Source organism: Wolbachia endosymbiont (group A) of Clivina fossor (assembly GCF_964026865.1).
In the GTDB taxonomy this organism is placed as follows: Bacteria; Pseudomonadota; Alphaproteobacteria; order Rickettsiales; family Anaplasmataceae; genus Wolbachia.
The window spans coordinates 1,326,442-1,384,112 of the sequence record NZ_OZ034707.1; the positions used below are offsets into that span (position 1 = coordinate 1,326,442).

Annotated in this window: 52 protein-coding genes, 2 tRNA genes, 1 other RNA gene and 5 pseudogenes (2 of these 60 only partly in view); 31 read left to right on the forward strand and 29 right to left on the reverse strand. The window is 35.3% G+C overall.

The features are described 5' to 3' along the window. Nucleotides 1-1,871: the 3' portion of a hypothetical protein gene (locus tag AAGD99_RS06565; RefSeq protein ID WP_341822935.1), read on the forward strand. The gene continues 22 nt to the left of window position 1, outside the view; 1,871 of the gene's 1,893 nt are visible here — the last part of the coding sequence; its start codon lies beyond the left edge, outside the window; its stop codon occupies nt 1,869-1,871. Here the strand turns inward: AAGD99_RS06565 and plsY are convergent. From plsY to recA, 7 genes are all read right to left on the reverse strand, one after another. Then, nucleotides 1,862-2,440 (reverse strand): glycerol-3-phosphate 1-O-acyltransferase PlsY, encoded by a 579-nt coding sequence (gene plsY / locus AAGD99_RS06570; protein WP_341823223.1) that lies wholly within the window; start codon nt 2,438-2,440, stop codon nt 1,862-1,864. The genes AAGD99_RS06565 and plsY overlap by 10 nt on opposite strands. Beyond that, entirely contained in the window at nt 2,440-2,688 is a 249-nt protein-coding gene (locus AAGD99_RS06575) for a hypothetical protein (RefSeq protein WP_341822936.1), read from the reverse strand. Before AAGD99_RS06575 ends, plsY begins: the two co-directional genes overlap by 1 nt. A gap of 10 nt (nt 2,689-2,698) precedes the next feature. Continuing rightward, the gene (locus tag AAGD99_RS06580; RefSeq protein WP_341822937.1) at nt 2,699-4,165 is read right to left on the reverse strand and encodes an amino acid carrier protein; all 1,467 of its coding nucleotides are present in this window, start codon (nt 4,163-4,165) and stop codon (nt 2,699-2,701) included. Between the two features lies 1 nt (nt 4,166). Further along, a complete protein-coding gene (locus AAGD99_RS06585; RefSeq protein WP_253309421.1) occupies nt 4,167-5,510 on the reverse strand; it encodes an alanine/glycine:cation symporter family protein in 1,344 nt (447 codons plus the stop codon). 31 nt (nt 5,511-5,541) lie between these two features. Then, nucleotides 5,542-6,312: a CDP-alcohol phosphatidyltransferase family protein gene (locus AAGD99_RS06590; RefSeq protein ID WP_341822938.1), complete on the reverse strand. Its 771-nt coding sequence runs from the start codon at nt 6,310-6,312 to the stop codon at nt 5,542-5,544. Next, nucleotides 6,309-7,001, reverse strand: coding sequence for a phosphatidylserine decarboxylase (locus AAGD99_RS06595; protein WP_253309960.1), 693 nt, complete (start codon nt 6,999-7,001; stop codon nt 6,309-6,311). The genes AAGD99_RS06590 and AAGD99_RS06595 overlap by 4 nt, the downstream gene beginning before the upstream one ends. Nucleotides 7,002-7,165: 164 nt before the next feature. Further along, nucleotides 7,166-8,233, reverse strand: coding sequence for a recombinase RecA (gene recA, locus AAGD99_RS06600; RefSeq protein WP_264687864.1), 1,068 nt, complete (start codon nt 8,231-8,233; stop codon nt 7,166-7,168). A gap of 138 nt (nt 8,234-8,371) precedes the next feature. Here recA and truA point away from each other — a divergent pair, with 138 nt between their 5' ends. Then, nucleotides 8,372-9,109, forward strand: a complete 738-nt coding sequence (gene truA / locus AAGD99_RS06605) for a tRNA pseudouridine(38-40) synthase TruA (protein WP_341822939.1) — start codon at nt 8,372-8,374, stop codon at nt 9,107-9,109. 88 nt (nt 9,110-9,197) lie between these two features. Here truA and dnaN read toward each other — a convergent pair whose 3' ends face one another. From dnaN to AAGD99_RS06640, 7 genes are all read right to left on the reverse strand, one after another. Then, entirely contained in the window at nt 9,198-10,355 is a 1,158-nt protein-coding gene (gene dnaN / locus AAGD99_RS06610) for a DNA polymerase III subunit beta (RefSeq protein WP_341822940.1), read from the reverse strand. Between the two features lie 123 nt (nt 10,356-10,478). Beyond that, entirely contained in the window at nt 10,479-10,976 is a 498-nt protein-coding gene (locus AAGD99_RS06615; protein ID WP_164225010.1) for an invasion associated locus B family protein, read from the reverse strand. Continuing rightward, nucleotides 10,969-11,862: an RNA polymerase factor sigma-32 gene (locus tag AAGD99_RS06620; protein ID WP_253309418.1), complete on the reverse strand. Its 894-nt coding sequence runs from the start codon at nt 11,860-11,862 to the stop codon at nt 10,969-10,971. The genes AAGD99_RS06615 and AAGD99_RS06620 overlap by 8 nt, the downstream gene beginning before the upstream one ends. Before the next feature lie 305 nt (nt 11,863-12,167). Continuing rightward, complete coding sequence (locus AAGD99_RS06625) at nt 12,168-12,494, reverse strand: transposase (RefSeq protein ID WP_341823221.1); 327 nt, start codon at nt 12,492-12,494, stop codon at nt 12,168-12,170. A 419-nt stretch (nt 12,495-12,913) separates the two neighbouring features. Beyond that, nucleotides 12,914-13,039 carry a hypothetical protein gene (locus tag AAGD99_RS06630; protein WP_264732015.1) on the reverse strand — a complete coding sequence of 42 codons (126 nt, stop codon included), beginning with the start codon at nt 13,037-13,039 and terminating at the stop codon, nt 12,914-12,916. A gap of 951 nt (nt 13,040-13,990) precedes the next feature. Further along, nucleotides 13,991-14,779: a diaminopimelate epimerase gene (gene dapF / locus AAGD99_RS06635; RefSeq protein WP_253309959.1), complete on the reverse strand. Its 789-nt coding sequence runs from the start codon at nt 14,777-14,779 to the stop codon at nt 13,991-13,993. Further along, nucleotides 14,760-15,347 (reverse strand): nitroreductase family protein, encoded by a 588-nt coding sequence (locus tag AAGD99_RS06640; RefSeq protein WP_341822941.1) that lies wholly within the window; start codon nt 15,345-15,347, stop codon nt 14,760-14,762. Before AAGD99_RS06640 ends, dapF begins: the two co-directional genes overlap by 20 nt. Nucleotides 15,348-15,428: 81 nt before the next feature. Between AAGD99_RS06640 and AAGD99_RS06645 the strand changes: the two are divergent. Beyond that, nucleotides 15,429-15,956: pseudogene (locus tag AAGD99_RS06645) on the forward strand (biotin transporter BioY). Continuing rightward, nucleotides 15,953-16,363 (forward strand): DUF1284 domain-containing protein, encoded by a 411-nt coding sequence (locus tag AAGD99_RS06650; protein ID WP_341822942.1) that lies wholly within the window; start codon nt 15,953-15,955, stop codon nt 16,361-16,363. The pseudogene AAGD99_RS06645 and the gene AAGD99_RS06650 overlap by 4 nt, the downstream one beginning before the upstream one ends. A gap of 1,063 nt (nt 16,364-17,426) precedes the next feature. On the opposite strand, the gene AAGD99_RS06655 is transcribed toward AAGD99_RS06650, so the two are convergent. After that, nucleotides 17,427-18,449, reverse strand: coding sequence for an IS110 family transposase (locus tag AAGD99_RS06655; protein ID WP_341822746.1), 1,023 nt, complete (start codon nt 18,447-18,449; stop codon nt 17,427-17,429). Nucleotides 18,450-18,908: 459 nt separating this feature from the next. On the opposite strand from AAGD99_RS06655, the gene AAGD99_RS06660 reads away from it, so the two are divergent. The 4 genes from AAGD99_RS06660 (at nt 18,909) to petA (ending at nt 23,385) form a co-directional block, all read left to right on the forward strand. After that, nucleotides 18,909-19,784 (forward strand): tetratricopeptide repeat protein, encoded by an 876-nt coding sequence (locus tag AAGD99_RS06660; RefSeq protein WP_253309898.1) that lies wholly within the window; start codon nt 18,909-18,911, stop codon nt 19,782-19,784. Between the two features lie 81 nt (nt 19,785-19,865). Then, nucleotides 19,866-19,938, forward strand: a tRNA-Val gene (locus AAGD99_RS06665). A 52-nt stretch (nt 19,939-19,990) separates the two neighbouring features. Beyond that, nucleotides 19,991-22,699 (forward strand): DNA gyrase subunit A, encoded by a 2,709-nt coding sequence (gene gyrA / locus AAGD99_RS06670; RefSeq protein WP_253309899.1) that lies wholly within the window; start codon nt 19,991-19,993, stop codon nt 22,697-22,699. 86 nt (nt 22,700-22,785) lie between these two features. Then, nucleotides 22,786-23,385: a ubiquinol-cytochrome c reductase iron-sulfur subunit gene (gene petA / locus AAGD99_RS06675; protein WP_341822943.1), complete on the forward strand. Its 600-nt coding sequence runs from the start codon at nt 22,786-22,788 to the stop codon at nt 23,383-23,385. Nucleotides 23,386-23,394: 9 nt separating this feature from the next. Here the strand turns inward: petA and priA are convergent, their stop codons facing one another. Continuing rightward, nucleotides 23,395-25,398: a primosomal protein N' gene (priA, locus tag AAGD99_RS06680; RefSeq protein ID WP_341822944.1), complete on the reverse strand. Its 2,004-nt coding sequence runs from the start codon at nt 25,396-25,398 to the stop codon at nt 23,395-23,397. 93 nt (nt 25,399-25,491) lie between these two features. Here priA and AAGD99_RS06685 point away from each other — a divergent pair, with 93 nt between their 5' ends. The 4 genes and pseudogenes from AAGD99_RS06685 to AAGD99_RS06700 all read left to right on the forward strand — a co-directional run. Then, nucleotides 25,492-27,111, forward strand: coding sequence for a hypothetical protein (locus AAGD99_RS06685; protein WP_341822945.1), 1,620 nt, complete (start codon nt 25,492-25,494; stop codon nt 27,109-27,111). Nucleotides 27,112-27,877: 766 nt separating this feature from the next. Further along, a pseudogene (locus tag AAGD99_RS06690) lies at nt 27,878-28,111 on the forward strand (hypothetical protein); the annotation flags it as partial. 274 nt (nt 28,112-28,385) lie between these two features. Continuing rightward, the gene (locus AAGD99_RS06695; protein WP_264704179.1) at nt 28,386-29,723 is read left to right on the forward strand and encodes an IS110 family transposase; all 1,338 of its coding nucleotides are present in this window, start codon (nt 28,386-28,388) and stop codon (nt 29,721-29,723) included. Between the two features lie 10 nt (nt 29,724-29,733). Continuing rightward, nucleotides 29,734-30,133, forward strand: a pseudogene (locus AAGD99_RS06700) (hypothetical protein); the annotation flags it as partial. A gap of 125 nt (nt 30,134-30,258) precedes the next feature. Here AAGD99_RS06700 and AAGD99_RS09025 read toward each other — a convergent pair. Beyond that, nucleotides 30,259-30,446 (reverse strand): annotated as a pseudogene (locus tag AAGD99_RS09025) (hypothetical protein); the annotation flags it as partial. Between the two features lie 319 nt (nt 30,447-30,765). Between AAGD99_RS09025 and ssrA the strand changes: the two are divergent. The 11 genes from ssrA (at nt 30,766) to fumC (ending at nt 40,924) form a co-directional block, all read left to right on the forward strand. Then, nucleotides 30,766-31,101: a transfer-messenger RNA gene (gene ssrA / locus AAGD99_RS06705) on the forward strand. A gap of 22 nt (nt 31,102-31,123) precedes the next feature. After that, nucleotides 31,124-31,561 (forward strand): ClpXP protease specificity-enhancing factor SspB, encoded by a 438-nt coding sequence (locus AAGD99_RS06710; RefSeq protein ID WP_265016675.1) that lies wholly within the window; start codon nt 31,124-31,126, stop codon nt 31,559-31,561. Between the two features lie 209 nt (nt 31,562-31,770). Next, nucleotides 31,771-31,992 carry a hypothetical protein gene (locus AAGD99_RS06715; protein WP_253309905.1) on the forward strand — a complete coding sequence of 74 codons (222 nt, stop codon included), beginning with the start codon at nt 31,771-31,773 and terminating at the stop codon, nt 31,990-31,992. Next, nucleotides 31,973-32,284 (forward strand): type II toxin-antitoxin system RelE family toxin, encoded by a 312-nt coding sequence (locus AAGD99_RS06720; RefSeq protein ID WP_264687877.1) that lies wholly within the window; start codon nt 31,973-31,975, stop codon nt 32,282-32,284. Before AAGD99_RS06715 ends, AAGD99_RS06720 begins: the two co-directional genes overlap by 20 nt. 142 nt (nt 32,285-32,426) lie before the next feature. Continuing rightward, nucleotides 32,427-32,705 (forward strand): YggT family protein, encoded by a 279-nt coding sequence (locus AAGD99_RS06725; RefSeq protein ID WP_253309879.1) that lies wholly within the window; start codon nt 32,427-32,429, stop codon nt 32,703-32,705. After that, nucleotides 32,706-34,829, forward strand: a complete 2,124-nt coding sequence (locus AAGD99_RS06730; protein WP_341822946.1) for an FtsK/SpoIIIE family DNA translocase — start codon at nt 32,706-32,708, stop codon at nt 34,827-34,829. A 152-nt stretch (nt 34,830-34,981) separates the two neighbouring features. Further along, entirely contained in the window at nt 34,982-35,497 is a 516-nt protein-coding gene (locus AAGD99_RS06735; protein WP_341822947.1) for a hypothetical protein, read from the forward strand. Nucleotides 35,498-35,697: 200 nt separating this feature from the next. Next, complete coding sequence (locus tag AAGD99_RS06740; protein WP_341822948.1) at nt 35,698-36,318, forward strand: TRP75-related protein; 621 nt, start codon at nt 35,698-35,700, stop codon at nt 36,316-36,318. A gap of 17 nt (nt 36,319-36,335) precedes the next feature. Continuing rightward, nucleotides 36,336-37,616, forward strand: a complete 1,281-nt coding sequence (gene ispG / locus AAGD99_RS06745; RefSeq protein ID WP_341822949.1) for a flavodoxin-dependent (E)-4-hydroxy-3-methylbut-2-enyl-diphosphate synthase — start codon at nt 36,336-36,338, stop codon at nt 37,614-37,616. Between the two features lie 445 nt (nt 37,617-38,061). After that, nucleotides 38,062-39,076 (forward strand): IS630 family transposase gene (locus AAGD99_RS06750; protein ID WP_341822214.1). Its coding sequence is split into 2 segments (ribosomal slippage): nt 38,062-38,526 and nt 38,528-39,076, totalling 1,014 coding nucleotides; the frame shifts between segments, so codons are not numbered across the junction. A gap of 453 nt (nt 39,077-39,529) precedes the next feature. Further along, nucleotides 39,530-40,924, forward strand: a complete 1,395-nt coding sequence (gene fumC / locus AAGD99_RS06755; protein ID WP_341822950.1) for a class II fumarate hydratase — start codon at nt 39,530-39,532, stop codon at nt 40,922-40,924. A gap of 81 nt (nt 40,925-41,005) precedes the next feature. Here the strand turns inward: fumC and AAGD99_RS06760 are convergent. Together AAGD99_RS06760 and AAGD99_RS06765 are read right to left on the reverse strand one after the other, a co-directional pair. Further along, a pseudogene (locus AAGD99_RS06760) lies at nt 41,006-41,297 on the reverse strand (IS4 family transposase); the annotation flags it as partial. Nucleotides 41,298-41,994: 697 nt separating this feature from the next. Continuing rightward, nucleotides 41,995-43,131, reverse strand: a complete 1,137-nt coding sequence (locus tag AAGD99_RS06765; protein ID WP_264736021.1) for a cysteine desulfurase family protein — start codon at nt 43,129-43,131, stop codon at nt 41,995-41,997. Between the two features lie 155 nt (nt 43,132-43,286). Here AAGD99_RS06765 and AAGD99_RS06770 point away from each other — a divergent pair, with 155 nt between their 5' ends. Further along, nucleotides 43,287-43,985, forward strand: a complete 699-nt coding sequence (locus AAGD99_RS06770; RefSeq protein ID WP_341822951.1) for an alpha/beta hydrolase — start codon at nt 43,287-43,289, stop codon at nt 43,983-43,985. 246 nt (nt 43,986-44,231) lie between these two features. On the opposite strand, the gene AAGD99_RS06780 is transcribed toward AAGD99_RS06770, so the two are convergent. Both AAGD99_RS06780 and AAGD99_RS06785 read right to left on the reverse strand, forming a co-directional pair. Further along, on the reverse strand, nt 44,232-44,906 hold the full coding sequence (locus tag AAGD99_RS06780; RefSeq protein ID WP_341822952.1) for an ABC transporter ATP-binding protein: 675 nt from the start codon (nt 44,904-44,906) through the stop codon (nt 44,232-44,234). A 39-nt stretch (nt 44,907-44,945) separates the two neighbouring features. Further along, nucleotides 44,946-45,407: a heme biosynthesis protein HemY gene (locus AAGD99_RS06785; protein WP_341822953.1), complete on the reverse strand. Its 462-nt coding sequence runs from the start codon at nt 45,405-45,407 to the stop codon at nt 44,946-44,948. A 47-nt stretch (nt 45,408-45,454) separates the two neighbouring features. On the opposite strand from AAGD99_RS06785, the gene AAGD99_RS06790 reads away from it, so the two are divergent. Together AAGD99_RS06790 and ribD are read left to right on the forward strand one after the other, a co-directional pair. Then, on the forward strand, nt 45,455-46,636 hold the full coding sequence (locus AAGD99_RS06790; protein WP_341822954.1) for a deoxyguanosinetriphosphate triphosphohydrolase: 1,182 nt from the start codon (nt 45,455-45,457) through the stop codon (nt 46,634-46,636). Then, the gene (ribD, locus tag AAGD99_RS06795; protein ID WP_341822955.1) at nt 46,636-47,886 is read left to right on the forward strand and encodes a bifunctional diaminohydroxyphosphoribosylaminopyrimidine deaminase/5-amino-6-(5-phosphoribosylamino)uracil reductase RibD; all 1,251 of its coding nucleotides are present in this window, start codon (nt 46,636-46,638) and stop codon (nt 47,884-47,886) included. The genes AAGD99_RS06790 and ribD overlap by 1 nt, the downstream gene beginning before the upstream one ends. A 63-nt stretch (nt 47,887-47,949) precedes the next feature. Here ribD and AAGD99_RS06800 read toward each other — a convergent pair whose 3' ends face one another. Next, nucleotides 47,950-48,402 (reverse strand): collagen-like protein, encoded by a 453-nt coding sequence (locus tag AAGD99_RS06800; protein ID WP_341822956.1) that lies wholly within the window; start codon nt 48,400-48,402, stop codon nt 47,950-47,952. Nucleotides 48,403-48,546: 144 nt separating this feature from the next. On the opposite strand from AAGD99_RS06800, the gene truB reads away from it, so the two are divergent. From truB to pnp, 3 genes are read left to right on the forward strand one after another with little or no spacing between them, the layout of a single operon-like run. Then, nucleotides 48,547-49,485, forward strand: coding sequence for a tRNA pseudouridine(55) synthase TruB (gene truB / locus AAGD99_RS06805; RefSeq protein ID WP_264736017.1), 939 nt, complete (start codon nt 48,547-48,549; stop codon nt 49,483-49,485). Nucleotides 49,486-49,497: 12 nt separating this feature from the next. After that, the gene (gene rpsO / locus AAGD99_RS06810; protein WP_006279944.1) at nt 49,498-49,770 is read left to right on the forward strand and encodes a 30S ribosomal protein S15; all 273 of its coding nucleotides are present in this window, start codon (nt 49,498-49,500) and stop codon (nt 49,768-49,770) included. Between the two features lie 14 nt (nt 49,771-49,784). Then, nucleotides 49,785-52,058, forward strand: coding sequence for a polyribonucleotide nucleotidyltransferase (gene pnp / locus AAGD99_RS06815; RefSeq protein ID WP_264731278.1), 2,274 nt, complete (start codon nt 49,785-49,787; stop codon nt 52,056-52,058). A gap of 202 nt (nt 52,059-52,260) precedes the next feature. On the opposite strand, the gene rpe is transcribed toward pnp, so the two are convergent. Together rpe and AAGD99_RS06825 are read right to left on the reverse strand one after the other, a co-directional pair. Beyond that, the gene (rpe, locus tag AAGD99_RS06820) at nt 52,261-52,941 is read right to left on the reverse strand and encodes a ribulose-phosphate 3-epimerase (RefSeq protein WP_341822957.1); all 681 of its coding nucleotides are present in this window, start codon (nt 52,939-52,941) and stop codon (nt 52,261-52,263) included. Nucleotides 52,942-53,058: 117 nt separating this feature from the next. Next, nucleotides 53,059-53,487 carry an MJ0042-type zinc finger domain-containing protein gene (locus tag AAGD99_RS06825; protein WP_341822958.1) on the reverse strand — a complete coding sequence of 143 codons (429 nt, stop codon included), beginning with the start codon at nt 53,485-53,487 and terminating at the stop codon, nt 53,059-53,061. A gap of 73 nt (nt 53,488-53,560) precedes the next feature. On the opposite strand from AAGD99_RS06825, the gene dapD reads away from it, so the two are divergent. After that, on the forward strand, nt 53,561-54,391 hold the full coding sequence (gene dapD / locus AAGD99_RS06830; RefSeq protein ID WP_341822959.1) for a 2,3,4,5-tetrahydropyridine-2,6-dicarboxylate N-succinyltransferase: 831 nt from the start codon (nt 53,561-53,563) through the stop codon (nt 54,389-54,391). 6 nt (nt 54,392-54,397) lie between these two features. On the opposite strand, the gene AAGD99_RS06835 is transcribed toward dapD, so the two are convergent. Together AAGD99_RS06835 and AAGD99_RS06840 are read right to left on the reverse strand one after the other, a co-directional pair. Next, the gene (locus AAGD99_RS06835) at nt 54,398-54,682 is read right to left on the reverse strand and encodes a DUF2610 domain-containing protein (RefSeq protein ID WP_007549418.1); all 285 of its coding nucleotides are present in this window, start codon (nt 54,680-54,682) and stop codon (nt 54,398-54,400) included. Next, complete coding sequence (locus AAGD99_RS06840) at nt 54,683-55,054, reverse strand: hypothetical protein (protein WP_406828681.1); 372 nt, start codon at nt 55,052-55,054, stop codon at nt 54,683-54,685. Between the two features lie 101 nt (nt 55,055-55,155). On the opposite strand from AAGD99_RS06840, the gene AAGD99_RS06845 reads away from it, so the two are divergent. Beyond that, nucleotides 55,156-56,202, forward strand: coding sequence for a class I SAM-dependent methyltransferase (locus AAGD99_RS06845; protein WP_341822960.1), 1,047 nt, complete (start codon nt 55,156-55,158; stop codon nt 56,200-56,202). Between the two features lie 117 nt (nt 56,203-56,319). On the opposite strand, the gene AAGD99_RS06850 is transcribed toward AAGD99_RS06845, so the two are convergent. From AAGD99_RS06850 to AAGD99_RS06860, 3 genes are all read right to left on the reverse strand, one after another. Continuing rightward, nucleotides 56,320-56,406, reverse strand: a tRNA-Ser gene (locus tag AAGD99_RS06850). 31 nt (nt 56,407-56,437) lie between these two features. Beyond that, nucleotides 56,438-57,244: a DUF2163 domain-containing protein gene (locus AAGD99_RS06855; RefSeq protein ID WP_264731267.1), complete on the reverse strand. Its 807-nt coding sequence runs from the start codon at nt 57,242-57,244 to the stop codon at nt 56,438-56,440. A gap of 195 nt (nt 57,245-57,439) precedes the next feature. Then, a protein-coding gene (locus AAGD99_RS06860) for a GIY-YIG nuclease family protein (protein WP_253309591.1) crosses the window boundary here: on the reverse strand, nt 57,440-57,671 show its 3' portion. The gene runs 59 nt beyond the window's last position; 232 of the gene's 291 nt are visible here — the last part of the coding sequence; its start codon lies beyond the right edge, outside the window; the stop codon is at nt 57,440-57,442.

The following is a 57,671-nucleotide window of genomic DNA, read 5'->3' on the forward strand; positions in this document are numbered from 1 at the left end:
AATTTCCTTCAAAGGAATCTAGCAGGCTAAAGTTTGTTAGTTACTTTGCAACTTTTGTTTCTTTAAGCATTATCACTAACCCTGTTAATGTTCTTTTTTCTCTTGGTACTATATTCTTCAGGTCTGAAATTAAAACTCTTTATATCTACAAAGAAATAAAAGCGGCAAAACAGCAAAAAATGAGCAAAAGGGAATATTGGGAAATATTTTTTAAGAACAATGCAATCAAGGTAGCAGCCTTCCTCTTGTTTTCTGCTTTCATAACATATCTCACTTTCACCTCCACTTTCTTACTAATTTCGTTGCTGGGAACTATACCACTTACAATGCTATTAATTTTATTGCAGAGTGAACTAAGGCCAAAAGATTTTAACCCATTTACGCTGCTTAAAGCTTCTATAAATTTCTTTTTGGAAGGTATAAAAGAGAATTTACGTGGTATGGTTAATAGTTTTGATGTTAAGCTCGAACATTTGCTTCCTCATAAATTAAATGATGATATCAATAATAACGTTCACAAATTAAGACATAAGTATGGTGAAAAAGTATCAGAAGACGTTATTAATGATAGAGAATTTAAGCAATTTGTTGAATATATAAATGATTTATATGAACTTAATTATCGTCAATTTAGTGATGAAGATAAAGGAAGAGTAATTGCATTTTTAAATGACTTTTGCAAAGATGATCAAAAGCATAGCTCTGGCTTCACAGGCGGACAAATTTTACTTCTAACTCTTAGAGCCTGCAATGATGGAGAGAGAGAAGCTGTAAAAGATAAAAAAGACGCGTTAATTACAAACTTGCTTGATAGCCAAACTTTCTCTAGAAAAGAGCGTATTCCTAACACCTGCTTTACCGGTATTGTTTATAGGATGTTAAGTACATTAGAAGGTATTCATCCTGATCCAGAAATTAGATTTACTACTCCACAGCAAATATCAATTTCAGAGGCAGAAAATGAAGCACGTAAGTTTATATTAGACAGGTTAAAAAACAAGAAAAACAATAAAGAAATCTTTAATGCTTGGTATAAGGTTCAGAACAATCCTGGTGACAATGAAAGTCAAAAAATAGTTGATGATTTCATTTCAGAAGTAAGTATTCCCTTAATGAGAAAATTACTGAGTTTTACTTCTCAATATAGTGAACAAATTGTGCTGACGTTAATGAAAAATATTAGCCCTATAAAGTTAAATAAATTACAATGTTGTGAGCTGGTTCAGCACATGAGAAATAAACTGCAGGAGCATGATTTAGATGACCAAGAAAGTTTACTTGAAAGTATTAAAGAAAAAGTATTCTTGGGACTATTAAATCGAGATTTACTTAGGACAGATTTTTCTCTCAAGGGTTCATCTTTGGATGAAGCTAAGAGAGTAGCTGACACAATAATAGTGGAAGAAGTGAAGGAATTTAAATTAAAAGCTGAGAGGACTATTGAGGGTCAAGTAGTTAGGATGTTAGATGGATTAAAGCTTCTGCCACAAGAAAAAAAACTCTATAGAGTATATTCAGAACTCAGTCGAAATTACAAAAATGATAAGGAAAAAATAAAGAAAATTTTGCAGAAAAAATTAGCAATGACGGAAGCAGTGATAAATAACGTGCTAAAAGAAGAAGCTTCATGCAAACTAGAGTTAGGAATTGAAAGTGTATATGAAGGAAATAAAGATCATGTTACTCAACTTTATGAAAAAATAAAGGAAGCGAAGCAAGGATTTATTGAAGACGGACTTTTAACACCTCAAGAAGTAGAGAATATAACAAAAGCAAAAATCATAGACTTAAACGAAAAGGACAAAATCATACCGTCAAGCAATTTGTCTCGTAGTTTAAGTGTCAATAATTTGGCAGCACATTATCTATAAAATTTATACTCTTTACCTTGTAAAAGATTCGCAATATTTCTATGGTGTTTTAGGAAAACTAGTGTTCCTATAACTAGTAATGTTAAAAACAAATTCCTCTGAAAAAAAAAGGACCATGCTACAGCCACTATAGTAGCCGTCAAGGAAGCAAGGGAAGAATATTGAAAGGTAAAAAACACTGCTAGCCAAACAAATATAAACACTAATGCCACAGGTATGTTAAACGCTATCAACACTCCCAGAGTTGTTGCAACTCCTTTACCTCCTTTAAATTTTAGCCAAATAGGAAACATGTGCCCTAAAACTGCTAAAATTGCAGATACATATATATAAAAATCGTTATTATCACAAAATTGTTGTGCTATATAAACGGCGATGAATCCTTTCAAGGAATCCAGAAATAATGCCAGAGCAGCAAGACATTTATTTCCTGTTCTTGCAACGTTTGTAGCGCCAATGTTTCCTGATCCTATTTTCCTTAAATCTATACCTTGAGCTTTTGTAATAATTAAACTAAACGGTATTGAACCGAGTATGTAGGATAGTATAAGGATTACGTACCTCTCCATCATTCTAGCATCCTCTCTCTTGTCATCCCAGTGCGTGACACTGGGATCCAGCGAACTTTGTTCGCAAACGAACCTAGTAGATAAATATAAAATTTTACATTAAAACATAACACTATGGTGGAACTATATACAAAATAGATCCCAGTGTCAGCTACTCGGATGACAAGAGGGAATTTTGGGATGACAAGAGGGAGTTTTGCTATGACAAGAAAATGGCACTGGAATGACATCTGTTGTTGTACCTTCATATGCCAAAATTTAATTAATTTTATTATTCCTCAGCCTTTTTAGGTAGCACTGAACTTCATCGTTAATCTGATTACTAAACAGTATAAGCGCTGTCATGTTGATGAGAGCTAAACAAGAGAACAAAGTTCCACCGATATTGGCAATAGCCATTATATCTTTAGAAAGAGCAGAAAAAAACGCTACAATTATTACTGCTATGCGATATATCACTATACTTTTTGCACCGAATAAATATAGCCACCCCATTTCACAACAATATACAAACGAAATTACTGAAGAAAATGCAAACAAAGGTGCAGCTATGGTTAAAAGTATAGGAAACCATGAAGAAACAGTTTCAAATGCCTTTTGAGTGATTAATATCCCTTCACCAACACTAGTCTGGTATGCACCTGTTATTACTATCGTTATTCCAGTTAAACAGCAAGTGAGCATTGTATCAAAACACGGTTCTATCATAGCAACAAGCCCAGTTCTTACTGGTTCTTCATCTTTAGTTGTTGCATGAGTAATTGCAGCAGAGCCGACACCAGCTTCGCTGGCAAAAATTGCTCTTTGAATTCCAGCAACAAATGCTCCTACCATCCCTCCGCCAACAGCATTAAAATCTATCATGCTGGAAAATAATATCTTAAATGTGTGACCAAGATTGTGGATATTAAATCCAATAATAATAAGGCAGCTACATATATATATGAGTGACATAATAGGCACTAGTGCAGAAGATACTCTAGCTATCCTTTTAATTCCGCCAATAATCACTAGAGCAAGCAGCGCAGAGATTATGGAAGAAAGAAACCAAGAGTGACCATCTACCCAACTTGAATAGCCAGATAATATTGAAACCATTTGGTTGGTTTGAAACGCTACACTTCCACCAAGACCTGATAATACAAAGAATACTGCATATATTGCAGCTAAAACAATACCAAGTTTTTTAAATCCAAATTCCTCCAGACCATTCCTTATATACTGAAAGGGACCACTAAACAATTGCTCCTGATCTTCTGTTCTATGTTTAAATGCTAAAGTCACTTCGGCAAATTTTGCTGACATACCAAAAAAACCTGTAATCATCATCCAAGGCACCGCTCCTGGCCCTCCCATTGAAACTGCAATTGCGACTCCAGCAACAGTTCCAAGGCCTACTGTGCTTGAAAGTGCAGTCATAAATGCCTGAAAATGCGTAATATGACCATCATGGTGATTCGTGTCATATTTTCCACATAAAATAGCAAACGCATGCTTAAACATTCTTATGTTGAGAAATCCAAAACGTAATGTTAGAAACACATAACCAAAAGCTAGTAGAAAGATTATAAATGGCACGTAAAGGATTTTGAAAAACAGCACTTCATTCATGAAATTATTTATTCCATTCAACACAGCATCATAACTTTCATAAAAACCTGAAGCAGCGTACACATCATTAAACAATAGGCAAAATAACACCATACAAAGTAATCTATAAATCATGTTAATACCCTTTAGAATTGTAATAAGAATCTATTGTATTCAAAACTTCCCTTCTTAGTAGATATATTGCAACAGCATTTGGGATCATAAGGCACATGAACAAACTGTCGCCTAGGTAAGATATAAATTCTATATTTTTTGACATACAACTAATATACACTGAAACCACTATAAGAATTTGGAACGGTATCAGTATTTTTTTATTACCAAATAAATACAGCAGAGCAACTTCACAGTAGTAACAATAAGCTATTATTGTAGAAAATGCAAAGGAAAACATCATTAGCGGAAAAACTAACTTGCTGAACAAGGGCAAAACTGTTGAAAATACCGAACTAATTAGTGTAATATCACCCACATTATCAGTGCTATGCATACCAGTAATAATTATCACGATACCAGTCAAAAATGAGATTAATATTGTGTCTATAAGTGGTGCAATCATTGCAACGCATCCAACTTTAATTGGATCTTCTTCTTTTACAGCTGAATGTGCTATAGCTGCTGTTCCGGTACCTGCTTCGTTAGCAAACACTGATCTTCTCACTCCTGCTATTAATCCGCTCAATACTCCGCCTCCTATAGCTGATTTATTGAAGATGTCTTGGAATATTATGGATAGAGCATTCAGCAAATTACTTCTGTTTACATAAATTAAATATATACACATACCCATATATAGCACTATCATAATTGGTGCTAAGCTCGTTGAAACGAAAGCAATGCGCTTTATTCCTCCCAATATTACAATAAAGACAAGCAGGGATATAATAATAGATGCGTTGTATTCGAAGAGGTTATTTGACAATGCTGCTATCTGATTCGCTTGAAATGGTATACCGCCCAAAATCATTGCAATAAGTAGCATAATCGCATAAGTAAAGGCAAGAAATCTACCAGTTTTTGCAAATCCAATTTTTGCAAGCCCGTACTTCATGTAATAAAAAGCCCCGCCAGTTGCATTTTCAGAGCGATAGGTGAATGCAAGCACCACCTCGGCAAACTTTATCGACATACCAAGTATTCCGGTAATTACCATCCAAAAAACTGCACTTGGGCCCCCTATTGTGATAGCTATTGCAACTCCTGATATTGTTCCAAGACCAACTGTTCCTGAAATTACTGTTGCAAACGCTTGAATATGAGTGATTATGCCATTGTTATTGTTATTACACTTTAGATTGAATAGCGTCTGTATTCCATGCTTGAACAATCTAAAGTTAGTGAATTTGAATTGGATGGTACAAAAAACCCCAGTTGCAATTACCCAAATAATTATAAATGGAATGTTGAATATCTTTATGTACAGAAATGAATTTAACAGTTCACTTATTTTTACAATCATGCTGCTCACTACTTTTTATTACAACTTATAGCTAACGAGCTTTATACGAGTAATATATATAAAGCCCAGTGCTTACTGGAATAGTAAGTACATACACTACACCTAAAATTGGTAGCGTCATCCAGGGCTTACTGATGAAAAATATAATAAGTACTCCAAAAAATGACACAAATATATAGGATAGGCTTTTGGGAACATAAATATATTTTGCAGAGAAAGTTGGAATGTGACTTATCGAAAAAAATGAAATGGCCAGAAAGTAACAAGCTACGTTTCTTGTGTTAAAAAATCGCTCTATGAGAAGTAAGTATTCACTCTCATGAGATTGAAAGGTAATAATTATTGGTAACAAAGAAAGTAAAGCACACACTGGAGCTGGAACACCAGAAAAGAAAAATTTTCCCCAGTGTGATTGTTCTGAGTGTAGCGAAACATTAAATCTTGCAAGTCTTATTGATATGCAGATTACGTATATCATTACTAAAATCCAACCTATGACTTTGATTTCGTTTAGCTTCCAAAAATACAGAAGAAATGCAGGCGCTGCACCAAAATTTAGAAAATCTGCAAAAGAATCAAGCTGGGCTCCAAAATCGCTAGTTGATTTTAGAATTCTAGCTATTCTGCCATCCATTCCATCTATTATTGCTGCAATGATGATAAAAATTACTGAGAATTCCCATTGTTCATTAAATGTAAATTTAAGTGAAGTGAGACCAGAACATAAACCCAATAAAGTTATAAAGTTTGGGAATAATTTAGTAATAGGTAAGAATCTACTGTTACTTCCATCGTTATTCATATAACGTCAAAAGTAAGCTTCTCTTGAACGTTTTCCTTATTTAAGTTTGCTATAATTGTTTCACCACCAATAACAGTTTGCCCTTCTGAAACTCTGACTTCTATATCAGCAGGAACATAAATATTCACTCTACTACCAAATCTTATAATTCCAAACCTTTCACCTGCTTTCACATTCTGGGATACTCCTAAATTACAAACGATACGACGTGCAATTAATCCAGCTATTTGCTCCACAATAATTTCTTTTCCCTTTTCGTATTCAATCACAATAACCTGCTTTTCATTTTCATTACTAGACCTATTGCTCATTGCGGATACAAACTTGCCTTTTTTATAATTCATTTCCTTTATCGTACCAGATATTGGTATACGGTTCACATGGACGTTCAAAACACTTAAAAATATGCTAACAAGCGTGAACTTCTTCTCTTCTCCATTTTCTGCCGATAAAGGATAATTAACTTCTTCAATTTTTGAAATCACACCATCAGCAGGACTTAATATAAGATCCTTATTGTTTGGCACAGCTCTTGTTGGATCGCGAAAGAAATAAGTACACAATAATGTCGGAAACAAGCACGTAACACCAAACCCCCAAGATATAGAGAATGCTATACACGTTACTATAAAGGCAACGACTATAAATAAATAACCTTCCCTGTTTATATTAGGTAAACTAAAACACATAATCTTATTCACAATAACCTATTGTTAACAATTTATCATTTATAATTTCTCATGAAAAGCTTTTTTTAACTGCTTCAGCAAAGTCCTCTTGATACAAGGTAACATTACAGATTAGCACACACCGTCATACTGTAACAACCCATCCAACACAAACTAAGTTTAGATCAGAACACTGATTCTTCTAAAAGTTGCTCACTATCCTCGTCTATTATAATAGAATTATCATGATTTCTGAGTAAATCTCTGATTTTCATTTCTATTTCATTTGCGACTTCTTTGTTTGTTTTTAGGTAAGTTTTTACATTCTCTCTTCCTTGTCCAAGACGTGTATTGTTATATGAATAGTAAGCACCTGCTTTTTCAAGCACACCAAGCTTTGCTCCCATATCTATTATTTCTCCGAGTTTTGATATACCTTCATTGTACATTATATCAAATTTCGCTTCTCTAAATGGAGGAGCAACTTTATTTTTTACAACTTTAACTCTTGTTTCATTGCCTGTAATATTTTCTTTGTCTTTTATTACACCAACTTTTCTTATGTCAAGCCTTACAGAAGTATAGAATTTTAATGCATTTCCACCCGTGGTAGTTTCAGGATTTCCATACACTACTCCTATTTTCATACGAATTTGATTAATAAATATCAATATACAGTTCGCTTTTGAAACGGCAGAGGTTAGCTTTCGTAGCCCGTGACTTAGAAGCCTTGCTTGCAGCCCCATATGTTGATCACCCATATCACCTTCAATTTCAGCTCTTGGAGTTAACGCTGCAACAGAGTCAATAACTATCACATCAACCGCACCAGAACACACTAAGTACTCAACAATGTGTAATGCTTGTTCCCCAGTGTCTGGTTGCGAAATTACTAAATCATCAGTGCTTACCCCAAGTTTACGAGCATATAAGACATCCAATGCATGTTCTGCATCGATAAATGCGCATGATCCTCCTTTTTTTTGTGCTTCAGCAATCACGTGCAAGGCAAGAGTGGTTTTACCAGAACTCTCGGGACCAAATATTTCAATTATACGTCCTTTTGGCAGACCTCCAACACCTAGAGCCGAATCAAGCGCAATTGATCCTGTGGATATTGTGTCTATTTTCTCTACAGGGTTTTGCTTCAACTTCATTATTGCACCTTTACCAAATGCTTTTTCAATCTGGCTTATTGCGTTATCTAATGCTTTTTGCTTATCATTATTTCTTTCTTCTGAGTTGTTTGCCATGGATCATTTAACTTGTATAACTTCCATGATAATCGAACGTGAACAACCTGCCAAGGGTTTTTTAATAACGAAGAACGTTATCGTAGAAAAATTAGCTACCTAAATTATATTAAGATAGAAAGTTAGATAGACTCTGCAGTGCGATACAAAATAACGATAGAATACAATGGTAGTAGTTTCTCTGGCTGGCAGAAGCAGCAACATTCTGCTAATTCAATCCAGGAAGCCATAGAAAATGCTATATTTAATTTTAGTGGTGAGAAAGTTACTTTGTACTGCGGTGGCAGGACTGATGCAGGGGTTCATGCTTTAGGACAAATTGCTCATTTTGATATGGAAAAGGAATTTGAGCTTTATAGAATAAGAAACGCAATAAATTATCATTTAAAATCAATTCCCATAGTTGTACTGAATGCAGAAGTTGTAGATGATGCGTTTCACGCACGGTTTTCAGCAAAAAAAAGATATTACGAATACAGAATAGTTAATCGCTATGCTCCTGCCACTCTGGAGACAGGTTATGTATGGCAAGTGTTTAACCCACTTGATGTAAATATTATGCGTGAAGCTGCTAAACATCTACTTGGAAAACATGACTTTTCAAGTTTTCGTTCAAAAGATTGTCAAGCCGCAAATCCGATGAGAACAATTGATGATATCGATATAATACAAAATGGGAATCATATACACATCAAAATATCTGCTATTTCCTTTTTACATAACCAAGTGAGGATCATTGTGGGTACTTTAGTTGAATTTGGAAAAAATAGAACTAATCCACAAGAAATGCTAAATATATTAAACCAATGCAAAAGAAATGCAGCTGGAGTTACTGCACCACCTTTTGGCTTATATTTGGTAAAGATAGATTACTAATTTAATAAAAAGTAACGTTCTTAGTGAAATAAGTGTCATACCGCCACGGTATCTCCAGATCCTGCTAACAAGAAGCGGGATGACAAGTTTAAGTTCTCATTGGCATCACTACATATAATACACTTGAATCGTCTTCATCAGTGATAATTGTAGCACTATTACCATCGGCTAAGCTAAACTTACATTTATTTTTTATGCAGGATAGAACATCAAGTAAATAACGCGAGTTAAACCCTATTTCTATAGGGGCTTCATTGTAGTCCACTTCTATGGATTCAGTTGCATCATTGCACTCTTGAGAGTTTGAATGCAGAGTCAGCAGCTTTTCTTGTAGTGAGAATTTAATGGATTTTACTTTATCAGATACAACAACGGAAACTCGATCTATAACATCTGAAAGTTTTTTACTTTCAATAATCATATGCTTGTCTTGAGATGCTGGAATAACTGCTTTATAATTTGGAAAAGTCCCATCTATTAATTTTGATATTAGAATATATTCACCGCATGTAAACTTGATTTTTCTGTCTGAGAGTTTTACATTAATTTCATTACAGTCGTCCAATATTTTTAACAGCTCCATAACAGTTTTACGTGGAATGATCACACCAAATTCGCCATTGATGTTCCCAGGCTTTGATCTCTTTATACATGATAAACGGTGACCATCAGTTGCAACGCAGTACAGAAACTGCTCGTCTGTATGTAGATATATTCCATTTAAATTATACCTTGTATCATCTAGTGATACAGCAAATTTTGTTTTAGTTAATAAGTCTATCAGGTCCGTATTTAGTAGAATAAAATCATGTTTATAATTGTCTTCTTCAAGAGCAGGAAAGCTGCTTGAAACTACATTCGGTAAAGAAAAGTTTGCATTTCCGCAAGACATCAATAATTTTCTTTGGTTGTTTACTTCAAAATTGACATCCAAATCAGCGGGTAACTTCTTCACTATGTCATGTAAAGTATGCGCTGAAATTTTTACTTCTCCTTCTGTTAGTACGGTTGCAGCAAGTGAGGCAAACATTGAAATGTCAAGATCAGTTGCCATTAATTTTATGCTGCCGTGTTGTGCTTTGATATTTATACATGCCAAAACATCTATTGCATTACGCCTTTCAACCACTCCACTTACTCTGGATAATGTATTTAAAAGACTTGTACGGCTCACGCTAAAACGCATCTGCTCGCACACAGAATTTTGCTTTTTGATTTCTGTATCTACACCTGCAACCTCTGACATTGCTAACTCTCAAAAATATATTTTAAATGATATCCACATCCTATATAAAGTAAAGTGCTATTTATATTTCCATTGAAAGAGTAGTTCAGTTTATACTATAGCTGGGTATTTTGTTACAATGATTTACTTTGTATGGCATAAATCATGCATTTTTTGATACGCTTTTTGAAAACCAAGTAGGGAATAAGTATCATCAATGGTCACTGTTTTTGTTTTTCCATTAACTACCATTGATAATCCCTGCTTCATTTTTAGAATGAGATCTTGATCTATTTTTGTATGCTCTGCCCACGCAAAACTTCCCTGTATTATAGGCAGTGTATATTTAATTTTTTTGTCGATATTGAGAGCTACAGGCTCCTTATCATACTGAAAACCAGAGGTAACGCTTACCTCATCTGCTTTTTTATCAACATAACTGACCATTACATACGGCTTGCGATTGGTTGTATAATGCTCGCTTTTTGTCTTAGGGTAAGATACAATGTAACACACTTTCTCTCCATCTTCTGATGCAGTATATACAAGCCAGTCTTTGTATTTTTCCTTCAATTGCACATCACTAACCGATGCAAAAGCGCCTATTGAAAAAAATATTAGAAATATAAAAAAACTACGCATGCAAACCAAATTTCAAACTTTCTGATTGTATATATTGTTTTACCTTAGCCATCGCCTGCTCAGCCAACTGTCTTATTCTTTCTCTTGAAACACAATATTTTTTACTAAGTTCATCTAGAGTTTGAGTGTTTTCAGACAAATATCTACTGATAAAAATGTCTCTTGCCCTTTCGTTAAGGCTTGCTAGTGCATTGTTTAAAATTGTTTCTTTTAATTCTTTTTCTTCATGATTCTGATAGGTTACTTCTTGACTGACCAAGTTACATGGGATCATATCTTGCAACTCCCTTTTAGAGTCATCACCTATTTTTATGCAATCGTTTAGCGACTGATCCTTACAAGCCAAACGGTAATTCATCTGCAGAACATCTCCTTCGGATACAGAAAGCTCATTAGATATTGCTTTTATTTCTTCATTGCTTAAAGTCTCTCTGTTTGTATACTGTAAAATTCTTTTTTTTATTTTACGTAAACTAAAAAATAATCTTCTTTGTGCTTGCGTTGTGCCTATTTTCACGAACGACCAAGATTTCAATATAAAGTCTTTTATTGAAGCTTCAATCCACCACACTGCATAAGTTGAAAAACGAAACCCTAAATCAGGATTAAACTTTTTTACTGCATGCATTAAACCCATATTCCCTTCCATGACCAGGTCCATCAACAATAGTCCATAATTTTTGAATTTCATTGCAATTTTCACTACCAAATTCAAATGGCTGGTAATCAATTTATGAGCAGAAGAAATATCCTTATATTGGTTCCAATTTTTTGCTAATCGTACCTCTTCCTCTTGAGACAGCATAGGAAATTTTTGCACTCTAGCAATATATTGCATGAGATTGGTTCTGCTATCAACACATAAGCTTGCCATTGGGGTCAACATAACAACTTAAATTAAAACTTCATATATATAATATATTGATTTTCAAGCAAAAATTCAAGCTTTGATTTGAAAAAAGTATAAACCTTCTATCTAATTGGGATCTTAAAGACGATAAGCCCCAGCACAGCTACCTGGGTAACACTATATATGACATCCTGCCAGCGTGTAATGATGAACATTATAGTTTAAATACGTAGTAAGTGGTGTTATTCCAGTGCCTTGACACTGGAATCCACATTTCTTTTTTCTAGATCCCAGTGGGCTTTGTTGCATAGCAACGTAAGTTTTTTCCAGAGTAAATAATTTTATGCGACTATTTCAAATTTAGGCATACCAATTGCAGTAAATTTGTTCATTAAGTAGCATTTAATAAGTAGTTCCTTCTCTCTATTTGTCTCAGATTTATTCTTAAAACTAAACCCAAATATTCGCTTCAACCTTGAGAAAAATCCTTCAATATACGATCTTTTTCCGTAATTTACTTCTTCTTTCCATCTTTTTATACCATTCTCACCATGTAATTTCATTAACTGAATAGCGGCATTTCTATCAAGCATATAATCCAATTTTGGATGCTCTGCTGCGTTGTTTTTCGGAGGAATTTTCGTTTTTATGCCATATTGATTACACAGCTTATAGAGCTTTTATAGCATATTTAACATCAAATTTCCCCAATGCTCCATAGTGATCAGAGTAAACGCCATTACTGTATTTTGTAGCTATGACTTGTTTGCTCAACATTATGTGCAATTTTCTTACTTGTTTATAGCCGCGGTACTCTCTATCTTTGCTATTCTCTTTGCTGTGTGTTGTTGTATATACTAATTCCTGTACTGTCTATAGCAATTTCGATATCTTCCATGTTATTTTTATCAACTCTGCAATCATTGATCTTAATATCAAGTTTCTTTTGATGCTTGTGAATAGCTGCAAATTTTTTCCTATTTGTTCAATGTATCCCTCTAAAAATCCCACTCAAACCTATTCTGAATAGATGGGTTATTATATGTATCAAAATTACCACTTTGTTGCTGTAAATATTGTTGCCACCCTACATTTTTGGCCCAATTTCATACCAATTTTCTATGGCTTCGTTGATATAATGAAAAATATTTCCTCTTTTTTCTAGAAATTTGTTATATTCTCTATGGTTACTGACTCTCATTTTTTGTGGCATATTTATCCTTAAATCGTCATTTTATAATGAATTTAGTCAGTAATCACTAGTTTTTCTGCTGCTATGCAACAAAGCCCACTGGGATCCAGATTGGATACTGAGTTGGTGAGTATAAAAGTATAGCTAACGTGAGCTCTGCGTCATGCCGCCACGGTATCTCAGCAGATCCCGCTAACAAGCAGCGGGATGACGATTGTCAGGGTGTCATCCCAGTGCCTCTTTTTTGTCATCCCAGTGCCCAGACACTGGGATCTCATTTCACTCTATAATGGCAGTGCCTCTATGATGTAAGGAATCCAGTTTTTATGCAATCTCATCAAGAACGTTGTGTTTTAACGTAAGGTTGGCTACTGTTTACACTCACTAACTTAGCTGGATCCCAGTGTCTGGGCACTGGGATGACGAGAAAGGAGCACTGGAATGACATCATAGGAGGCTACTTGGATGACAAAAAAAAGAGCGCTGACCATTTTCGGTCTCTTAAACTGCTTTAGCTATAAACATTAAGAAATTTACCAAACGAAAAAAAAGGCAAAAGAGGCCCTGGTCATTGTCTATTTTCTGTATTGGCGTTTTTTTAAGTCTTAAACACTGCAATTTAGCTGCTTTTAAGTGCAGCTCACCTTAGTTCAAATGTTTAAGAAATTTACTAAGCAGAAAAAAAGGCAAAAGAAATCCCGTGTTAGCTAGTTGTCACTCTCTAATCCTGCAAATTGGCGTACTATACTGTCTTAAACGACTTATAAGCGCGTTTCAGCTTGTGTAGGTAAAAACCTAGAAATGTTGTGAAGACATAAGGTGCACATAGTGCAAAAAATTAAAAATAAGACGCCAACCACGTTGTTTTCTTGCTGTTTAATCTGCACAGATGAAGATAACTGAATACCTTCAGTTTCATGATAAGGGGGCTGGCGGAGTTTGTCAAGTAGTTTTGCATTGTGAAAACAATTATCACAAAAATCCTATATCACCGGTCATGAATACGTTATTTGCCCATTCGATTAATAACTTACCTCCTGGTAAATCTACTGAAGTCTGTTGGGCAGTCAGATATCCACGTAGTGTGGATGCAACAAGTGCTGCACAGGCTGCACTACCGCATGATGCAGTAATGCCTGTACCTCTTTCCCAAACTCTTAAAGCTATTTCTCCAGACTTTTCAACTTGTGCAATACTAATATTAATTTTCTGAGGAAATAGTACGTGATTTTCTAGCTTTGGTCCTAAATTTCGCAATGGTATTTCACTTATGTTATCAACAAAAAAAACTATATGAGGGTTACCAATATTTACTGCAACAGGATCTTTTAGCATTTCAAGCTCTATAGGTAAGTGAAGAGTGTCACACTCAGTAGACAAGGGAATTTCATGCCATTTTAGCAAAGGTTTACCCATGTTAACCTTTATGGATTTATCACCAACTTTAAAACACTCTAAAATGCGTTTGTTTACCAGCTCAATAGTGATATACTCAGTACCTTTTTCTGACATTATCAAATATCCAACACAGCGTGCTGCGTTTCCGCACATTTCAGCTCGACTACCATCAGCATTATAGATATGTATAAAGCAGTCTGCAGCATTAGACATTGTTATAATTATCACTTGATCACAACTGCTTTGATCAGCAATTTGTCTATAGTTCCAGTCTAAATTGTTTGTTGAACGTGAGTCTATGATAACAAAATTATTGCCAGTACCGTGCATCTTGATAAAATTTTTAGGACCTTGGCCACTCATCATAAAAAAATATTTCTTCTATTGGTCTTCTTTTTTTCTTACTTGTTTCAGCACCCTCTTCTTCGTAACCAACCGCTATCACTGACATTACATTAAAATCATCGGATATGTTGAATCTTTCTACTATTTTATCTCTATCAAATCCACCCATTTGATGAGCCATTAAGTTCACAGATGCAGCCTGTAGCATAAGTGCATAATTTGCTGCACCAGTATCATGACTAGCCCAAAGATTTTCTCCTTTACCAGATTTGCGGAAATTTTTAGCACTGAAAGATATGATTAACACTTGTGCATCTTTTGCCCATTTTTGATTAGATTCATCAAGACAATTTAGCAGCTTTTCCCATGCGCTTTGATTGTTCTGTTTGTTGCATATCACATATCTCCAAGGTTCATCACCAAAACATGAGGGAGTCAGCCTTACAGCTTCCATTAAAATATCCATGTCTTCCTGAGATATTGCTCTTGTAGTATCGTATGAACGTCCGCTGTGTCTTGCTTTCATCAACGATAATAGATCTTGTTTACTTATCATTTTTAATTTAATAGTGCATAAATAATTCATTGTAGCACAATATAAGCAAAATTTAAATTGCAAAACCTCTTATATATATTATATTTTATAAGTTATTTTTATTGGGAAGGTATGTTTATAACACAATCTAGCAGTAGATCAACACTGGCTGAAATATTGTCTTGCGTTTTACTTTTATTCTTGATGGCTCAAATAAGCGTACCATTGCAGCCTGTGCCTATCACATTGCAAACTTTAGGAGTAATGCTTATTGGGCTTAAATTTAACCGCAGAACAGCATTCTATTCTGTGCTTACATATCTATGACTTGGTGCAGCAGGATTTCCTGTTTTTGCGAATTTTTCTGGTGGTTATCACATTTTTCTCGGACCAACAGGTGGATATTTAATTGGCTTTTTAGCTGCTGTCATAGTGATGGGTGAAGTAAATGAACTCTTAAGCCTTAAATGTGAATTACTCGCGCGCAATTCTTTTAGTTGTCTGGCTGGTACAGTTGTAATCTTTATTTGTGGTGTTAGTTGGCTTGCTGTTTACTTGGGTCTGGGACAAGCAATAATGGTGGGTGTTTTACCATTTATCCTTCCTGGTTTGGTAAAAATTTTTCTACTCGTAGCGGCTTTGCAGTATTTGAAAAAGTGATAAGGTTTCGTCCTCATCATTTCATGTGCACCCTCGCATTTCGGGGATATGGGTATTCTCAGGGTTTTGTAGAAAATTATAAAAAGATAGCAAGCAAAGTAATGAGTGATCCTAACACTCAAATCGAAGTAGTTGGCAATCTTGATAGTATTTGTAGTGCTTGCCCAAACCAGACTAAACAAGGTAAATGCACCGAACAAGCTAAAGTTTTAGAGCTAGATAGAAGGCATATGGAAATTTTAGGAATAAAAATTGGCGAGACTTTAACTTGGAATGAGGCGGTAAAAAAGATTAGAGAGAAAATGTCTTTAAAGAAATTTGATTACGCATGTGAGGGGTGCAACTGGCAGCCATATGGAATATGTAAAAATGCCCTTTTAAATTGTCATTCCTATAAAGGTAGTTGACAAAATGTTAAGATAAATTGAAGCATTTTTGTGGAAATAGACTTCTTGCACTACCTCCCAAGCCACAACTGTCATTCAGTAGAAAAAAAACTTACTTGACAAACTCCGCCAGCCCCCTTATCATGAAACTGAAGGTATTCAGTTATCTTCATCTGTGCAGATTAAACAGCAAGAAAACAACGTAGTTGGCGTCTTATTTTTAATTTTTTGCACTATGTGCACCTTATGTCTTCACAACATTTCTGGGTTTTTACCTATATAAGCTGAAACGCGCTTATAAGTCGTTTAAGACAGTATAGTACGCCAATTTGCAGGATTAGAGAGTGACAACTAGCTAACACGGGGTTTCTTTTGCCTTTTTTTCTGCTTAGTAAATTTCTTAAACATTTAAACTAAGGTGAGTTGCATTTAAAAGCAGCTAAATTGCGGTGTTTAAGACTTAAAAAACGCCAATACTGAAAATAGACAATGACTAGGGCTTCTTTTGCCTTTTTTTTCGTTTGGTAAATTTCTTAACGTTTGTAGCTAAAAGAGCCCAAGAGAGGTGTCATCCCGCTGCTTGTTAGCGGGATCTATGTTAAGAGATACCGCGGCGGTATGATGCAGGAAAACCTAGCCAGCGTTAGCCATAACACAACACTTTTATACTCACCAAACCCAATGCATTACTTGCAATTAAGTTTCCTGGATTCCAGACTAGAATGACACCGTCATAAAAGAACCAGTGTCAGCTACTTGCATGACACCTTCCTGATAGACAATGTTCGTACAGTGTCAGCTACTCAGATAACAGGAAGAAGGTGCTGGGATGACAGGAGATACCGTCTTGTTAGTCAACAAAAAAATTATAAAAATTTCCCAAGTTGCATCATAAAATCAAAAAATACTTCCAATTGTGTAACAGTACACAGATTATAGTTAGTGGATATGTTGATAAGTAAATTAGTTTTATACGCACAAAACAGATGAAGTTTACTTATCAACATATCCACTAACCAACAACATTCAATAAATTTGTGTAAGATACCACTTTACATAAGATAGATAGGAAGCATTTTTGATTTTAAAGTACTAAACCTTCAGTCAACCTCCTAGCCCTGTAGTTTTTGATATGGTTAGGATCAAAAGCACTTTTGGATGTCAGAATACCGAAAATGATATGGAGTAGCTTACGCATTGCAGCACCAACGATGGCCATATTATGCTTACCCTTTTCCTTTAATCTTTGGCAAAAGCTCATAATGATAGGATTGTGATTCTTAGCTACTATGGCAGGAAAGAAAAGTGCCTTACGTAATGTTTGTGAACCGGATTTACTTAATCTGGGTTTGGCATATACAGAGGAACCTGACGTCATATTTCGTGGTATAACTCCTGTATATGCTGCCAATTGCCTGGCATCTCTAAAAACCTCTATATCAGAAACTTCAGCTAAAATAGCTATTGCTGATTCTTCTCCTATGCCTGGAATAGTCAATAGAAGTTGAAAATTTTCCAACAATTCTTTGTGTTGATTTAATAGTTCACGTACGGAGTTTTTTATTGTTTCTATTTTTTGAGCTATATTCATTGCAAGGTCTTCCCAAGCATTTGCAACTTCTTTAGGCAGTCTCTCTTTTTTTTCTAAGTGGTTATTTACTAATGTTAACTCATCTTTTAACGCAACTGAGCAACGATAAAGATGTTTTAATTTTTTCATTTCAGGAGAAGGTGGTGTCCAACTAGAAGGTTCCTGTCTTTGGCAATAATCAGCAATAACTTCTGCATCGGTCTGATCATTCTTTTGTCGTATCAGCTTACTCCTTGCATAAGATTTTATGCAATAAGGATTTACAACACTTACAAAATGTCCAGCATTGTGTAGAAATTCAGCCAGTGCTTCGCTATAACAACCAGTAGATTCCATACAGGTTTTTGCTTTTTCTACATTATGTTTGTGTAGAAAATTCAGTAGACTTTGAAACCCATGATCATCGTTCTTAAAGCTTCTTTTTCTAGTTTCACGCTTTCCTTTTTTGCTTATAAATGAGAGAAAAACATCAAAGCGATCTTTTGATATATCTATGCCCAAAAAGTTGTTGATCATATATAACCCCATACGTTACCATTAAAAATGAAAAGTAAGGTTAGTCTTGTGAATACAGAATTAGAACCATTCAGGTCTTTCTACGATACCGTCCAGCCTATACTTTTGAGAAGGGAATTCTTATCTCCTCTACAGATTTTATATCTAAGAAGAAGCACAGAGTTCCTCCCTTCTCCACCTAATGCTTAAGCTTAAAACATTAGATGCTTTTGACAAGATACAAGAAGAAGGCTACTTAGATGGCAGGGAGGAGCTACTTGAATGACGGTTCTTATCGTCGGTAAACTTAGAGCTATAATAACTATTTGCCTTTTTTCTACTTAAGTTTGGGTTATGCAAGAAGTCTAATAGAGCGAAATATGGAAGACAAAAGATAAGTGCATTCTACGCAGCATCGCTAATTAATAATATCTTTATTATTGTATGAGATAGGTAATTTAGCATTTATGAATTTGTAATGTGTTACGCATAGCTCAAAGAAATAAGGTTTACTGGTTACACGCTGCAGCCAATGCCACAACACTAGGATCTATGTTTGTCTGCATGTTAATTTGCGTTGTGATTTTATGGAGGTCTTCTGTTACCTATGCTAGTGAAAATTTGGAGATACAGAAGGCCTTTGATAGTGTTGTCAAGCATATAAAAGCTGATAAAAAGTATAAAGATCTTGATGTTATTGAGAGAAAAAGTGACAAATTTAATATCAAAATTGCGCAGAATTCTGGCAAGAGTTTTGACATATACTCTACTTTAAAAAAAGCAAAAGATTCCTTTGAGTCAGGAGATAATGAAACAGCTATTTCTCTCCTTAATCAGATCATCACAAAGTTTCCTTATCATAAAAATGCTTTAATTGGATTGGGAAATATTTATTACGCTAATAAAGAATACAAAAAAGCTGTAGAGATTTACACAAGACTGTTAAAAGAATACCCTAGTAACCCTTACATATTAAAAAATTTTCTGACGATAATCTCACAATATGATCCTGATCTGGCGTTGAGTGAAATGTTGAAATTGTATGATATACATAAAAATTATGCTCCTTTATTAGCAAATTTAGGTCTGATTTATATGAAAAAGGAGGATTATGTAAAAGGTAAAGAGTATATGACAACTGCTATTTCCCTTGATGAAAACAATATTTTTTATACCTATAATTTAGCTGTTATTCTAGATAAACTTTCAGATTTTAAAAATGCTACAATATTCTACTTAAAGTTGTTGAACATGGCTACAACTTCGAAAGATGTGAGTGAAAAAATACCTTTATACAAAGTGACAGCAAGACTAAAATTTATAAAACTCCACAGCACGCACCCAAAGATTTCATAAAAGCTTATAGCTTACCTAAATCTAATTTATCGCTATTTTTGTTTACAATAATAATATTGAGCTATAGAATTACATCTAAAGGGGCAATTAGCTCAGCTGGTAGAGCATCTCGTTTACACCGAGGAGGTCGGCAGTTCAAGTCTGTCATTGCCCATTTGCTTAACTGAATGTTAATATTATTAATTACTTCAATCAAAATATAGAAAATGCAGGATAATATAGTACCAATCTCAATAGTAAAAGAGCTGGAAGATTCTTATCTCTCCTACGCAATGAGCGTTATCATAAGCCGGGCTATACCTGACGTGCGAGATGGATTTAAACCTGTTCATAGGCGCATATTATATGCAATGTCAAGGGCTGGATACGATGCTGGTAAGCCATATAAAAAGGCGGCTCGTATAGTAGGGGATGTAATGGGGAAATATCACCCACATGGTGATGCAGCTATTTACGATTCCTTGGTTAGAATGGCCCAAGATTTCTCTCTTCTTTTACCACTTGTTGATGGACAAGGTAACTTTGGTTCGATAGACGGAGATCCACCCGCTTCGATGCGATATACAGAAGCAAGGCTTCACAAAGTGTCGCACTTCTTACTAAATGATATTGACGAAGATACAGTTGATTTTAGGCCAAACTATGATGGAAATGAAACAGAGCCTGTTGTACTGCCTGCAGAATTTCCGAATCTATTGGTAAATGGTGCAAGCGGTGTTGCAGTTGGTATGGCAACCAATATTCCTTCTCACAACCTTGGAGAAATAATAGATGCTTGTATGTTATATATAGATAATCCTGAAGTTACTTTGGATGAGTTACTTGAAGTGATGCCAGGGCCGGATTTCCCAACTGGGGGAACGATTCTTGGAAGGTCTGGAATAAGATCAGCATTTGCAACGGGTCGTGGATCAATTGTTGTGCAAGGCAAGACTCACATGGAAGACCTGCCACAAGATAGGCAAGCAATAGTGATTGATGAAATACCTTACCAGGTAAATAAAGTAAAATTAATTGAGAAGATAGGTGAGCTTGTAAAAGAAAAAAGAATTGATGGCATAACAGAAATTAGGGATGAGTCTGATAAGTCTGGTATTAGAGTAGTAATTGACCTCAGAAGAAATGCTGAAGCAAGTTTTATACTTAATCAAATATTGGGACTAACTCCACTAAGAAGTAGTTTTAGTGTTAACACTTTAGTCCTCAACAACAACAGGCCTGCTTTGATGTCATTAAAAGAAATCATAGCTGCTTTTGTTGATTTTAGAAAAGAAGTATTAATCAGGAGAACAGAATTTCGTCTAAGAAAAACGAGGGAAAAAGCTCATATATATATAGGGCTCTACATTGCGGTCTTGAGCATAGATGAAGTGATAAAAATCATCCGTGGTGCAAAAGATCCTGCGGAAGCAAGTAGAGAACTTTTAAATAAAGAATGGAAAACTTCAGCTGAGATAAACACAATTATTGGATTAATCTCAGACAGCACAAGCTTTTTGAAAGACGGAGTGTATAGATTAACTGAGCTGCAAACGAAAGCTATTCTTGACATGAAATTGCAACGTTTAACAGGCCTTGAAAAAGACAAATTAGAAGCTGAGCTAAGTTCAATGATCAACCTGATAAAAGAATATATCGCTTTTCTTGGCTCAGGAGAGAAGTTGATGAAAGAAATAAAAAACAATCTACAAGAAATAAAGAACAGATTTGCTGTGCCGCGAAAAACTTCAATAGAGGAATCAGATACGGACATTGAAGCTGAAGATCTAATTCCACAAGAGGATATGGTGATAACCGTAACTATGAATGGTTATATCAAGCGTGTGAAGCTTTCTCATTATAGAACTCAGCGTCGTGGTGGAAAAGGAAAGCTAGGACAAGGATTAAAAGAAGAGGATGTAACCACAAAATTATTTGTTGGGAATACCCACACTAGCCTTTTATTCTTTTCTAATATTGGCCGAGTTTATAGATTAAAAGTTTATAAGTTACCTCTTGCAGAGCCAACTGCACGTGGAAGAGCACTTGTTAATATATTCCCGCTTAGCGATGGTGAAACTATAACTAATATAATGCCATTACCAAGTGAAAATGACGAAAATCAAAACATAGTTTTTGCTACTGCTCATGGGAACATAAGGCGCAACTCTTTAGCGGATTTTCACTATATTCCAAGCAATGGAAAAATAGCAATCAAACTCGATGAAGGAGATAAGTTAATATCAGTTAAAGTATGCAATGAAATTGATCATGTTTTTCTTTCAACAAGATTCGGCAAAAGTATCAGATTTGTTGTAAGTGATGTGCGTCAATTTAAAAGTCGCAATTCAGATGGCGTAAGAGGTATCAAACTTGCAAAGAATGACAGCGTGATATCCATGACCATATTAAATGGGATAGGTGTAGCAACAGAAACAAAAGAACTTTACTTAAAAGTTCCACTTGCAAAAAGACTGGGGACTGCAATTAATAACTCCATTGATTCTAAATTGGAAAAGACTTTGAATGATTTAGGAATAGATAACGAATTGTTCTTAAAACTTGCAGTGAATGAGGAGTTTATATTAACTATTACCGAAAATGGCTTTGGTAAAAGAACTTCTGCGTATGAGTATAGAATAACTAACAGGGGTGGTGTTGGTATCACCAATATTCTTACTACCAACAGAAACGGTAATGTTGTTGCTAGTTTTCCAGTTGAGCAGGGTGATAATATCATGCTTATTACAGATAAAGGAAAGTTAATTCGTATTTCAGTAAATGATATCAGAATTGCAGGACGTAGCACTCAAGGAGTCACTCTGTTTAAAACAGAGAGTAGAGAAAAGGTGGTGTCAGTAGCGAAAATTGAAGATCCTGATTCCACTGAAGATAGTATTTCTGAAGTTGAAAACTCTATCTCTTCTCAACTGTAGTACAGGTTAAACAAAAAGCGCAAGTTTTTGTTGATTAATACGCAGTATTTAATTTAAAATATATACTTATGGCTAAGTAGAGATCAATGGACAAAAATTTAACTAAAAATAAAAAACCACTGGCAAACAAAGAGGATAAAAAAACACCTCATGTTAAAGATCTTACTAAAAATAAGAGTAGGAGAGATTTTATAACATTAACTACATGCGCTATGGCAGGTATAGGAGCTGCAAGTGGACTTTGGCCACTGGTTAAGTCTATGAATCCTTCTGCTGAAGTTTTAGCAACTTCCACAGTGGAGGTGAATTTGTCTGGAATTCAGGAAGGACACGGAGTAAAAGTAAAGTGGCAAGGTAAACCAGTATTCATTCGTAGACGCACAAAGCAAGAAATTGAGGCTGCAAGAGCTGTGAATGTGAAGAGCTTGAGGGATCCTCAATTAGATGAGCAGAGAGTATACGAAGGAAAAGATGAATGGTTAATTATGCTTGGAATATGTACACATCTTGGGTGTGTGCCGATTGATCACGCTACAAAAGATGGTAACGGTTGGTTCTGCCCTTGCCACGGTTCATATTATGACACATCAGGCCGAGTAATTGGGGGTCCTGCACCAAAAAATATGGTTGTACCTGATTATTTTTTTCCCAGTGAGAATGTTGTGGTAATTGGCAAGAAGGCTTAACGGAACTCGTTAAAAAAAACTCACAGGATCAACATCTATTATCACTGCAATACTCGAATTCAAGTTACAATTTTTAATCCAATATTTCAGCTTTTTTTGTATGGATAGACTGTGCTTATTGTGTATTTTTAGCAACACCCTATACCGATACTTATTATTTAAGAAATTTATTGCTGCTGGTGATGGACCAAGAATTTCAAATTCCTTTTTGTCTGCACTTACATTTTTTTCCTGAATACAAGTAGTTGAGCTACTTGGATGACGGAGAAGAGATTTTACTATTTCATTCGCTGCTTTTTGTGTCGCAATCTGATTCTTACCACAAATTATAAGCGCTATTAATCTGCTAAATGGTGGCATTTTGGCTTCGCGTCTTGACTTAAGTTCAATTTCATAAAATGAGTCCCTTTTTTGATGTAGCAATGCTTTTATTATTGAACTTTCAGGATTATTGGTTTGCACTATTACCATTCCTTTTTCATTGAACCTTCCTGACCTGCCTGCAACTTGGTGCAACAATTGATACGTCTTTTCTGCTGCTCTTAAATCAGAATTTTCGAGACTCAAATCTGCATTCATTACTCCAACCAAAGTTAATTTAGGAAAATTGTGCCCCTTAGCAATTATTTGTGTGCCGATTATAATGTTCACCTCTTCTTTCAGTACCAAGTCAATTACGTTACTAACCGACTTCTGATCGCTGCTTATCATCGCAGTTTTTGCGTTTGGTGTTAATTTCACCATTTCTTCAAGTAACCTTTCAATTCCTACGCCATAAAGGGAAAATGACTGTTCACTCTGGCAATCAGAGCATTTTTCTGGGAGTTTTAATTGATAAGAGCAATGATGGCACAAAAGAGCATTTTTTTTCTTGTGATATGTAAGCCAAACAGCACAATTTAAGCAGGAAATTTTATATCCACACTTTTTACAAACTGCCAGTTGTGCATACCCTCGGCGGTTTAAAAAGAGCATAACCTGCTGTTTTTTCTCTATGGTTTGTTTGATGCTTTCAAAAAGCTCAGAGGAGATCCATTGCTTGTTGTTCCTCATATCTACTACTTTAATGAGTGGCAATTCTGCACCACCGAATCGCTTGGTTAGCTTTACATGATTGTAATTCCCGCTTTTAACATGATGAATCGTTTCAAGCAGTGGAGTTGCTGATGATAAAATAATCGGAATATTTTCAAATTTGGCTAAGATTATCGCCATATCTCGAGCATTATATATAATTCCCTGTTCTTGTTTAAAAGATGAGTCGTGCTCTTCATCAATGATAATCAATTTTAGGTTTTTATAAGGCAAAAAAAGCGCTGACCGTGCACCAATAATTATCTGCGCATTTCCACTTGCTATATTGAGCCAATTATTCCGGCGAGTTTTTGGAGTGAGCCCTGAGTGCCATTCAACTAAGTTTTTTGATATCTGACCGCGAACACGATTTACCAATTGTGAAGTTAAAACAATTTCAGGCAAGAGGATTAAAATTTGTGCACTGTTTACAGTTTCTACCAATTTTGCAATTGCGGATAAGTAAACTTCCGTTTTTCCAGATCCTGTCTCACCGTCAAGCAAAGTCACTGAGTACTCATTCAAACTGCTTATTATTTTATCGCTAGCTATCTGCTGTTCAGGGTTTAATTGGCAACTTATTTCACTTATTTCCTGCTTCTGCTTAGCACAAACCAATTTGTCTATGTGGTTTACTTTTAACACTCCTCCCATTATCACTTTGGCAAGCATACCAATAGGCATTACATTGTATTGTGCAACCCACTCTGCAAATGCAATCAATTTTGGTCTAATATTTGGTAAATCGATTTTTTGCTCAATAAATTTTAATGCTCGACCACTCTTGTCACTATATTTCCAAACTATTCCGATCAAGCGTTTTTTGCCAAATGGCACCACTACATAATCTCCAACTGAAACTTCAGTATTTTCTTCAACTGCATATGAAAATAACTGATCAATTGGAAGTGGTAGTAATACGTCAACTGTTCTTGTCATAGCAGCCTAAGTTTAGCACTGTTTTGAAAATATTCGTTTGATTTTTGTGGATTGATTGGTTGAACTGATATTATATAAGTTTATTTGGCTAGGATGGTAAATATGCAAGAGGCTCATATACAGAAACTAATAGAATTTTCTGAACTTCATAAGAACTTTATGCAGAACAGAAGACCAAGCGAGTCGGGAAAACAATTGTTTGAGACAAGTGAGGAATTTAAAAGGGAACACCCTGAAGTTAGATTGAATGCACGCAGTAATGTGATTGATAAGAGAACTTTTGCTGCACACGGTACCAATGCTTGGGCACTTTTTTCAGCATTTGCTTTTACAAATGGCCAATTACTACCAAAAAATGAAATGAAAGTAAGGGGAATACCTGTTGTTGCAGGTGAATTGATATATGAGAAAAATAGATATAGTCCGGGTTCCCATTGTCCAAACACAGTGAGCCAAAATGCAGTGTCAACTGTTGGATTGCATAATAAGAGTTCGCATTTGCTTGATACACTTCGCTATGCAGAAATGGCAACAGAAGATCATAATTATGATTACAGTAACTTCAGTAAAAAATATCTTAGTAAATATCAGAAGAGAAGCGTAGAAAGCATTATAGAAAAAGCAAGAGCACTTTTGAATGACAAAGAAATGCAAGAAGCATATGAAAGGTTATCTTCTATTCGAATGGTTGTTTTAGGTGATAGAATTGGAGGAACGTCAATAGGTTCGAGTATAGATAATGAATATGGATGTGAAAGATTTAACATTAGAGTTGTTATAGTGGATGAAGAAGATAAAGAGTATGTCAGAAATTTGATTAATAAAATCAATCCAAAAATAGCTGAAGGTATAGTGTATCTAGCTATCGAAGAGGTTATGGAGCTTGAAGGTGAGCGTATTAAAACAGCCCCTAATAAGCTCTGCATGCGAGAGATCTTTCTAAGCGGAATGCGTATCTCTGTTCCAATTGCTTTTAAAGATAGTTTTGCGAATGATTTTGAAAAAACATTTAAAGATAAACTAACTTTTAGTTTTTCTGATCAGTTTAATGTGTGTAAAATAGAAAAGAAAGAGCTAGTAAAAAGAACGATAAAAGGTAGACTCGAAATATCTAATGCCACTATAACTTACTATCAAAATCCAGATCCAACTTCAGAAACAATAATTGATGATGTAGATTACAGTGTAGTGTTTACCGAATCATTTCAATCAAAAGTAGGTAGCGATATAGTTATTAACTGTGATGATAAGCAAATTTCAGAACAACCGGCTGCAAGTGATACCACTACACAACCATTTGTTTCAATTCCTACACAACAAGAACAACCAGTAGACAGTGGCCCACAAACGATTACAAGCAGTGCAGTTCCATTGCAACAAACACCTGTCAGTAACGAAACTAACAATAACTTACATACAGTGGAAAAGCAAAGTGCTCAGCCACCTATAACAGATAATAAGAATCATCATTCTCCACAAAAACAAGCTTCAGGAATTTCCCCAAGAGTTATAGGCTTAGCATTATTATTTGGTGCTGTAGGAGCCACACTAGCTGCAATAGGAATTATACCTGAGATTATTGCTATCGGAGTAATTGCAACTGCTGTATTATTAGGAATTGCAGGTGCAGCATTAGGTGGTATAGTAGGGTATCTTACAGACATAACAGTAAACAAATGTTGTAATGGTGAAGCTGTTATGAAAGCTGCATAACTAACAACTAATGTCATTCAAATAGCTCGTCTAGGCATGTTTTTTTCTGGATTCTATAGTATTTTCTAAAACGAATGATAAACGTCTAAAATGGTATTACCAACTAAGAGGTGTAAGTCTGTACATTGATGCATTAGAGGTCTGAGGCGACTTTTGATGGTGTGCCAACAATGCTCTATCGGATTTAGATCTTACTATTACCCACAAATATAAATGTTTGTTGCATAGCTCTTAATGGCATAACTTTTGCTTGAAATAACTGTTTATATGGTGCAATTTACAGCTTTTAGTTGCTAAAATTATAACTCTTAGTTTAATAATTTTAATCCAATAAGCTTTCAGGTTAATAAAATTAAATTATTTGAGTAAATACAATACTATGTTTTTATTTGTGGGTAATAGTAAGTCTTTTACCCCATCGTTTTTTGCGATGAATTCAGCATATTTTTCCAACAGTTTTGCATCTAATTTATCGGTTTTTGCAAAGTGATTGCAGGCTTTTGCAAATGCATATGCCCGATTTGGGTGAGCTCTATGAACAGCTATGTTATACAACTTTATTACAAGTTTCTCATAACCTCCTGTTTACACATAACTTAACAAATACGTTAGCTTGTCTACCTATTTTGCCATTCTGCTGAACGGATACATCCGAGTAGCACATCCTTTACTTTGTGGGTATACTTTTTTTGACATGTGGTTATATCTTTTTTAATATAAAGGATATATACTTATGCATTATATATTTTTTTGTATGAGGAGTTATATGAAAATGAAGAGATTATGCGTTTTGGCTGTGTTGCTTACTTCATCTCTAGCAGGTGCAGCTAATAATAGTGCAAGTAAGTCAGAAGATCAGTACTATGCAGGTTTAAACTTTGGTGCTGGATGGGGTGGTGGCTTTGTAATGAAACCTAGCGTTGTTTTTGGTTATCATCATGACAAAAACTCTAAGTTTGAACTTGAGGTTCTTGCTAACATGAGTGATATTGCTAATAAGGATACAAGCATCGAACAGACGAAATCTGTCAAATCAGAAAGAAACACACAAATTTAAGTTTTTAGTAGTTTTCAAGTATAGTTGTACAGGGAGCGCCTCTGCAGTTATGACCGACATTTTCAATGGTGCCTAAGTGCCCGTATGCAAGCATGGTTTTGGAAGGAACGGTCAAATCATTGATGGAGTCATTTAGACTACCTCGGTTAGGAGATTGTACTATCAACCGTTCCAAGCTGAAGCGTTTCCCTATTACAAATTATATGTAGGAGTTACCATGAAAAAAGCAAAAAGTAAATTAGAAATAGTGAATCCTAATGCAGCAGGAATAGACATTGGTTCAGCTGTACACTATGTGTGTGTACCTGAAGGAAGAGATGAACAACGCGTTCAGAAATTTGGCTGCTTTACTGAAGACCTTCATAACTTAGCACAGTGGTTGAAAAAGTGTAAAGTTACAACAGTAGCTATGGAATCAACAGGAGTATACTGGATTCCTTTATTTCAAATACTTGAGTCATACAAATTCGAGGTAAGATTGGTAAATGCACGGCATGTAAAGAATGTACCTGGTAGGAAGTCTGACGTTCAAGATTGCCAATGGCTCCAACAACTGCATAGCTACGGACTGCTTCATGGATCGTTTAGGCCAGATAATCAGATGTGTGTATTGCGCAGTTACGTGCGGCAACGCAAAAATCTCACTGAAAGTGCATCTACACATATTCTGCGTATGCAGAAGGCATTAATTCAAATGAATATACAATTACACAAGGTTATTAGTCATATTACTGGGATAACTGGTATGAAAATCATTGAAGCTATAATTGAAGGCGAAAGAGATTCTGAAAAATTAGCAGAATTCAGGGACGTGCGAATGAAAAATGATCAGTCTACTATTGCAAAAGCGTTAGCTGGTGACTATAGAGAGGAACACTTATTCACGCTAAAGCAAGAATTTGAATTATATAATATTTATCAAGAAAAAATAGCAGAATGTGATAGAAATATTGAAGCCTATTATAAAACGTTTGAAACAAAGTCTTGTGAAAGCAAACAGCTAAGTAAGCAAAAGAATAAAAATAGCAAAAGTAAGCCAAGCTTTGCTTTGTATGAGGAACTGCACCGAATAACTGGTATGGATTTCACTAAAATTCCTGGATTTGATGTATTAAGTATACAAACCATAATTTCAGAAGTTGGTATAAACCATAGTAAATGGCCAACAGAAAAGCACTTTTCGTCGTGGTTGGGACTCAGTCCTGCTAATAAAGTTACAGGGGAAAAAGTGTTTAACACAAGAACACGTAAAGTCATTAACCGTGCTGCGAATGCTTTGCGAATAGCTGCTCATTCTGTAGGAAATAGTAAAAGTGCGTTGGGTGCATACTACAGAAGATTGAAAAAACGACTAGGAGCACCAAAAGCAATAACAGCTACTGCAAGAAAAATGGCATGCATATTTTATAGTATGCTCAAATACGGACAGGAATATGTAGAAAAAGGAATGGAATACTATGAAACACGCTATAAAGATAGAACTGTAAAAAATTTGATCAAAAAAGCGAGCGAATTTGGCTACATATTAGTTCAACAAGAAGAGTTAGTTGAGTGAGTTTCTTAGGAGGAAAATAGGGGCTAGCTTATTGGCAAATTATCGTTATTACCCTGACCTTAATATTGATCCCGTTAAACTATATGTCAGTGGAGGTTTAGGAGGATACTTACAAGTAATACCTTTTGGCTTTGGTGAAGGTGGTAAAAGCAAAGATTCAAAACCTCAAGATCCAGGAGCTACCACTACTTCGAGTGCAGGTGAGGTTACTGGAGCTGCTGCAGAGGAGGCATCTGTAGTAGATAAAATACTGGGTTCTTTCCTATAAACTGAAGGTCGGTGTTGATTATGAAATTGCTCCACAGATAGTTGGTGCAGTTGGTATTGCTGCAGGCGGGCAACTAAGTGGTATAAAAGCATTACAAATACCAGATGCAACTCTGGAGGTAGGAATACGTTATAATTTTTAATGCTGCTAAATTGTAACTTAGTTCATAAAGGTAGAGACAATGTTGAGGATGAAATAAACAGCATTGAAAAAATCTGGAAATATATGAGATACTTTTCGAATATGGTTTTGAATGCTAACTATAGATTAAAAAAATAACAAGAAAAAGGGTAAACTCCAGTATTTGTAACCGTTCACGGATTGTGAGAATGAATAAGGAACTAGGTCCAAAGTGTGATGGTATGGATTTAGTATAAATAATTCAGGATGCTTGTGTCCACTGGTTACATATAAATTCATAAGGTTTTGAGAGTTTTGAGTCTTTTTGCGTAATATAACAAAGTTGTAAAGGTGTAACCATAATTCCTCCTTCGATGGCAATTTCTTATATATCATACCATCACACTTTGGAACTGTACACCTAAGCACTCTGTTCAACAAGCTAGAACTGCTATATTTGAATACATAGAAATTTTTACAAAAAACAGCGTAGGCATTCTGCTATTAATTATTGCATTCCTGAACATTGTGATTCATCATTCTTTTTGTAAAAAATTTTCTTAACTTTCTCTCCACTTTTTCTGGGTAAGGTCACAGAATTTTTTACTGGAAATCTTAATTTTGTCTTAGCAATAAATCAACTTAAGGTCATAATATCTTGACATTTATTTAATGTTGCTATATAATAGCTATGTACATTTTGTGTACTATAGCAATAAAATCACCCTGTAATAGGTGTATTGGACCCGAGGGCAGTACTCGGCGCCTCCACCATATTTTTAATTTATATGGGGGCGAATAAGGATCGACATGCATAGTAAAGATGGTAGTTTTGCTCGGTTAGACACCACCGCTAAGAGTTCATAATTTAAATGCAAACGATAATTTTGCTGCTGAAGACAATGATGCAATAGCTGCTTAATTTAAGCACTATAACTTCATTGCTATAAGCACGGTTCAGGGAACGCCGGGTAACAGAAGTTCCCCAAAAATTTACGTATGTGGAAGTTATATGGAGCAAACAGATTACAAAAAATTGCTTAATTCTGCCAAGTTTCAAGTTATCAAAAAGACTTTAGATGTTATATCAGGTAATGGTTTTATCCCTCATTTAGAAATATTATTTTTCACATATTTTAATGGTGTGACCATGCCAGATCATTTGAAAAAGTCATACCCCACTCAAATGCTTATTATATTACAGCATCAATTCTATGATTTAAAAGTTTCTGAGGATAAATTTAGCGTCAGTTTGAGTTTTCAAGGAAAACAAGAGCGAATTACTATACCGTTTTTTGCTATTAGTGAGTTTCGTGATAAAATTTCAGGAGATGTTTTAATATTTGACAAAATCAGTATCGATTCTGATAAAGAATACAAAAGTGAAAAATGTACTGAAAAATTATCAAACGGTAGTATTATATCCATAGATCAACTGCGTGATGAGTAATTGCTCATCTTTGTAAACAAAAAATATTAATAGAAAAAAGTGGTCTAACTTAAGTAATAGAATAGAGGAATACTATCGTAGACAAATATGCTAAATCTTTAATTGTTTATTAACGCAGGTGGCAAAATTTTTCTTACATATCATCAACTTTCTTTATTGAAAAATTCAGAAAAATGTTGTATAATTGTTAGTAGAATTTGGTAAAACATATGGCAGATTCAGGAATTAGTATAACTTTTGACCCAAAAACTTCGCAGCATCTTGTTGAACTAGCTAGAGCCACTAAGCAGTCTGTTCAAAAATTAACAGAAAAGCTAGTCAAGGAAGCAATCGAACTTGAAGCGGAAGATATTGCATTTTCCAAAATTATTAGGGAGTTAAATGCTGATGATGCAGAAGAAGTAGAGGATAGTGAAGACATCTGGAAATAAGCGATACACCATTAAATATCTAAAGCATGTTCTTAAAAGAAATTTGCCTTTCTTGCCGAAAGATGTAAAGCCAAGTATTAAAGACGCAATAAAAAAGTATCTTGAGATTGATCCTATTGGTAACGGTGTGTTGCTACGCAAGAGATTAAAGGGACATAGAAGAATAAAAGTTGCTGATGATTACCGTATTGTCTATCGTGTAAATACTGCAAAACGTATAGTAATTATTGTTTCAATAGGACACAGGGACAATATTTACAAGCAGGCAATATTGGACCTACTGAAACATTAAATATATTTTATACAGCCCTCCTTCCTCCTACCTTAGGTGCAGCTCAAAAAATGAAGTTTTTTTTGGTTCAGCAAAAACAACATTTTGAGTTTGAAAAGGCTAAATACTTGTCTTTATTATAACTTTCGTGTAATAGATATGCATGCATCCAATTATATATCTACTCAACACGTTACTTGATCTTTATAGCTTCATTCTAATATGTTGGATTGTCCTAGATTTACTGATTAGGCTTAATATAGTGAACGTGTATAATGATACTGTCAATCGCATAATGCGCACCTTGAATCAGCTGACTTACCCACCATTGAAAATTATCAGAAGGTATATACCACCATTCAACGGATTAGATTTATCTATAATGATATTGCTAATAACAATTCACTTTGTAAAATATACAGTAGCTTACTACTTTAGGTAGATGTTAAAAAAATATCTAAAATCAGCAATATATCTATCCCTTTTAATATATGTATATATATCAGTTTTTAGCTACAACTATAAAGATCCTTCCTTAAACACGGCTACAAATAAGGAAGTGACAAATTTAGGTGGAATAGTAGGTTCATATTTAGCTGATATATTGGTTCAATTTCTTGGATTAACTAGTGTTACAATAGCTACAACCATAGTTTACTTGTTGATCTTCAGGCCAGCAAAAATACTGCTGAAAATTCTCTATTTAATATTAATCAATTTAGGGGTATGTGCTATATTACCACAACTTTCGCTAAGCATCACTGCAAGGTACAGACACAGTGGAATAATAGGGAATGCACTTGTTAATAACTGCCCATTTTATGTATTTGTGATAGTAACATCAATAGGTCTTGTAGGATCGGTTGGTTGGAAGAGAGCAATTTACTCTCTATTCTTCTTATGTAAAAAAATAGCTTGCTTATTTGTAAATGTTCCATTCTTCAGATCACATAAAACTGCTGAATATTCAGTTGCACCATTAGTAGTAGAAGAAAAACATAGAACTAAAATCACTACTAAACAACAACCAAAAGAAAGACAGAAAAAAGCTACCGAAGAAATTTTTAAACCTTCCAGTGAGTTCGAGTTTCCAAGCATTCATTTACTTTCTAAAGCAGAGGAGTCTTTGCAGAGAAAGCAGCTGAATGAAATGGAGAGCAATAAAAATTTATCTCTGCTGGAACAAGTCCTGAGTGATTTTGGCGTGCAAGGAAAAATTATCAGTGTATGCTATGGGCCGGTTGTGACTTTATACAAACTTGAACCACAAGCTGGTACGAAATCTGCAAGAGTAATTGGCCTTGCAGATGACATTGCACGTTCGATGAGTGCACTCTCTGCACGTATTTCAATAATTCGTGGGCAAAATGCTATGGGAATAGAGTTGCCGAACAAGGAACGAGAAATTGTAATGCTGCGTGATTTGCTTGAATCACCAGAATACCAGAATGCAAACTTAAATCTCCCAATTGCCCTTGGCAAAGAAATAAGTGGAAAACCAGTTATTGCAGATCTGACTAAAATGCCCCACTTGCTCGTTGCTGGAACCACAGGGTCGGGTAAATCAGTTGCGATTAACACTATGATTCTTTCGCTCGTTTATCGATTAAGTCCTGATGAATGTAAGATGATAATGATCGACCCAAAAATGCTTGAGCTTTCAATATATGATGCAATACCGCACCTAATGGCGCCAGTAGTAACAGAGCCAAAAAAGGCTGTTATCGCTCTTAAGTGGATAGTGAAAGAAATGGAAAATCGCTATCGGATGATGTCGTATTTAAATGTACGCAATGTAATAAACTATAACCAAAAAATCACAGAAGCAATGAATAGTGGAATAGAATTGGAGCGCGTTGTGCAGATTGGCTTTAACTCAACAACAGGCAAACCTTTGTTTGAAAAAATACCAATCAAGATGGAGACATTTCCGTATATTGTAGTGATCGTGGATGAAATGGCAGATTTGATGCTTGTTGCCGGCAAAGAGATAGAGTGCTCTATTCAACGTTTAGCTCAGATGGCTCGTGCTGCAGGAATACACATCATAATGGCAACACAACGCCCATCTGTGGATGTGATCACAGGTGTGATAAAGGCGAACTTTCCAACGAGAATCAGTTTTGCTGTTACTTCTAAGATAGATAGCCGTACAATACTTGGCGAACAAGGAGCTGAACAATTGCTCGGTATGGGTGATATGCTCTATATGGCCTCTGGTGGTAAGATCATTCGAGTTCACGGCCCATTTGTGAGCGATGATGAGGTGCAAGATATAGTTAATCATCTGAAAATGCAAGGTGAGCCAAATTACATGGAGGAAATTACCAAAGAAGATGAAAATTCTTCTGTGGAATCAGAAGGTGAAACAGAGGATGAAGAAAACGACCTCTACAATCAAGCAGTGGCCATCATTCAAAGAGATCAAAAAGTTTCAACCAGTTACATTCAGCGACAACTTAGAATAGGCTATAACAGAGCTGCAAATATTGTTGAAAGAATGGAAAAAGAAGGAATTGTCAGCTCTCCAAATTACTCAGGAAAGAGAGAGATATTGGTTGAATAACAGGGCTTCTTTCTTAACTTAAGTTTCTACACCCTCAAAAAGCAAGTCAAACAAAATTATTAAAAGATCAATACATAATAACAGTTGATTTAATACTAATTTAAGTACTAAGAACGTACAATAGTAATATATTAATTAATTAGGGGGTAAAAATGTCAACAAATTGGCTTCATGATTTGTTATTCGGTTCTAATGAATCGACAATAAAAGCACTAGAAAAACTTCAACAGATGGATGCTGAGCAGTTTCAAAAGGCATTCAGTGCACTAGAAAAATTGCAAAAAGGTCAACAGATCAATGCTGATCAACTTCAAATTGCATTTAGCAGGTTAGAGGAATTGCAGGCAGCTCAAAAGATCGATGCTGGACGGTTCGAAAGTATACAAAAGTATTTAGACGGTTTGCAAGAAAGACTCGCAGACGTGGAAGAAAAAGTGGAAACACTCACAGAAGCAGTAGCAGATCAAGAAAAAACACTACTAATTTGTGCCATAGTCAGTGCTGTTGCCGCAATAGCGATAACTTCTTTTGTTGCATTCTGCATCTATCAGGGAGTTAAGCTTGATAAGGAAAAGAAAAACGACTTGTCTAAAGATACGCCAGACACAAAACTTGATGGAAACAATATCGCTAGTCATGAAACACCACTGATTGACTTATTAAGTTGATGACGCTCTTTTTGTAAAGGTGTTACGCAACTTGTAACACCTTACTCTTCTCTTAGCCTATGTAGGTTTTTTTGATAGCAAACATATCACTTTTTAGAAAAATATTTGTAACATATTATTGTAAAGTTAGTAAAGATTCTGGTTTACTTAAAGTTCGTTAATTGCTATCTTTTAAAACACGATATTTACTATAGCACCATATGCTTAGGGTTTTTTCTAAAGTTTTATTTATATTAATGTTTTTGGTTTCTAGCTTTTTTACTGTGCATAGTGCTGAAGCTAAATCTAAGCTCAGTAAGAGATACATACCTCCTGGTAACCCTGGTGGTGCAAACTTTCATACAGATGAGGATTTTGCTGAGTCATATAAACTGTATGAGAAGCGTAGGGAGCTCCTCAAGAAAAAAAAGTTACAAGATCGAGCTATAAATAAAGAAGATCTAATCAAAAAATTAAAAGAGAAAAAAATTGCTAGTCTTGATAATGAGCCAAATGACATGGAAGCGTGCATAGTCGACGATGAAGAGAGCGCTATGATAAATCAGCATGGTATTAATATCGCACGTTTAAAGGGTGCTGTATTTATAGATCAAGAGCCAGTTTCCCAGTATGAAAGCGAGCAGCATGAAAGTGAACAACAAGAAGGGAAGAAAGTTACTTCAACACGAGAAAAAAAAGTTTCTCCTATAAATGTCACTATAAAAGAAAATCCATCAAGAAAAACGTGCTCACATGATTCTATTGCTAATTTGGATAACGTAGATGCTTATAGTTTGAATGGTTCGAGTTCATTTGGCAGCGTAGCTGACACAGTAAAATAGTATCACAATTAATAAGTATGCTAGATAAAGATCTAATATTGAATGATAAAGCATATGAATTATCGCCGATTTCCAGGCACAAAACTCATGTTGTAGAAGTTGGAAAAGTAAAGATAGGTGGAAATAATCCTATAGTCGTACAATCTATGGCGCTTGGTGTGCATATAGATTCTGATGATATAAAAAGTAGCGCAAAACATTATGCAAAAGAAATAACAGAACTAGCGCGCGCAGGTTCAGAGTTAGTACGGATTGCTTTGAATTCAGAGGAAGTAGCAAGGGCAATACCTTATATAGTAGAAGAGATAAATAAAGAAGGTTTTGACGGTAAAATATTGGTAGGCTGCGGTCAATATGAGCTAGATAAATTAGTTCAAGATTATCCAGACAACATCAAAATGCTGGGTAAAATTAGAATCAATCCAGGCAATATAGGCTTTGGCGACAAACGTGATGAGAAATTTGAAAGGGTGATAGAGTATGCAATAATGCACGATCTTCCTGTTAGAATTGGGGTAAATTGGGGTAGTCTTGATAAATACCTTTTACAAAAACTGATGGATGAAAACTCTTCGCTTAGTAATGCAAGGCCTTCTGATGTTATACTGCGCAAAGCACTTGTAATGTCTGCTCTTGATAGTGCAAAAAAAGCTGAAGAAATTGGTCTAAATTCAAACAAAATAATCATTTCATGTAAAGTTAGCAAAGTACAAGATTTAATTTTAGTTTATATGGCACTTGCAAAATCTTCCAATTATGCGCTGCATTTGGGTTTAACTGAGGCTGGTATGGGCAATAAAGGTGTGGTAAATACCGCAGCAGGGCTTACTTATTTATTGCAAAATGGCATTGGAGATACAATACGGGCTTCTTTGACTCAACGTCCTGGTGAATTGCGTACTAATGAAGTGGTGGTGTGTCAGGAAATATTGCAATCTATAGGCTTGCGACACTTTAACCCTCAAGTTAATTCATGTCCTGGTTGTGGGCGCACAAGTAGCGATCGTTTTCGTATATTAACTGAAGAGGTGAATGGCTATATAAAAACTCATATGCCGATATGGAAGAAAAAAAATCCAGGTGTAGAGCATATGAACATTGCTGTTATGGGATGCATAGTAAATGGTCCTGGAGAAAGCAAACACGCAAATTTGGGAATCAGCTTGCCTGGATATGGAGAAAAACCTGTTTCAGCAGTCTACAAAGACGGCAAGTATTTCAAAACTTTACAAGGTGATAATGTCTCTGAAGAATTTAAGGCAATTATTGATAATTATGTGAAGGAGCATTACACGTAACCTTTCACGGTTAATTAATAGATAAATCGCAAATAAAAAAGAAAATTAAACCTTGTTTTTCTTTTTTCGCTATTAATATATTTATAACACAATTGAGTTTAAATAGTTGGTATGAAAAGCTTTTTACGAAATTTCTTGCACTATCTTCTGTCATCCCAGTGCTTGACACTGGGATCCATATCTTTTTTTCTCTGGTCACGCGCTGGAATGACACCCAGGACGTGGTGTAATAGTTGTACAAGAATCCTACTAACTTTACTATTAATTCTATTTCCACTTTTAGCATCATCTATAAGCATTGAGGACATCGAAGAAAATTGCGATTACGAATATTACCCTAAATTAGATTCTTCTTCTGCTGATGAGTAATACCAATTCCTAAAAATAAATAGACGAATAAAGAAAAATTTCTAAAATAGAATAATTTAAGAATTAGTGGGGAGTTATGGCAGGAAAAAGTAAAGCAATAGGAGAAGAATTATATAATAAGTGTAACCTGGAATTAAAGAAGCACGGCATAAGAGGAGAGATAGGAAGAAGATTACAGGCAATAATATCTGCAAAAGAATATGGAATAACAAAAGTTGCTCAAATATACCGAATTACTAGAACTACATTGATGAAGTGGATTACAAGATTTAAGGAAGGAGGAGTCAATGCGTTTAAAATACAACCAGGACGTGGAGTAAAGCCGAAGTTGAGCTACAAGCAGCAAGAAGAAATTAAAAATGTCATAGCAGAAGAAGGAGCCAACCTAACGGCTAAGAAATTAAAAATCATAATTGAGAAAATGTTTTCTATTGAGGTAAGTAAGTCTACAGCACATAGACTGATGCAAAAGTTAGGTTTTTCGTATATTACTCCAAGGCCTGTGCACAATAAACAGGATAAAAATAAACAAGAAGAGTTTAAAAAAAAATCTTAATGAAACTATTGTCACGTATCCCGAAAAAGAGCTATTTTTCTTCGATGAGTCGCGGTTTGGCACACATTCAAAGATTGGACACGGGTGGTTTAAAAAAGGCATTAGGACACAGGTTAAGGTAAAATTAGGTAGGCAAAACTTTTATCTCTATAGTGCAGTTAATCCTAGAAATGGAGAGAGTTCTAGCTTATTCGTACCAAACGTCAATACTGATTGTATGAATATATTCCTTGAGCAGATGTCACAATATTTAGGAACAAGGGAGGCATTTCTTGTTGTGGATTGTGCAGGATGGCATAGATCCAAAGGTTTAAAAATACCACAAAATATTACCTTAATCTATTTACCTCCATATTCACCAGAGTTAAATCCAGTAGAGCGTTTATGGCAATATTTGAAAGACAATCTCATTAAAAATAGAATATATGACTCTGTTAGTTTATTGGAGGATACTGTATGTGCATTCATTCGTAATATTACGGAAAGTTCGATCAAAACCATTTGTTCTGTGAGTTATTTGCCTACTTATTTATGAGATTTGGTATTACACGTTATAAAGCGAAATTATTATAGATACGGTGAGGAATTAAAAATACTAGCAGATGAGAGGATAAAGGAGATCACTTTAGGCACTAGTGATAAATAATTGTAACCAGACTGCATTCTGTGATTTTTAGCAAAACACGATCTTTCATTTGAGCTTTCTTCAATTTAAAGTAAATACAGAAAATTGCTGCCTATAGCTGAACTGACCTTACCCAGAAAAAGTGGAGAGAAAGTTTGGAATGTTTTTTACAAAGAGAATAAACTATTTGCCATATTTTGAAAAAACGTTTTATTTTACTCCAAAAACGTCTTAACTTTCTCTCTACTTTTTCTGGGTAAGGTCACACTTGACTACTTGGATCTAGTATGATTTAATTAACCAAGAAGTAGACATGAAAAAATTATGTAGTGAACCAGTTTGCATGACGCTAAGAAGGAAAATATGGATAGAAAAACGAGAATAGAATCAGACAGCTTAGGGGAAGTAAAAGTACCAAGTGAACATTACTGGGGAGCGCAGACTCAACGTTCTTTAGAAAATTTTAAGATTGGCACAGAAAAAATGCCAGAGCCTCTGATTAAAGCATTAGCAATAGTAAAACTTGCAGCAGCACGTGTTAACATGAAGCAGGGTAGCATAGATAATAAGGTAGGGGACGCAATCTGCGCAGCCGCAAGGGAAGTAATAGATGGCAAATTTAATAATGAATTTCCGCTTGTTGTTTGGCAAACCGGATCCGGAACGCAGACTAATATGAATATGAATGAAGTGATCAGCAATCGCGCAATAGAGATTTTAGGTGGTAATTTGGGTAGTAAATCTCCGATACATCCAAACGACCATGTGAATTATGGTCAGTCATCAAATGACACCTTTCCAACAGCAATGCATATAGCAGCAGCAGAGCAAATAAACTCCTTGCTTATTCCAAATCTTGAAAAATTGCATAAGGTGCTGGATAATAAGGTTCAGGAATTTAAAAATATAATAAAAGTAGGACGTACTCACTTACAAGATGCAACGCCCCTAACACTGGGACAGGAGTTTTCTGGCTATGCAGCCCAGATTAAAAAGGGGATAGAGAGAGTAAAATTAACTTTAAGTGGTATATACGAGCTTGCACAAGGTGGCACTGCGGTTGGCACAGGACTCAATACTAAAAAGGGTTTTGCTGAAGGTTTTTCAAGCAAAGTTGCAGAAATTACTAATCTTCCATTTACTTCAGCAGGCAATAAATTTGAAGCGCTAGCAGCAAACGATGCTTTAGTTGAGCTCAGTGGAACACTCAATACAGTAGCAGTCAGTTTAATGAAAATTGCAAATGATATAAGGTTGCTTGGTTCTGGTCCAAGATGTGGAATTGGGGAAATAATGTTACCGGAAAATGAGCCTGGTTCTTCAATTATGCCAGGTAAAGTGAATCCAACTCAGTGTGAAGCAGTAACTATGGTGTGCACTCAAGTTATGGGAAATCATGTTGCTGTGACCATTAGTGGTTCAAACGGTCATTTTGAATTGAATGTGTTTAAGCCAGTGATAATTTACAATGTTTTGCAGTCTATAAGACTTTTAGCTGATGCAAGTTTAAATTTTACAGAAAAATGTGTAGTTGGTATTAAGGCAAATGAAGAGAGGATAAAAGATTTACTGAATCAGTCGTTAATGTTGGTCACTATATTAAATACGCATATAGGGTATGACAATGCAGCAAAAATAGCGAAGCTTGCTTATAAAGAAAATATCACTCTAAAAGAAGCAGCAGCAAAACTTCAACTGCTCACTGAGGAGGAGTTTGAAAGGATAGTGAAACCAGAAGAAATGGTGAATTATTTGTAACCGTTGGGAGTGTTAAATAAACCATACGCGTCAAGTTAAGAGGTATCCGTTCAGCCAATGGCGTCAACTTAAGAGCCTCCATTAGCAAACTCTCCTAAAAACATAATGGCGTTTGGGCTTATCTACCTTATTGTGGCTGCCCTGGTCGAATTTTAACTTTAGCACGCATGCTTAAAAAGGGCTTGAAAGTTTTTTGGTGCAATAAGTACTTGATAGAGTTTCTGCTCATTACACCAAACAAAACTGAAAAATTTAAACGATACTCAGTAATTTGATCTGGGTTCCAAGGCCCTTGTGCATCACACATATGAAGCGATAATATATTACACATAACTAAGTTCGCCCAAAATTCTTGTAATACAGCCTCTAGGTGTATGGTCCCATAATTCCTCCTTTGATGGTATTGTTTTCTCATATTTTATCATACCATCACACTCTGGGACTGTACACCAGGAATTATCCTATTGAATTCTATGATATTATTTTTGTAACATTGTCTAAAGTGCCCAGTGTCAAGCACTGGAATGACACCATTTCCGTGAATATTGCTCTTAATTTGTAACTAACCTAAGCCATAAATATTAAGAAATTTACCAAACGAAAAAAAAGGCAAAAGAAGCCCCGTTGGTGACTAGTTATTTATATGTACTTCAAAATATTGGCGTTTTTTATTCTAAACGCTACGATTCAGCCGCTTTTAAATGCGATTAACCTAAATTATAAACGTTAAGAAATTTACTGAGCGGAAAAAAAGGCAAAGAAACCCTAGGGTAGCTAGTATTCAAATTCTCCCTTGTCTATTTGACGTCTTTTACTGTCTTAAACGCTTTATAAGCGCGTTTCAGCTTATATAGGTAGAAACCTAGAAGTTTTATAAAGACATGAGGTGCACATAGTGCAAAAATTAAGCATGATTTACGCCAAATACATTAAGTTTTTTGTCATTAATCCACTGCAGAGATTGCGAAGATAAATAAATAGCTTCACTGTTATGATAAGGGGGCTGGCGAAGGGTGTCAAGTAAGTTTTTACATCTAATTTATAGCTCCCTGCATGATACCACGTATTATCTATACCAAGGTGTTCTTCTTGTAGATATTATACCAACAATCCACTATTTTTTTTATGTCTTGTGGTTTAGTTTCTGGACCTATACTGATTCTAATTGAACACTCTGCTTGCTCTTTTGTTGCCCCCATTGCAAGCAAAACATGGGAAGGCTCAACTTTTCCAGAAGAACATGCAGAACCATTACTAACTGCAATATGATTCAAGTCAAAATGCATGAGCTGCACATCACTCTTTACTTCTGGCATATAAATAAAACTTGTGTTTGGCAGCCTCTTAGAGTTTTTACCGAAGATTCTTATATCACTGGCAAGATTTAATAATTCACACTCTAATTGATCACGTAGCTCCTTTACTTCATCCATTTTTGATAGAAGGTCTGGAATATTTTGCAGTGCAGCAGAAAGGCCTGCAATCGCAACAATATTTTCCGTACCACCACGAAATCCCTTCTCTTGTCCACCACCTATTATAATAGGTTCTATCGCAAGTTCTTTATTGAATATTAAAACTCCACTGCCTGCTACACCGCCAAATTTATGGGCGGATAAAGTGAGTAAATCCACTCCTAAATCTTCCATATTAACTTTAATTTTCCCAACACTTTGAGCAGTGTCAGTGTGGCAAATTGCTCCAAATTTGTGTGCTATTTCAGCTATTTCCTTAACAGGCTGAATAACTCCGGTTTCGTTATTTGCCATCATAACTGAAACTATTGCTTTGTTTCCTTTAAGTTCGCTTAGAATTTTTTCTAGCTCTAAAAAGTCAACAATGCCCTCCTGATTAACGGGTATTATATATGGATTACATGCAGAATTAAGAATTGAAGGATGCTCTATAGCTGAAATTACATGCAGATAGCCTGCTATTCCTCTCATAACAAGGTTATTCGCTTCAGTCGCACCAGACGTAAAAACTATTTCTTTATCACTTGGAACACCAAGAGCATCACGTATGTTATCTCTTGCATCCTGAAGAATCTTCCTCGCTTCTTGTCCTCTTTTATGTAGTGATGATGGATTGAGCGTTTGTTTTAATAAGACCTCAAATATACTTTTTTTTACATTCTCACTAATTGGAGCAGTTGCATTGTAATCAGCATATACGTAACCACTATTTTCTAAAGAGAATGGACTCATCTGTCACTTAAATAAGTTTACCATCAACTATAGCCATAACTATGTACGTTAGCTTTAACACGATAAAAAATTTATTGCAAAAACAGCGAAATTAATACATAATTAATAATTCATGTCATCAATACCTGTCAAGCAGGTTTTTATTAGGAGTTACCGTGGTAGAAGTTTTTTTGAATAATGCAACAAGAAAGATAGAAGGTGAATACCACCAAAGCAAAGATGCCAACGTGTCGGTTGTGCTGGTTTTACATCATCACCCTCAATATGGTGGTAATATGGGTAGTAAAATTGTACATGGTATATATACGTCTTTTATCGATAACAATTTTTCTGCATTGAAAATTAACTTTCGTGGTGTGGGAAAATCTACCGGAACTTTTGATAAGGGTATAGGAGAATTAACTGACGCTGCGGTAGCTATTGATTGGCTTCAGGAACATAATCCTAGCAACGTTCCAATTTGGATCGCTGGTTTTTCTTTTGGAGCATGGGTGGCTATGCAGCTAACAATGCGTCGCCCTGAGATAGTGGGTTTTATTGCTCTTTCTCTTCCGGTAACTAAGTACGATTTTTCTTTTCTTTCTCCCTGTCCAGTTTCTGGGCTTATAATACAAAGCAGTAACGATACAATCTCAGAAGAAAGCGATGTAACAGAATTAGCAAAAAGGTTAATAAATTCAGTAAAAAGTGATCACATGAAATACCATATAATAGACGATACTAATCACTTTCTAAGGGATAAAGAAGAGGAAGTGACTCAAATCGTAGATGGTTATATAAAACTGCGCTTAAACAGTGCAACTATTTCTTCTCAAAAGGTCAAAAAAGAGGTAAGGGTAAAAGAATATGCCTAACCTTTACAAACAAGAGAAATGAGTGTAGTAATATAAATGAAAAGGTTTTGTTATGTTTAAAAAGCTATTATTTTTTGTTTTAGCTGTGTTTATGTTATCGGGGTGTTCCCTAAGTAAACAGCGTAAGTTAAAAAGTCCGTGTATAAAAAGCAATGAAAGCGTTTCATGCGAGTTGTACTCTGTTAATGATCATTGGTTAGATAAGTATAAGGCATAGGTAGTTTTAAATTGTGCTATTTTTCCTATTCACAACTTCACTAATGATCGATCTCTCAATTGGAAAATGCAGTCTGCCTTTTCTGCAAGGAGATGATTGTGCGTCACTATAAGCATAGAGCTGTTATTTTCCTTTACGTATGAATGTAGCAGTAAAAACACGTTAAAAGAATTTGTTGGATCTAAATTTCCTGTTGGCTCATCTGCAAGTAAAAGCTTTGGAGAATTTACAATGCTTCTTGCAATTGCAACTCTCTGCCTTTCCCCACCCGAAACTTCAGATACCATGCTACTTGCTTTGTTTTCCAGACCAAATTTTTCCAACATTGCTTGCGAATTTTTTTTTGCTTCAGCTTTGCTTTTTCCTGCAATAAGTTGAGTAAGCATAATATTTTCCAACACCGATAACTCTTGTAACAAATAGTGAAATTGATAAACAAAACTAAGAAAATTTCTTCTTACATGGGTTTTATGCTTATTATTAGCTTGTGTGCAATTTATTCCATCTATCGTAACTATACCTGAAGTTGGCTTGTCCAACAAGCCTGCGATTTGCAATATAGTTGTTTTTCCTGCACCTGAATTGCCAATCAGCGCTACTACTTGCCCTCTTGTGACACTTAGGTTGATGTCTTTTACAACAGCAGAATTGTCCTTGAAGCTTTTATCTACAGAAGTTAGTTCTAGAGCTACATTATCACCCATGTTTAAAAGACCCAGAAGGCATCTAAATTTTGGTAATAATTAAACCGAAAAACTGTTACCACAACCACATTGAGACTTAGCAAGGGTATTCTTTATTTGAAAACCAGAACCACTGAGATCCTCAGTATAATCTATAACTGAGTTATTTAAAAATTTTGCTGAACAATTATCAACCATTAATACAGGATTGCCATTTTCATCATTAATTACTATATCTTTACCTTTTTCGCTAAAACTGGAGTGGCTTCTATAGTCCTCGCTTTCTTCATAGTCATCATCTTCGTCTTCGTCATCAAACTCATCATCGTAATCATCATTTTCATCATCCAAAGATAGATTTTTATTCATTTGATCCATAAGAAAATTGTATTTGAAGCCAGAACATCCACCGCCTGAAACTGCAACCCGCAAAACGGAACTCTTATCCCCTTCCTGCTCTGCAAGAAAGTGGATTTTTTTTAGTGCATTATCAGTTAAGTTGATGTTGTAATTTGTTGACATAGTAACCACCGTTTATTATTGATAATTTATTATAGTAGAAATTTTACATGTCAAACAATAATTTTCTATTAAGTTATGCATGCTTTCCAAGCAAAACAAAAGGGAGATACTTCAAAGAGCCAGAAGATGAGAATCGCAGCTGCTTTCAGCGTGATAGGGATCGCATTGTTCACTCTAATGCGTTTAGGAAATTGGGGTACAAAACACAAGTTTTTATCAATTACGAGCACGATTACTATCGCACTCGGCTGACTCATAGCCTTGAAGTTGCACAAATTGCAAGATCCATCGCACGCAGGCTCAGCTTAGATGAGGACATCACTGAATGCATAGCGCTTGCACATGACCTTGGTCATCCCCCATTTGGTCACACAGGTGAGGATGCTCTAGTTCAAGTTGATAGTGAGAAGTATGAGTTTGATCATAATGTTCAAGCTATAAGGATTTTAACTTATCTTGAACAAAAACATGCTGATTTTGATGGTATGAATCTAAGTTGGGAGGTGATTGAAGGGGTTGCAAAACATAATGGTCCCTTGCTTGGTCAAAACGCGGAGTCTTCTACAAATAATCAGCTGTTATTAAAATATAATGAAAAATATGATCTAAAACTTGAGGAATTTTCAAGCATTGAAGCGCAAGTTGCTTCAATTGCCGATGATATTGCTTACAGTGTTCACGATCTTGATGATGCACTCAGAGCAAATTTAGTAACCATCGAAGATTTGCTGAATGTTCCTTTAATTGAAAAAATGTTTAAAGACATAAGGAGCAGATATTCAGAATTACCTCAGAGCAAACTCATACATGAATCACTGAGTGGAACTATAGGAACTATGATAAGTGATGTTGTTTCTCAGACTGAAAGAAATATTGAAAATCACAAAATAAAAAGCGTAGAAGACGTAAGAAGTCTAAATAAAATGCTAGTCACATTTTCACCAGAAGTTGCGAATGCTACAAAAGAAATGAAAAGATTCAACATGGAGAAAATATACAGAAGCTATAAACTGAGTAGAACGATGAACAAAGCGAAACGCATAATACAGGAACTTTTTCAATGTTTTTATGAAAATCCAAGATTACTTCCTACAGAGTGGAGCAAACTTGCTTGTGAATCCCAGCGTTCAATAGTAATATGCGACTATATCTCGGGAATGACAGATAGATTTGCTATACATGAGCACAGGAGAATATTCGACACTTCATATGAAATGACTTCTTTCTAATGACTGATGATCATTTCATGTCAATTGCATTAAGGCTTGCAGAAAAAAATCTTGGGAATGTTGCGTCAAATCCTACTGTCGGGTGTGTTATTGTAAAAGATGGTATAATCATTGGTGAGGGATATACAGGAGTAGGTGGGCGCCCACATGCAGAAGTGGTTGCTTTGCAAAGTGCAGAAGGTTTAACCCATGGTGCAACTATGTATATCACGCTCGAGCCATGTTGCCACTTTGGAGTTACAGGACCATGTACTGCGGAAATCATAAGAGCTGGAATAAAAAGGGTAGTAATTGCAACTATTGACCCAGATAGCAGAGTTTCAGGTGGAGGCATTAAAGCTCTGAAAGAAGCAGGAATTGAAGTTGAGCAAGGTATTATGCAAAAAGAGGCAGAAGAACTGAATGTCGGTTTTTTCACCACTAAAGAATTTCATAGACCATTTATAGCTTGCAAAATTGCAACAACTCTTGACGGAAAAATCGCAACATTTACAGGCGATAGCAAATGGATAACAAGTGAAGATACGAGAAATTGGGTGCATGAGCTCAGAGCAAAATATGATGCAATTATGATTGGTAGCAACACCCTCATTAATGACGATCCACTCTTAACTTGCAGATTACCAGAACTCGGAAGTAGATCGCCAATAAGGCTAATTATAGATAGCCAGGAAAAATTGCAGGAAGAGCATAATATTGCAAAGACTGCAGATAAAGTAATAACTTGGGTGATTACAAACAGAGAAATAGAGAGAAAAATAAAAAACATTAATTATTTGATAGTCAATTCAAATCACAAACCTCCTGTTATTCCAGATGTCACCCCAACACACTCTCCTGTCATTCTAACGCCTTCTCCTGTCATCCCAGTGCCCAGACACTGGGATCCAGAAAACTTCAAGCAATTGCATAATGAAAACTGGATTCCAGCGTCACGCGCTGGAATGACATCGGAGCCTGACATTATCGATAAAGTCTGCCTAAAAGACATGGCATCAAAACTTGTTTCAGAAATTGGCATAACAAGGTTATTAGTTGAAGGTGGAGGAGTGTTAATCACAGAGCTACTGAAGCATAGTTTAATCGACAGGCTGATAATCTGCCGTAGTGGTAAAATTTTAGGTAATGATGCCATCCCCTTTATAGGGAATTTAGGAATTCAATCTATTAACAAATGTTACCAGTTCAAAAAAACAGAAATAATAGAGTTTAGTAAGGATATAGTTGAGATGTGGGATAGATTATTGTAACCTTTACGTATTCAAATAAAAGAAGAAAAAAAGAGGTAGAAATGGCTCTACCTCTTGTGCTATTTAGCTAGATTGAGCTACGTATTTCGTATTAAGTAGTTCAGTAATTGTAGAACTTTGTAAGATATTAGGCATAAATCCTTCAACTTTTCCTTTCAAAGCTTCGTCAGAAAATTCTTCACCTTTGTCTCCTTGCTCGCCCTTGTCACCTTTGTCTCCTTGCTCGCCCTTGTCACCTTTGTCTCCTTTTTCACCCTTCTCACCTTTAGTAGCATTCATTTGCTGATATGAAGCATAAGCTGCTGCGGCAAAATATACAGCTGCAATAAATAGAACTGCAATTCCAGCAGGGCTAGCAACAAGTGCTAAAGATGCAGGGCCAGCAATTACTTTAGTAGCAATTAATATTGCTGCTATTGCTCCCGCTAAAGATGCAAATGCAACTGTACCTTCAATACTCATTTTTGTTATATGTGCAGTGTTTTCCCACTTCAATATAGTTTGATCTTTATTCATAATAGTTCCCTTAAAATAAGCCTAATAAAAAGATTAAGTATGTGTTAATAATGCATGTTTGTCAAGCCATCTTTTACATTATCATTTAAAACATATATTTCAAGCTACTTCCTAAACTGTTATCAGTTGTATATAATTAAACGTATGATACACGGCTGGCTGAATCTTAATAAACTAATAGGAATTAGCTCTGCACAGGCTGTAGCCCGAGTCAAAGGGATTTTTGGGATAAAAAAAGCTGGTCATCTGGGAACACTTGATCCTTTAGCTTCAGGTGTGTTGCCAATTGCTCTTGGCGAGGCAACAAAAACTATACCGTATTTATCTTGTGACTTAAAGGCATACGATTTTACAATAAAATGGGGCGAACAAAGAACAACGGATGATTTGGGTGGTGATATCATTAGAACTAGCGATATAAAACCCGAATATAATCAAATAAATTGTGCAATTAAAAATTTTATTGGTGAGATCAAGCAGACTCCTCCTCAATTTTCAGCAATAAAAATTAAAGGAGCAAGGGCGTATAAATTGGCAAGAAGTGGGCAAAAGGTAAATATAAAACCCCGACAAGTCAAAATACATGAGCTGAAATTGATATCTGTGGACACCATAAATAATAGTGCAAATTTTTCTATGATGTGCGGTAGTGGTGTATATGTGAGATCAATTGCTCGGGATCTTGGCATTGCATTAAATTGTTTTGGACACATTACGAAATTAAGAAGAACTATGGTAGGTGACTTTAGAGAAAACGAATCAGTGACAATTGAACAGCTCGCTGAAAGAAACACAATAACTTACTCTCCGATAACAAAAGGTGATACTGGAGTAATAGAAGGTACAGGGAGTAATGCAAAAAGTTTCATCATTCCCATTGAATCGGCTTTAAAATCGATGTTCAAAATTGAAATTTCCCCAGAAGATGCGGGGAAAATCAGAAAAGGTCAGGAAGTTGTATTAAATAACTTGCGTAATTTAAAGAATTATGATATTTGTTGTACGATAGTGGGTAGTGTACCTATTGCAATCTGCAGTTTTATTTATGGTTGTGTGAAACCTATTCGTGTTTTTAATATTTAAAATGAGGTTTAGATGTCGATAACATCCGAAAAGAAAAAGAGTTTGATAAATATATATGCGATTAAAGAGGATGATACAGGTTCATCTTTTGTACAATGTGCAATTTTGACCGAGAGGATCAGTAACTTAACTGAGCATTTTAAAGTGCACAAGCATGACCATCACTCTAAGCGTGGTTTACTTATATTGATAGGTAGAAGACGCAAGCACTTAAATTATATAAAGCGTAAATTTGGTAATGAAGCCTACCAGGAATTAATAGAGAAGTTAGGCATTAGAAAATAATCGAGGAATTTAGTATGTTTAAAATTATAAAAAAATCTATAGAGTGGGGTGGTCGTGCCTTATCTTTAGAAACAGGAAAAATAGCACGCCAAGCTCATGGTTCAGTAGTTGTAAATTACGGTGATACTTCTGTTTTAGTAACTGTTGTACGTAAAAAGAAGGAAGAAAGCGTTGATTTCCTACCTTTAAATGTGCAGTTTATCGCAAAAAGCTATGCCATGGGTAAGATCCCTGGTGGTTTTTTTAAAAGAGAAGGCAAGCCATCTGATAGAGAAACTTTAATCTCAAGAGTAATAGATAGGAGTGTAAGGCCACTCTTTCCAGAAGGATTTCATGATGAAATTAGTGTGGTGTGTAATCTATTAACTTATGATACAGTCAATCCTCCTGAAGTGCCAGCATTGATTGGTGCTGTTGCAGCTCTTGCGGTTTCTGGTGTTCCTTTTCACTTTACTATAGCTGGAGTGATAGTTGGTTGTGATGAAAATAATAACTATATACTCAACCCTTCTGTTCAAGAGATGAAAGCAAGCAGCTTGGATCTGTTTTTGTCTGGTGATGAAAATTCGATTTTAATGGTTGAGTCAGAAGTGAAAGAGCTCTCTGAAGAAAATGTTTTTAATGCAATAAAATTTGGCCATGAACACCTTAAACCTGTCATTAAGCTCATAAAAGAGTTTGCTGATACAGTTGGCAATAAGCCTGAAAGCTTTGCTCCTGTTGATACATCAGATATAACACAAGAGCTCGAAAAATACGGTAAAGATTTTGAAAAAGCATATTCGCAAACAGTAAAACAAGAGCGAGTTCAAGCTCTAGAAGCGGTCAGAGAGAATATATTGAATACTCTTAAAGAGACTGGAAAAGATGAAAAGTTAATTACGTATGCAGTAAAAAACTTTGAAAGATCTTTAGTACGTGAAATAATTAGGAAGAAAGGTGTAAGGATAGACGGTCGTAAGCATGATGAGATACGTCAGATAGAAGTTGAAGTTGATATTCTGTCCAGAACTCACGGTTCTGCGCTGTTTACAAGAGGCAACACTCAGGCATTGGTTGTTACTGCTCTTGGTACTACTCAAGATGAGCAAATTGTGGATGATATTGAAGGGGATAGACGTGAGCATTTCATGTTGCATTATAACTTTCCCTCATTTGCTGTTGGAGAAACTTCTGCTGCACGTGCACCAGGAAGAAGAGAAATCGGTCATGGCAAACTTGCTTGGAAAGCAATTCATCCTGTTTTACCCGATAAATCTGAATTTCCTTATACAATAAGAGTAGTATCCGAAATTTTGGAGTCTGATGGTTCTTCTTCTATGGCAACAGTTTGTGGGACTTCTCTTGCTTTAATGGATACGGGTGTGCCAATAAAGGCCCCTGTTGCTGGAGTTGCTATGGGCCTTATTAAAGATAAAGACGAGTATGTGATACTTTCCGATATATTGGGTGATGAAGATTATCTTGGTGATATGGACTTTAAAGTAGCAGGAACTAGTGAAGGGGTTACGGCACTACAAATGGATATGAAAATTTCTGGTATAAGCTTTGAAATTGTTGAAAAATCTTTAGAACAGGCAAAAGCTGGAAGATTACATATTTTAGAAAAAATGAATGCAGTGATTTCAGAACACAGTGATGACGTCAAAGACCATGCACCAAGGATGTTATCATTTTACATAGATAAAGACAAAATTTCTGCAGCTATTGGTGCTAAAGGAAAAAATATACGCAGTGTGTGTGAAAGAAGTAATGCAAAAATTGAAATAGGAGATGATGGTAAAGTTTCTGTTTTTGCCACGAGTGGCACTGAAGCTGAAATTGCAAAGAGTATGATGATTGATTCAATAACAGAACTAGAACAAGGTTCTATAGTTGATGTCAAAGTTGTAAAAATAGAGAAGTCTATTGTAGAGCTTGAATTTCTTAATGGCAGAAAAGGAAAAATGCACATAAGTGAAGTAGCTAATGAACACATAGATTCTATAGAGAGCATACTTAAACAAGATGATACTTTCAAAGCACTAGTAATTGACTTCGAAAAAGGTGGATGTCCAAAGTTGTCAAGACGTCGAGTTGATCAAGAGACGGGAGAGTTTTTTGAAGGTGAGCTTTACAACGAGGAAAGGAAAGATGGTCCAAATGACAGGGATAATTATTACAATAATTCATTTAATAGAAAACCTGGAGGAAGTTACCATAAGAAGCCTTCTCGTCCTCGTTCTGGTTTCAGCAACAGAAATAAGCCGAAATTTGGTAATAATGATTCATCATCAGGCTTTTATTAAAAGTAAACTTCTTGCGTTACCTCTTGTCATCCAAGTAGCTTGACTACTTGGACCAGAGACTTTTTCAAATTGGTAGATAATAGAAATAATTTGTGTTAACTAGCTAAAGATCTTAGGTTTGCCAACATTCCGCTACGTGTTAGCGGCTGAGATACCGCGAATGAATCGCGGTATGACGTAGGGCTGCACTAGCTATATAGGATTACCACGATGGATTTTTAAGATCATTTACGGCCTTCTTAATATCTTCAGCCTTGAATATCGCCGATCCCGCAACTAAAATATCAGCACCTGCTTTTATTATATCAGCTGCGTTAGAAAAGTTAATTCCACCATCTACTGAAATTTGTGTTTTAAGATTACGCTCCTGTATCATTTTTTTTATAGTAGATATCTTGTTCAACTGTGAATGAATAAATTCCTGCCCTCCAAAGCCAGGGTTGACTGTCATAATCAGCACAATATCTAGCTCATGTATTATGTATTCAAGCACACTTGGGGAAGTTGAAGGAACAATTGAGACTCCAGCTTGAATCGTTTTTTTTGCGTCGTTTACATTTTTGTATGACTTTATCTTTCTTATCAACCTCTCAAGGTGTATCTCTGCTTCTGCATGTACAGTGATAATATCAGCACCAGCATTTATAAAGCTTTCAATGTGGTTACCAGGAGATTTGACCATTAAATGCACATCAAAAGGAAGATTGCTATATTTACGTATTGCAGAGACAACGCTAGGACCAATTGTAATATTTGGAACGAAATTCCCATCCATAACGTCTATGTGTATGTAATCTACACCTAAATCGCTAATTTTTCTTACTTCTTCTCCTAATTTTGCAAAGTCTGCTGAAAGTATAGAAGGTGCAATTTTAATACTCATGAGCTGTTTTTTACTAAAAAATAACTTATTTTTAAGACTCTGTCACCCTAATACTATTTGCATCATCTGAGTAGCTATAGGAACTGGATACCGATATCGGCGATGGTTTATGCCTATTTAACTAGATCTTAAATTAGATAAAAAAAGGTAGTCTTGATAAAACTTATTTACAACAAGTTTTTTTACATTTGGATTTTCTGTTTGTTCTTTTTTGTACCCTAATTTATAGCTTATTGAATCCTTGTATGAACTGATCGTTTTGTATGCTTTGTTCATCTCTCTAGGAAAGATGCCATTAGCAATTACGACGCATAACCCTGTAGCTGTTGCAAAAGCTAGAGTGGTAAATGCTAGATTTTGTAAAAAATTCCTTCCACTAATTTTTTTTTCCTGTATATTAGCAGAGTGCGATTTGTTTGACGCTTCTTCTAGATGTTCATGCCATATATGATTGCAGTTCATACACTTTACCTTTCTTCCAAATGCACCAATTTGCTCAGAAGATACTAAGTAAGTTTTAGTACAACTATTACATTGTATTTTCATAGCACTTACATATAAAGTGGTAACAAGCTCAAATGATACAGAGCTATAAATTTAATATTAATATATATAACAAATGGAAGGTTTGCAACTAAAAAAAACACAAAGTGAGATAGAAAATATTTGGAAAAATAGAGAAAAATTTAATAACTGTAACCTAAAGGAAACAGCAAGAATAGCAATTAAAGAGGTAATTGAGCTCCTTGATAGTGGCAAAATTAGAGTAGCAGAAAAGCTATCAAGTGGAGAATGGGTAGTACATAAGTGGATAAAGCAGGCAATATTATTACATTTTCTCACTGAAGAAAACAAAATAATAGACAATACCAATTGCTGGTTTGACAAGATCGGTAACAAATTTAGTGAATGGAATGAGGAGAAATTTCGCCAGTTAAAAATTAGAGCAGTTCCTGGGTGTTTTGTCCGCCGATCTGCTTATATAGGTACAAATGTTGTTCTAATGCCAAGTTTTATCAACGTTGGTGCATATGTTGATTCAGGAACAATGATAGATATCTGGTCAACGATTGGTAGCTGTGCGCAAATAGGAAAAAACTGCCATATTTCCGGTGGAGTGGGAATAGGTGGAGTCCTTGAGCCTATTCAAGCTTCACCTGTCATTATAGAAGATAATTGCTTTATTGGAGCACGTAGCGAGGTAGCCGAGGGTGTGGTAGTGAGAGAAGGATCAGTCCTTGGCATGGGTGTGTTTATTGGAGCATCAACAAAGATTATTGATAGAGAAACTAGCGAGGTATTTTATGGCGAAGTGCCACCTTATTCTGTAGTGGTACCAGGGTCTATTCCATCTAAAAATAACATTTCAACCTATTGTGCAGTTATAGTAAAAAAAGTGGATGAAAAGACGAGATCGAAAACCTCTATAAATGAAATATTGAGGGATTAAACTATCTCACTGCTTGTCGTCACTTTTTTTATCATTATTACTAACCACAGTAATGGCATACGCACATAACTCTGAGAAAGAGACTCCATTTTCTTGAGATAGTTTATATAATTTTTGTAGACTTTCTTTTACTTTATTAGGGATATTCCCTCCACGTTCTTTTACAAGCCAGGAATCTTGATGATGAATTGGATGAGCATCACTTTTTGGATTTCCTATATATATTGCAAAAGGTGAACTTTGTCCTTTGAAGTCACATTGTACAGTAAATTTTTTTATAGATTCAGCCATCTAAAGACCTCTACTTTTCTTTTTGGTCGATTTTATAGCAGGTGGAAGAGGTGGTTTCTTTATAAAATCTTGTCTATTGACAACACTTTCTTTACCTTTCAAAGCTCGGCGAACATCAGCTCTGCTTAATTGCGACTCTTTTGCTACCTTCATTCCATGCTTTGCCATAATATTAGCATATGCTAGTACTTTTTTTACCAATGCTAGATCACCATCTAGCATTTGAACTAGCACTTGAAACACTTCCGCTAAAGTTAGTCCATCAGCATTTATAACCTTGTTTTCTATAAAATTGACAGCTTCTTCAAATTTGTATTCAATACTATCATCTTGAGGTATAAGGGCAACATAATCGGTGTTTTTGTCGTCCATAACTGAAGCACTATTACTCACAAACTTAAGTTTATACTATATATATAAATACTCTACTATTTTATATTATGGTACGCTATAGTTAAACATTTATTAATAACATGCTCACTTATATACACGAATTAATTGACAAAAGTCAAGGATCAATATCCATCAGTGATTTCATGAATGCCGTTTTGTACCATGAAAAATACGGCTATTATACGAGTAGATTACCACTTGGTAAGGATGGTGATTTTACTACTGCACCTGAGATCAGCCAATTATTTGGTGAAGTAATTGCAGTTTGGATAATGCATACATGGGAAAAATTAGGAAAGCCATCAAAATTTTCTCTAGTTGAACTTGGGCCAGGCAAAGGAACACTCATTCACGATATAATAAGAGTCACTAAAAAATACAGCAGCTTTTTTAATTCAATGTTGATCCACTTAGTTGAAATAAGCCCTACTTTACGGAAGATACAAAAGGAAAAATTAAAAGGCTTAGGTGTTAATTGGCACAAAGATATTGACAACCTACCAGAACAACCAACCATTTTTTTAGCAAATGAGTTCTTTGACGCTCTTCCGATAGATCAGTTTGTATATCGTGATGAGGGGTGGTATGAAAATATGGTGACAAAACAAGATGATGGCAGTCTCTTGGTGTCATGCCAGTGCGTGACACTGGCATCCAGAAAAAAAGAATCATGGATTCCAGTGTCAGCTACTTGCATGACAGGGGGTTTCGATGGTGCAGTGGTGGAAATATGTTCAACTGGGGTTGAAATATTAAAAAAACTTGAGAAGAAGATACATAATAATAAAGGAGCTGCTTTGATTATAGATTACGGTTATGTATACCCCGCATATAAGAGCACTTTGCAATCGATAAAACAACATAAGTATGCTAATTTTCTTGAGAATGTTGGTAATAGTGATATTACTGCACTTGTGAACTTTCAAGCATTAAAAGATTCATTAAAACACGTAGATTGCGAGATTTTAACTCAAAGAGAATTTTTGTATCTTTTTGGCATAAAAGAAAGAACCCAGGCTTTAATGAAAAGCGCAAGTGATGAACAAAAGAATAGGATCTTTAGTGAATTCTTAAGGTTGACTGAAAATATGGGCACTCTTTTTAAAGCAATGCTATTGATAGCATAGCTAAAATAATTTATGTTATTGGGAATGTTGTAACAAAATTAGGTATATTGGTACATACCTAAGTGGGGTAAAAGGAGGCTGACATAGCGGGTTTTATACTATTCTAGAAGTAATATGCGGAAAAGGGGGGATTCGAACCCCCGACATATTTTCATATGTGCACGCTTTCCAAGCGTGTGCTTTAGACCACTCAGCCACCTTTCCATGCATATTCATAATATTGAAAATTGTGCTGCTAAACAATATAAAAACCTGGTATATAGGGTTCACCACGAAAATTTACAGTATTGTTAAACTTGCTTCTGCAAGTTGGAAATGTTTTATCGCAACCTGCGAGTATTGAATATTTATCTCCAGCAAAAATTTGGTATGAAGGCGAAGTAAACAATGTAACTACTTTATTTTTATATTCTTTTACTATACCTTCAAATGCTGTTGAGCCAAAGAATTTCACTACTCCGTGCTTATAATATTCATCACTCTCAGTTAAATTCGTGTCTTCAAATCTTCTTTCGTCTATTACTTTAGTGATTGTACTTATTTTACTAAATTTTTTAGTATCGGCTTTGCATTTATCATCGCAAAATTGTGCTCTGCATGCAGGAGAGTATAATTCTGCTATGCTTCTCTCAAGCTTTGCTGAGAGCCCTCTAATTTCAACAATAAATCTTCCACTACTTAATGTCACTTTACCAAAAGTTCCTGAATGTAGATTCATTGTTCCCTGGGTCAAGTCTTTATAATTCACAAGAAATATTTCAATATTTGCAAAGTCGTACTTTCCTGATAAAACATCTTCTTCTTTAATATCACCACTATTTAATATCCCTTCAATTTCTAGATTATCAGTTTTTAAATCGCTGTTTAATATTATACTACTGGCTGTAAATCCACTTGAAGATTTATAGAGTATATTATTAATATTTAAATCTTCATCATAGTCAGTGAATCCCATTACTTCTCCACCTGCGAGCTTTAATTTCCAGCACGTAGCGGTGGTAAGTAATTCTCCAGCTAAATGATTTTTTAGTGTGGTTTGCATAGGGGCCTCCTGTTTAATTGATTGAATTTGAAAGTAGCTATACGGCTAGTAGATAAGCCAGTGTGTTCTTTTCCCGTCATCTGAGTAGCTATAGAGTGTCATTCCAGTAACCATAGGGTGTCATTCCAGTAACCATAGGGTGTCATCCCAGTAACCATAGGGTGTCATCCCAGTGCGTGACACTGGGATCTAATTTTACCTGACTATGTTATCATATAAATCTACCCAATTTGGATTTTCTTTTTCGATCAAATCAGTCTTCCATTTTCTTTTCCAACTTTTTAACAGTCTTTCTCTATTAAGAGCTGAATTTATATCTTGAAATTCTTCAAAATGAACTAATTTATGTACATTGTATTTTGATGTAAAGCCAGAAATAACTTTACTCTTATGTTCCCAGATTCGTTTAATCAGATTTGATGTTATA

Excerpts from the sequence above, each read along its gene's own strand:
- plsY (WP_341823223.1), bottom strand. The coding sequence starts at position 2,440 with ATGGAGAGGTACGTAATCCTTATACTATCCTACATACTCGGTTCAATA.
- AAGD99_RS06575 (WP_341822936.1), bottom strand. The coding sequence starts at position 2,688 with ATGAAGGTACAACAACAGATGTCATTCCAGTGCCATTTTCTTGTCATA.
- AAGD99_RS06580 (WP_341822937.1), bottom strand. The coding sequence starts at position 4,165 with ATGATTTATAGATTACTTTGTATGGTGTTATTTTGCCTATTGTTTAAT.
- AAGD99_RS06585 (WP_253309421.1), bottom strand. The coding sequence starts at position 5,510 with ATGATTGTAAAAATAAGTGAACTGTTAAATTCATTTCTGTACATAAAG.
- AAGD99_RS06590 (WP_341822938.1), bottom strand. The coding sequence starts at position 6,312 with ATGAATAACGATGGAAGTAACAGTAGATTCTTACCTATTACTAAATTA.
- AAGD99_RS06595 (WP_253309960.1), bottom strand. The coding sequence starts at position 7,001 with ATGTGTTTTAGTTTACCTAATATAAACAGGGAAGGTTATTTATTTATA.
- recA (WP_264687864.1), bottom strand. The coding sequence starts at position 8,233 with ATGGCAAACAACTCAGAAGAAAGAAATAATGATAAGCAAAAAGCATTA.
- dnaN (WP_341822940.1), bottom strand. The coding sequence starts at position 10,355 with ATGTCAGAGGTTGCAGGTGTAGATACAGAAATCAAAAAGCAAAATTCT.
- AAGD99_RS06615 (WP_164225010.1), bottom strand. The coding sequence starts at position 10,976 with ATGCGTAGTTTTTTTATATTTCTAATATTTTTTTCAATAGGCGCTTTT.
- AAGD99_RS06620 (WP_253309418.1), bottom strand. The coding sequence starts at position 11,862 with ATGTTGACCCCAATGGCAAGCTTATGTGTTGATAGCAGAACCAATCTC.
- AAGD99_RS06630 (WP_264732015.1), bottom strand. The coding sequence starts at position 13,039 with ATGCCACAAAAAATGAGAGTCAGTAACCATAGAGAATATAACAAATTT.
- dapF (WP_253309959.1), bottom strand. The coding sequence starts at position 14,779 with ATGAGTGGCCAAGGTCCTAAAAATTTTATCAAGATGCACGGTACTGGC.
- AAGD99_RS06640 (WP_341822941.1), bottom strand. The coding sequence starts at position 15,347 with ATGAATTATTTATGCACTATTAAATTAAAAATGATAAGTAAACAAGAT.
- AAGD99_RS06655 (WP_341822746.1), bottom strand. The coding sequence starts at position 18,449 with ATGATCAACAACTTTTTGGGCATAGATATATCAAAAGATCGCTTTGAT.
- gyrA (WP_253309899.1), top strand. The coding sequence starts at position 19,991 with ATGCAGGATAATATAGTACCAATCTCAATAGTAAAAGAGCTGGAAGAT.
- petA (WP_341822943.1), top strand. The coding sequence starts at position 22,786 with ATGGACAAAAATTTAACTAAAAATAAAAAACCACTGGCAAACAAAGAG.
- priA (WP_341822944.1), bottom strand. The coding sequence starts at position 25,398 with ATGACAAGAACAGTTGACGTATTACTACCACTTCCAATTGATCAGTTA.
- AAGD99_RS06685 (WP_341822945.1), top strand. The coding sequence starts at position 25,492 with ATGGTAAATATGCAAGAGGCTCATATACAGAAACTAATAGAATTTTCT.
- AAGD99_RS06695 (WP_264704179.1), top strand. The coding sequence starts at position 28,386 with ATGAAAAAAGCAAAAAGTAAATTAGAAATAGTGAATCCTAATGCAGCA.
- AAGD99_RS06710 (WP_265016675.1), top strand. The coding sequence starts at position 31,124 with ATGGAGCAAACAGATTACAAAAAATTGCTTAATTCTGCCAAGTTTCAA.
- AAGD99_RS06715 (WP_253309905.1), top strand. The coding sequence starts at position 31,771 with ATGGCAGATTCAGGAATTAGTATAACTTTTGACCCAAAAACTTCGCAG.
- AAGD99_RS06725 (WP_253309879.1), top strand. The coding sequence starts at position 32,427 with ATGCATCCAATTATATATCTACTCAACACGTTACTTGATCTTTATAGC.
- AAGD99_RS06730 (WP_341822946.1), top strand. The coding sequence starts at position 32,706 with ATGTTAAAAAAATATCTAAAATCAGCAATATATCTATCCCTTTTAATA.
- AAGD99_RS06735 (WP_341822947.1), top strand. The coding sequence starts at position 34,982 with ATGTCAACAAATTGGCTTCATGATTTGTTATTCGGTTCTAATGAATCG.
- AAGD99_RS06740 (WP_341822948.1), top strand. The coding sequence starts at position 35,698 with ATGCTTAGGGTTTTTTCTAAAGTTTTATTTATATTAATGTTTTTGGTT.
- ispG (WP_341822949.1), top strand. The coding sequence starts at position 36,336 with ATGCTAGATAAAGATCTAATATTGAATGATAAAGCATATGAATTATCG.
- fumC (WP_341822950.1), top strand. The coding sequence starts at position 39,530 with ATGGATAGAAAAACGAGAATAGAATCAGACAGCTTAGGGGAAGTAAAA.
- AAGD99_RS06765 (WP_264736021.1), bottom strand. The coding sequence starts at position 43,131 with ATGAGTCCATTCTCTTTAGAAAATAGTGGTTACGTATATGCTGATTAC.
- AAGD99_RS06780 (WP_341822952.1), bottom strand. The coding sequence starts at position 44,906 with ATGGGTGATAATGTAGCTCTAGAACTAACTTCTGTAGATAAAAGCTTC.
- AAGD99_RS06785 (WP_341822953.1), bottom strand. The coding sequence starts at position 45,407 with ATGTCAACAAATTACAACATCAACTTAACTGATAATGCACTAAAAAAA.
- AAGD99_RS06790 (WP_341822954.1), top strand. The coding sequence starts at position 45,455 with ATGTCAAACAATAATTTTCTATTAAGTTATGCATGCTTTCCAAGCAAA.
- ribD (WP_341822955.1), top strand. The coding sequence starts at position 46,636 with ATGACTGATGATCATTTCATGTCAATTGCATTAAGGCTTGCAGAAAAA.
- AAGD99_RS06800 (WP_341822956.1), bottom strand. The coding sequence starts at position 48,402 with ATGAATAAAGATCAAACTATATTGAAGTGGGAAAACACTGCACATATA.
- truB (WP_264736017.1), top strand. The coding sequence starts at position 48,547 with ATGATACACGGCTGGCTGAATCTTAATAAACTAATAGGAATTAGCTCT.
- rpsO (WP_006279944.1), top strand. The coding sequence starts at position 49,498 with ATGTCGATAACATCCGAAAAGAAAAAGAGTTTGATAAATATATATGCG.
- pnp (WP_264731278.1), top strand. The coding sequence starts at position 49,785 with ATGTTTAAAATTATAAAAAAATCTATAGAGTGGGGTGGTCGTGCCTTA.
- rpe (WP_341822957.1), bottom strand. The coding sequence starts at position 52,941 with ATGAGTATTAAAATTGCACCTTCTATACTTTCAGCAGACTTTGCAAAA.
- AAGD99_RS06825 (WP_341822958.1), bottom strand. The coding sequence starts at position 53,487 with ATGAAAATACAATGTAATAGTTGTACTAAAACTTACTTAGTATCTTCT.
- dapD (WP_341822959.1), top strand. The coding sequence starts at position 53,561 with ATGGAAGGTTTGCAACTAAAAAAAACACAAAGTGAGATAGAAAATATT.
- AAGD99_RS06835 (WP_007549418.1), bottom strand. The coding sequence starts at position 54,682 with ATGGCTGAATCTATAAAAAAATTTACTGTACAATGTGACTTCAAAGGA.
- AAGD99_RS06840 (WP_406828681.1), bottom strand. The coding sequence starts at position 55,054 with ATGGACGACAAAAACACCGATTATGTTGCCCTTATACCTCAAGATGAT.
- AAGD99_RS06845 (WP_341822960.1), top strand. The coding sequence starts at position 55,156 with ATGCTCACTTATATACACGAATTAATTGACAAAAGTCAAGGATCAATA.
- AAGD99_RS06855 (WP_264731267.1), bottom strand. The coding sequence starts at position 57,244 with ATGCAAACCACACTAAAAAATCATTTAGCTGGAGAATTACTTACCACC.